The 57,671-nt window shown below is 47.2% G+C and carries 44 protein-coding genes (2 of these 44 cut by a window edge); 25 read left to right on the forward strand and 19 right to left on the reverse strand.

The window, feature by feature from the left end:
- On the reverse strand, window positions 1-343 hold the start of the coding sequence (locus tag JNN12_05945; protein ID MBL7977863.1) for an aminotransferase class I/II-fold pyridoxal phosphate-dependent enzyme. Its footprint begins 1,106 nt before the window's first position; the window shows 343 of its 1,449 coding nt (coding positions 1-343); the start codon lies at window positions 341-343; its stop codon lies off the left edge, out of view.
- Between the two features lie 88 nt (window positions 344-431).
- A complete protein-coding gene (gyrB, locus tag JNN12_05950; protein MBL7977864.1) occupies window positions 432-2,378 on the reverse strand; it encodes a DNA topoisomerase (ATP-hydrolyzing) subunit B in 1,947 nt (648 codons plus the stop codon).
- A gap of 262 nt (window positions 2,379-2,640) precedes the next feature.
- Here gyrB and JNN12_05955 point away from each other — a divergent pair, with 262 nt between their 5' ends.
- A complete protein-coding gene (locus tag JNN12_05955) occupies window positions 2,641-3,099 on the forward strand; it encodes a hypothetical protein (GenBank protein ID MBL7977865.1) in 459 nt (152 codons plus the stop codon).
- A 173-nt stretch (window positions 3,100-3,272) separates the two neighbouring features.
- On the opposite strand, the gene JNN12_05960 is transcribed toward JNN12_05955, so the two are convergent.
- The gene (locus JNN12_05960) at window positions 3,273-4,004 is read right to left on the reverse strand and encodes an SDR family oxidoreductase (GenBank protein ID MBL7977866.1); all 732 of its coding nucleotides are present in this window, start codon (window positions 4,002-4,004) and stop codon (window positions 3,273-3,275) included.
- A gap of 265 nt (window positions 4,005-4,269) precedes the next feature.
- Here JNN12_05960 and JNN12_05965 point away from each other — a divergent pair, with 265 nt between their 5' ends.
- Both JNN12_05965 and JNN12_05970 read left to right on the forward strand, forming a co-directional pair.
- The gene (locus JNN12_05965) at window positions 4,270-4,689 is read left to right on the forward strand and encodes an OsmC family protein (protein ID MBL7977867.1); all 420 of its coding nucleotides are present in this window, start codon (window positions 4,270-4,272) and stop codon (window positions 4,687-4,689) included.
- A 4-nt stretch (window positions 4,690-4,693) separates the two neighbouring features.
- Window positions 4,694-5,872, forward strand: a complete 1,179-nt coding sequence (locus JNN12_05970) for an aminotransferase class I/II-fold pyridoxal phosphate-dependent enzyme (protein MBL7977868.1) — start codon at window positions 4,694-4,696, stop codon at window positions 5,870-5,872.
- 87 nt (window positions 5,873-5,959) lie between these two features.
- Here the strand turns inward: JNN12_05970 and JNN12_05975 are convergent, their stop codons facing one another.
- Both JNN12_05975 and JNN12_05980 read right to left on the reverse strand, forming a co-directional pair.
- On the reverse strand, window positions 5,960-7,057 hold the full coding sequence (locus tag JNN12_05975) for a hypothetical protein (GenBank protein MBL7977869.1): 1,098 nt from the start codon (window positions 7,055-7,057) through the stop codon (window positions 5,960-5,962).
- A gap of 50 nt (window positions 7,058-7,107) precedes the next feature.
- Window positions 7,108-8,100, reverse strand: a complete 993-nt coding sequence (locus tag JNN12_05980; GenBank protein ID MBL7977870.1) for a glucose-1-phosphate thymidylyltransferase — start codon at window positions 8,098-8,100, stop codon at window positions 7,108-7,110.
- Window positions 8,101-8,516: 416 nt separating this feature from the next.
- On the opposite strand from JNN12_05980, the gene JNN12_05985 reads away from it, so the two are divergent.
- On the forward strand, window positions 8,517-9,209 hold the full coding sequence (locus tag JNN12_05985; protein ID MBL7977871.1) for an OmpA family protein: 693 nt from the start codon (window positions 8,517-8,519) through the stop codon (window positions 9,207-9,209).
- A gap of 126 nt (window positions 9,210-9,335) precedes the next feature.
- Here the strand turns inward: JNN12_05985 and JNN12_05990 are convergent, their stop codons facing one another.
- Complete coding sequence (locus JNN12_05990) at window positions 9,336-10,340, reverse strand: DUF1028 domain-containing protein (GenBank protein MBL7977872.1); 1,005 nt, start codon at window positions 10,338-10,340, stop codon at window positions 9,336-9,338.
- A 100-nt stretch (window positions 10,341-10,440) separates the two neighbouring features.
- Between JNN12_05990 and JNN12_05995 the strand changes: the two genes are divergently transcribed.
- Window positions 10,441-11,814, forward strand: coding sequence for an N-acetylmuramoyl-L-alanine amidase (locus tag JNN12_05995; protein MBL7977873.1), 1,374 nt, complete (start codon window positions 10,441-10,443; stop codon window positions 11,812-11,814).
- Here the strand turns inward: JNN12_05995 and JNN12_06000 are convergent.
- Window positions 11,811-12,947, reverse strand: coding sequence for a glycosyltransferase (locus JNN12_06000; GenBank protein ID MBL7977874.1), 1,137 nt, complete (start codon window positions 12,945-12,947; stop codon window positions 11,811-11,813). The genes JNN12_05995 and JNN12_06000 overlap by 4 nt on opposite strands.
- Window positions 12,948-13,085: 138 nt before the next feature.
- On the opposite strand from JNN12_06000, the gene coaD reads away from it, so the two are divergent.
- From coaD to der, 3 genes are all read left to right on the forward strand, one after another.
- Window positions 13,086-13,565: a pantetheine-phosphate adenylyltransferase gene (gene coaD / locus JNN12_06005; protein MBL7977875.1), complete on the forward strand. Its 480-nt coding sequence runs from the start codon at window positions 13,086-13,088 to the stop codon at window positions 13,563-13,565.
- 129 nt (window positions 13,566-13,694) lie between these two features.
- A complete protein-coding gene (locus JNN12_06010) occupies window positions 13,695-14,972 on the forward strand; it encodes a site-2 protease family protein (protein MBL7977876.1) in 1,278 nt (425 codons plus the stop codon).
- A gap of 129 nt (window positions 14,973-15,101) precedes the next feature.
- A complete protein-coding gene (gene der / locus JNN12_06015) occupies window positions 15,102-16,403 on the forward strand; it encodes a ribosome biogenesis GTPase Der (GenBank protein MBL7977877.1) in 1,302 nt (433 codons plus the stop codon).
- A gap of 63 nt (window positions 16,404-16,466) precedes the next feature.
- Here der and JNN12_06020 read toward each other — a convergent pair whose 3' ends face one another.
- On the reverse strand, window positions 16,467-17,153 hold the full coding sequence (locus tag JNN12_06020; protein MBL7977878.1) for an SDR family oxidoreductase: 687 nt from the start codon (window positions 17,151-17,153) through the stop codon (window positions 16,467-16,469).
- A 309-nt stretch (window positions 17,154-17,462) separates the two neighbouring features.
- Here JNN12_06020 and sprA point away from each other — a divergent pair, with 309 nt between their 5' ends.
- The 4 genes from sprA to JNN12_06040 all read left to right on the forward strand — a co-directional run bounded on the left by sprA (window position 17,463) and on the right by JNN12_06040 (window position 27,471).
- Window positions 17,463-25,649 (forward strand): cell surface protein SprA, encoded by an 8,187-nt coding sequence (gene sprA, locus JNN12_06025; GenBank protein MBL7977879.1) that lies wholly within the window; start codon window positions 17,463-17,465, stop codon window positions 25,647-25,649.
- A 73-nt stretch (window positions 25,650-25,722) separates the two neighbouring features.
- Window positions 25,723-26,301 carry a hypothetical protein gene (locus tag JNN12_06030; GenBank protein MBL7977880.1) on the forward strand — a complete coding sequence of 193 codons (579 nt, stop codon included), beginning with the start codon at window positions 25,723-25,725 and terminating at the stop codon, window positions 26,299-26,301.
- Between the two features lie 30 nt (window positions 26,302-26,331).
- Entirely contained in the window at window positions 26,332-27,087 is a 756-nt protein-coding gene (lipB, locus tag JNN12_06035; protein ID MBL7977881.1) for a lipoyl(octanoyl) transferase LipB, read from the forward strand.
- Window positions 27,088-27,129: 42 nt separating this feature from the next.
- Window positions 27,130-27,471: a hypothetical protein gene (locus JNN12_06040; GenBank protein ID MBL7977882.1), complete on the forward strand. Its 342-nt coding sequence runs from the start codon at window positions 27,130-27,132 to the stop codon at window positions 27,469-27,471.
- Window positions 27,472-27,549: 78 nt separating this feature from the next.
- Here JNN12_06040 and trpE read toward each other — a convergent pair whose 3' ends face one another.
- The 5 genes from trpE to JNN12_06065 form a co-directional block, all read right to left on the reverse strand.
- Window positions 27,550-29,043: an anthranilate synthase component I gene (gene trpE, locus JNN12_06045; protein MBL7977883.1), complete on the reverse strand. Its 1,494-nt coding sequence runs from the start codon at window positions 29,041-29,043 to the stop codon at window positions 27,550-27,552.
- A gap of 265 nt (window positions 29,044-29,308) precedes the next feature.
- Complete coding sequence (locus tag JNN12_06050) at window positions 29,309-32,026, reverse strand: bifunctional acetate--CoA ligase family protein/GNAT family N-acetyltransferase (protein MBL7977884.1); 2,718 nt, start codon at window positions 32,024-32,026, stop codon at window positions 29,309-29,311.
- Between the two features lie 149 nt (window positions 32,027-32,175).
- Entirely contained in the window at window positions 32,176-32,802 is a 627-nt protein-coding gene (locus JNN12_06055; protein MBL7977885.1) for a DUF1684 domain-containing protein, read from the reverse strand.
- Window positions 32,803-32,904: 102 nt separating this feature from the next.
- Window positions 32,905-37,836: a hypothetical protein gene (locus JNN12_06060; protein MBL7977886.1), complete on the reverse strand. Its 4,932-nt coding sequence runs from the start codon at window positions 37,834-37,836 to the stop codon at window positions 32,905-32,907.
- Window positions 37,837-37,939: 103 nt separating this feature from the next.
- The gene (locus JNN12_06065; GenBank protein MBL7977887.1) at window positions 37,940-39,157 is read right to left on the reverse strand and encodes a glycosyltransferase family 4 protein; all 1,218 of its coding nucleotides are present in this window, start codon (window positions 39,155-39,157) and stop codon (window positions 37,940-37,942) included.
- A gap of 468 nt (window positions 39,158-39,625) precedes the next feature.
- Between JNN12_06065 and JNN12_06070 the strand changes: the two genes are divergently transcribed.
- From JNN12_06070 to JNN12_06090, 5 genes are all read left to right on the forward strand, one after another.
- On the forward strand, window positions 39,626-42,052 hold the full coding sequence (locus JNN12_06070; GenBank protein MBL7977888.1) for a polysaccharide biosynthesis tyrosine autokinase: 2,427 nt from the start codon (window positions 39,626-39,628) through the stop codon (window positions 42,050-42,052).
- A 12-nt stretch (window positions 42,053-42,064) separates the two neighbouring features.
- Window positions 42,065-42,568, forward strand: coding sequence for an SLBB domain-containing protein (locus JNN12_06075; protein MBL7977889.1), 504 nt, complete (start codon window positions 42,065-42,067; stop codon window positions 42,566-42,568).
- 96 nt (window positions 42,569-42,664) lie between these two features.
- Entirely contained in the window at window positions 42,665-42,871 is a 207-nt protein-coding gene (gene rpmE, locus JNN12_06080; GenBank protein MBL7977890.1) for a 50S ribosomal protein L31, read from the forward strand.
- Window positions 42,872-42,948: 77 nt separating this feature from the next.
- A complete protein-coding gene (locus JNN12_06085) occupies window positions 42,949-43,746 on the forward strand; it encodes a purine-nucleoside phosphorylase (protein MBL7977891.1) in 798 nt (265 codons plus the stop codon).
- Between the two features lie 9 nt (window positions 43,747-43,755).
- The gene (locus JNN12_06090) at window positions 43,756-44,553 is read left to right on the forward strand and encodes an inositol monophosphatase (protein ID MBL7977892.1); all 798 of its coding nucleotides are present in this window, start codon (window positions 43,756-43,758) and stop codon (window positions 44,551-44,553) included.
- A 24-nt stretch (window positions 44,554-44,577) separates the two neighbouring features.
- On the opposite strand, the gene recR is transcribed toward JNN12_06090, so the two are convergent.
- Window positions 44,578-45,237, reverse strand: coding sequence for a recombination protein RecR (recR, locus tag JNN12_06095; GenBank protein ID MBL7977893.1), 660 nt, complete (start codon window positions 45,235-45,237; stop codon window positions 44,578-44,580).
- A gap of 231 nt (window positions 45,238-45,468) precedes the next feature.
- On the opposite strand from recR, the gene JNN12_06100 reads away from it, so the two are divergent.
- From JNN12_06100 to JNN12_06130, 7 genes are all read left to right on the forward strand, one after another.
- Window positions 45,469-46,749, forward strand: coding sequence for an FAD-dependent oxidoreductase (locus tag JNN12_06100; protein MBL7977894.1), 1,281 nt, complete (start codon window positions 45,469-45,471; stop codon window positions 46,747-46,749).
- A gap of 12 nt (window positions 46,750-46,761) precedes the next feature.
- Window positions 46,762-47,460 carry a hypothetical protein gene (locus tag JNN12_06105; protein ID MBL7977895.1) on the forward strand — a complete coding sequence of 233 codons (699 nt, stop codon included), beginning with the start codon at window positions 46,762-46,764 and terminating at the stop codon, window positions 47,458-47,460.
- A 21-nt stretch (window positions 47,461-47,481) separates the two neighbouring features.
- Entirely contained in the window at window positions 47,482-49,359 is a 1,878-nt protein-coding gene (gene recJ, locus JNN12_06110) for a single-stranded-DNA-specific exonuclease RecJ (GenBank protein ID MBL7977896.1), read from the forward strand.
- A 146-nt stretch (window positions 49,360-49,505) separates the two neighbouring features.
- Complete coding sequence (locus JNN12_06115) at window positions 49,506-50,135, forward strand: TetR/AcrR family transcriptional regulator (GenBank protein ID MBL7977897.1); 630 nt, start codon at window positions 49,506-49,508, stop codon at window positions 50,133-50,135.
- A gap of 64 nt (window positions 50,136-50,199) precedes the next feature.
- Window positions 50,200-51,108, forward strand: coding sequence for an SDR family oxidoreductase (locus JNN12_06120; GenBank protein MBL7977898.1), 909 nt, complete (start codon window positions 50,200-50,202; stop codon window positions 51,106-51,108).
- Window positions 51,109-51,176: 68 nt separating this feature from the next.
- A complete protein-coding gene (locus JNN12_06125; protein MBL7977899.1) occupies window positions 51,177-52,154 on the forward strand; it encodes a hypothetical protein in 978 nt (325 codons plus the stop codon).
- Window positions 52,155-52,158: 4 nt separating this feature from the next.
- Window positions 52,159-52,737: an NAD(P)H-dependent oxidoreductase gene (locus tag JNN12_06130; GenBank protein MBL7977900.1), complete on the forward strand. Its 579-nt coding sequence runs from the start codon at window positions 52,159-52,161 to the stop codon at window positions 52,735-52,737.
- A gap of 75 nt (window positions 52,738-52,812) precedes the next feature.
- On the opposite strand, the gene JNN12_06135 is transcribed toward JNN12_06130, so the two are convergent.
- From JNN12_06135 to JNN12_06155, 5 genes are all read right to left on the reverse strand, one after another.
- Window positions 52,813-53,988 carry a hypothetical protein gene (locus tag JNN12_06135; protein MBL7977901.1) on the reverse strand — a complete coding sequence of 392 codons (1,176 nt, stop codon included), beginning with the start codon at window positions 53,986-53,988 and terminating at the stop codon, window positions 52,813-52,815.
- A gap of 145 nt (window positions 53,989-54,133) precedes the next feature.
- Window positions 54,134-55,231, reverse strand: a complete 1,098-nt coding sequence (locus tag JNN12_06140; GenBank protein ID MBL7977902.1) for an Mrp/NBP35 family ATP-binding protein — start codon at window positions 55,229-55,231, stop codon at window positions 54,134-54,136.
- A gap of 14 nt (window positions 55,232-55,245) precedes the next feature.
- Complete coding sequence (gene ubiE / locus JNN12_06145; GenBank protein MBL7977903.1) at window positions 55,246-55,962, reverse strand: bifunctional demethylmenaquinone methyltransferase/2-methoxy-6-polyprenyl-1,4-benzoquinol methylase UbiE; 717 nt, start codon at window positions 55,960-55,962, stop codon at window positions 55,246-55,248.
- A gap of 17 nt (window positions 55,963-55,979) precedes the next feature.
- Window positions 55,980-56,489: an acetyl-CoA carboxylase biotin carboxyl carrier protein subunit gene (locus tag JNN12_06150; GenBank protein ID MBL7977904.1), complete on the reverse strand. Its 510-nt coding sequence runs from the start codon at window positions 56,487-56,489 to the stop codon at window positions 55,980-55,982.
- A 106-nt stretch (window positions 56,490-56,595) separates the two neighbouring features.
- Window positions 56,596-57,060, reverse strand: coding sequence for a tryptophan-rich sensory protein (locus JNN12_06155; GenBank protein ID MBL7977905.1), 465 nt, complete (start codon window positions 57,058-57,060; stop codon window positions 56,596-56,598).
- Window positions 57,061-57,193: 133 nt separating this feature from the next.
- Between JNN12_06155 and JNN12_06160 the strand changes: the two genes are divergently transcribed.
- A protein-coding gene (locus JNN12_06160; protein ID MBL7977906.1) for an SDR family NAD(P)-dependent oxidoreductase crosses the window boundary here: on the forward strand, window positions 57,194-57,671 show its start. Its footprint extends 668 nt past the window's final position; only the first 478 of its 1,146 coding nucleotides appear in the window; the start codon lies at window positions 57,194-57,196; the stop codon falls past the right edge of the window.

Consider the following 57,671-nt stretch of genomic DNA (forward strand, 5'->3'; position numbering starts at 1 on the left):
AAACAGCACCCATCTCGTAAACAGACATACCGTTGTTCAAAACAGCCCCTACCAAGGCAGATAAAGCCGCTTCATTTGCCACTACAGCTGTTTGATGGCCCATATATCGGGGATGATGGAGATGTATCGAGCGTGCAACAACGGCTTTCCAATAGGCCAGATTATCCTCAAAACAGGCTGTTTTCCAAAATGCCACCTCTTCATCAGGAGCTGTAAAAGGCAAGACCACCTCTTTTTGTTGCCCTACGTCTGTCAAATAGTCTGCCAGGAGGTCTATGAGGGCATGACCTTGCTTTCTAAACTGCTCCGGATGAAACCCGTCTTGTTGTTGGCGTGATTGCATGGTGCTGTATCAAAAAATCCGCATGACGATCATTCAACCATGCGGATTTTGTGTATCGTTCCTTTAGAAAACAGCAACAACGAGAGGCTCACACATCAATCGTGGCATAACGTGCATTGCGTTCGATAAATTTCCGTCGAGGCTCCACCGCATCCCCCATTAAGGTCGAAAAGATGCGATCTGCCGCCGCTGCGTCATCTATCGTAACGACCTGCATGGTTCGGTTTTCTGGATTCATGGTTGTTTCCCAAAGTTGTTCGGGGTTCATTTCTCCCAAACCTTTATAGCGTTGGACTACCGAGCCATTACCAAATTCACGGACAGACTCCCGCATCTGGTCTTCCGTCCAAGCATAGCGTTCTTGCTGACCCCGCTTAATTTTATACAGGGGCGGAAGTGCTATGTACAAGTTTCCATTTTCTATGATTGGGCGCATAAACCGGAAAAACAACGTAAGCAAGAGCGTCCGGATATGTGAGCCATCAACATCAGCGTCTGTCATAATGACAATGGTATGATACCGTAGTTTGCTAATGTCGAATTCTTCGCTCCCTACACCAATCCCCGTTCCAAGTGCCGTAATGATGTTTTTAATCTCATCATTTTCCAAAATCTTATCTATCTGGGCTTTTTCCACATTTAGGATTTTACCTTTAAGAGGCAAAATCGCTTGAAAATGTCGGTCTCGGCCCTGCTTGGCAGACCCACCAGCAGAATCACCTTCCACAACATACAATTCACTTTCTTTCGGATCTTTGGAGGCACAATCGGCCAATTTTCCGGGAAGCCCCCCCCCTCCAAAAGCGGATTTGCGCTGAATCAACTCACGGGCTTTTCGTGCGGCCGTTCTGGCAGTGGCTGCAAGTACCACTTTGTTCACAATCTGACGCGATTCTTTTGGGTGATCGTCTAACCATTCTTTTAGCTTCGCCGCCACAAGGCTTGATACCGTTCCTTCAACGTCCGAGTTGCCGAGTTTGGTTTTGGTCTGACCTTCGAACTGAGGCTCCGGTACTTTTACCGAGATTACGGCTGTAAGTCCCTCCCGAAAGTCATCTCCAGACACGGTCACCTTCACGTTCTTCAACAATCCGTTGTCTTCGGCATATTGCTTTACGATTCTGGTTAGTGCCCGCCGAAAGCCAGATACGTGCGTCCCCCCTTCATGGGTATTGATATTATTGACAAAGGAAAGAACGTTTTCGGCATATCCGGTATTGTATGTCATGGCCACTTCTACAGGAACACCATTTTGCTCACCCTCAATATAGATTGGTTCATCAATGATGCTGGTCCGGGCTTCATCCAAAAATTTAGCAAAGGCCACAATCCCACCCTCAAAATGAAAAGACTCGGACTTAAGCGTTTCATCTTCTTCCCGCAAATCACTTATGGAAATACGAATATTTCGGTTCAGATAGGCCAGTTCCCGCATCCGGTCTGCGAGTGTGTCGTAACGGTATTCCGTCACCATGAAGATGCTCTCATCCGGCCAAAAATGCACCGTTGTTCCAGAACGTTCTCCGGGGGCCATTTCTCCCACTACTTCAACCGCAGAAGTAGGATTGCCATATGCAAAGGTTTGACGATGAACCTTACCATCGCGCCGAACCGTTGCAACCAATTTTTTAGACAAGGCATTGACACACGAAACCCCTACACCATGCAGGCCGCCAGATACTTTATAGGTGTTTTTATCAAATTTTCCTCCTGCATGAAGAACCGTCATTACAACTTCGAGGGCAGAACGCCCTTCGGTGGGATGCATCCCTACCGGAATCCCACGGCCATTATCCACCACAGAAACCGAATTATCTTCGTGTATTGTCACCTGAATAGAATCGCAGTGGCCCGCAAGCGCCTCATCAATCGAGTTATCCACTACTTCATAGACCAGATGATGCAACCCGCGGAATCCTACATCGCCAATATACATTGCTGGCCGCTTACGAACAGCCTCCAACCCCTCCAACACCTGGATATTAGAGGCTCCGTAATCATTCAGCCCTGCTTGTGCTATCGGTTCATTTTCCATACGTATCGAGCTTATTTCGTGGTTATTTTATAGCTTGGTAAAATACAACACAACGACTATGTCTCCCAATGATTTTATCGTGTGTTGAAAATGAGGTACAGGCATGCCTTCTTCCAATCTTTACCATAATGAACCAACGTCATTTACCAGAAGAAGCGCCGGAATACATTTTTACACTTCGTAAAAGTTGGGACTTTTTTTTTAGTATCCTTTCGTATCTTAAGCCATTACGAAAACGCCAACCCTCATCGCCATAAACATTATGCCGGATTATCGCACGTTTTTGGAACTATTGCCCCTCATCTCGCCGTTGTTACCAACAATTATAGTCTTGGGTGGCTTGTACCTGGCGCTTAGGGCCTTTAAAAGGCATAGCCAAACGACACATTCTATCATCCTTGCCCAACGGTATGACGACATCTGGCAGGCAGCGATTGATAGCCAAGGCGAATTTGCCCGACTTCGGTTAAATGACCCGGTGCAGCCAATCAACGCTTCTGTACGTGTTGCGGCGTTGCGTTACCTCAATTTGGTTTGTGAACAGCAACAACTGATCCGACAAAAAAACCTTCCCGCCTCGTATTGGCGTTCTATTCAACGAGAAACACACCGAACGCTTAGAAGTACCCTTTTTAAGCAATTGTGGCCAGAATTAGCCATTCATTTTACCGCCTACCCTTGGTTTATTCAATTCGTGGATGCCATCCAATCCGGAAAATAATTTTTCAAGCCAGAGGACATAAAACGGCGCTCTCATGGCCCTAATCGGGTAAATCAAGTTCAATAGTTTGCCCTGATAAATGCCTTTCATCAAATCATTGCGCAACTTGGGTTATTGAATCTGGTGCGGATATGATACGCTATAGGTGGCGGTGTGGCTTGGCAACGAAAACGCTACACGCCCCCTTTCGGACGAAGCGGTCGTAACACGATCTCCGAAATAAGGTAATTATCCGTTGTTTGTAAAAGATGCAAGATCGTCTGTGCGATTTCCTCGGGGTGCATTTTTTGGCTGGAGCCGGAAGGGAAGCCCGTATTTTTGAAAAATGCAGTTTCGATAGACCCCGGATAGACACACGTCACCTTGATTCCATCGTTTCTTAATTCCAGCATAAGCGAATCCGAAAAGCCACGAAGACCAAACTTGGTGGCATTATAGATTCCGATATTAGGGTTTCCGACAAGCCCTGCAACGGATGCAATATTGATAATATGCCCGCCAAAACCAGTCTGGGCATTCTGCCGCTTCATGTGCGGAACCACGGCCCGTGTACACAAAAATACCCCTTTCAGATTGGTATCTACTTGCACCTCCCAATCTTCATCAGTCATCTGCTCTATCGCCCCGAACTTTCCCAACCCTGCATTATTGATTAAAATGTCTATCTGGTCTCCAGATTGCAAAAAAACCTGCTCCATAGCACCTTTAACCGATTCCGACGAACGAACATCACACACAATTGGGCGAAATGAGTCGCCTATTTTTTCTTTAAGGCGCATTAAATCTTCCTCATTCCGTCCGAGTCCAAAAACAGTTGTACCAGCCGCAGCCAGTACGTCAGAAATGGCCGCTCCAAGCCCACGACTTGCGCCTGTTACGATGGCATAGCGATTTTGTATATTCATATCAGATCAAATTGTCTTGGTGTCAGAATGATTTTGCACCTTAATTTTAAGGTATTACAGAAACGTGTCTTATTTTTTTAGGACATCGAATGATTTATCAGAGGATCCGTATGCGTTGTTTTACGAAACTGTGACGGATTCTTTTGCACCCTCGTTTCCTGCTCCTTCTCTTCTGTATCTTAAGGGAATGATGGCTTAGACGTTTGCCACGGGATGATTCCGAACGGAGTCTGCAATTTAGTAAATTAGAATACTTTTCTACAACATGAAAATCGAAATCAATCGTCTTGACGATGCGTTTTTGCTTCAGTCCGTAAACGAAACAGGCAAGACCATCTTGACCGACGCAAACCCCGAAATTGGTGGAGGTGATCAAGCCTTTCGCCCGATGCAACTTTTGTTGGCCGCCGCTGGTTCTTGTAGCGCTATAGACATCATCCTCATTCTAAAAAAACAGCGCCAGCGTTTGGACGACATCAAGGTGACCATAGAGGGGCACCGAGAACCACTTGGCGAGGCCAATATCTTCCGAAAAATCCACTTACACTACCGCTTTTGGGGAAGTGTGGATGCCCCTAAAGCCGAAAAAGCCATCCAGCTTTCTATGGAAAAATATTGTTCCGTAGTCAAAACCTTAGAACCCACAGCCCATATTACAACGTCTTTCGAGATTACACCTACCTAAAACCATGTCTCATTTTGAAACTAAAGCGATTCGTACCCAAACAAATCGCAGCCAACACCGTGAGCACAGTGTGCCCATTTTTGCAACCAGCAGTTTTCTTTTTGATGACGCAGAAATGGCCCGTGCGCTATTTGCTGAAGAAGTAGAAGGCAATATTTATTCGCGATATTCCAACCCAAATACCAATGAATTCATTGAAAAAATGTGCTTGCTTGAGGGCACCGAAGCGGGCATCGCCACGGCATCGGGGATGGCAGCCATGTTCATGAGCATGGCCGCTTTTTTGGGTTCTGGAGATCATATCGTGGCCTCACGTTCATTGTTTGGATCCACTTATCAGCTATTAACAAAGTTGTTTCCACGCTGGGGCATCACACATACATTCGTGGACATCACGGCGCCACCAACCGTTTGGGAGGCCGCAATACAGCCTGAGACCAAAATGATTTTTGTGGAGACCCCTTCAAATCCGGGCTTGGATTTATTGGACTTGGCATTTTTGGGGCAGTTGGCACACACCAAAGGGATTATCCTAAATGTAGATAATTGTTTTGCAACACCTTATGTACAAAATCCTGCCGCATATGGTGCGCACTTGGTCACCCATTCTGCCACTAAATTAATTGACGGGCAAGGACGTGTACTGGGTGGTTGCATTCTTGGCAAAAAAGAATTGATTCAAGAGGTCTTGTTTTTATCCCGCCATACGGGTCCGGCCATGTCTCCATTTAATGGCTGGATTTTATCCAAGAGCTTAGAAACCTTGGCAATCCGTGTAGAACGACACGGCAAAAATGCACACCAACTGGCTCATTGGTTAGAGCAACAAGATGGGATTAAAAAAGTTAAGTACCCATTTTTGGCCTCACATCCACAATATGAACTTGCACAAAAACAAATGCGATTGGGTGGGGCGATGCTCACTTTAGAGCTAAAAGGAGGTCTTGAACAGGCACAAAAGTTCATGGATGCGCTCAGCATGATTTCCTTATCCTCCAATCTGGGCGATACCCGCACCATCGCCACCCACCCAATGACCACAACCCACTCAAAACTTTCAGAAGCAGAACGGCTTGCGGTTGGAATTTCTCCGGGGCTTATCCGAATTTCTGTGGGCTTAGAGCATGTAGAAGACATTCAAGCAGATTTGGCACAAGCACTTAACGCATCCTGCTTAGCATAATTGTTTGTCTCCGTCGGAAGACGCGCAACCACTTTGTTTCGGGTGAAGGACTTTCTTCTAAACAGGAGGCCCTCCACCCGAAGTACCTTATTTCAATAATTTCTCTTCCATAGCGTTCAACCCAACCAAAATGGTTTCCCGCTGTGGCTTTTCGATGGCTTCAACCGCTTCCCTTAAAAAACCGATTTCCGTACGTAGGTCTTTTTTATCTTCCTCTGCAATACGATATTCAGATAAATTGCTCATCATCTGTGTGACGGCGCTTTCAATCTTACTCATCATATCATTCACATAAACACCTTGGGGATACCGCTCCAGATAGCGGCCCTCCCTCATGTTCAAACGCCCTAAATTACACGTCAAATACCCTTCACACTCGCCCGCCAATTCGGTAATAGCGGCTTCGTATGCAATCCGTTCGGCAAAAGGAATGTCCCTATACCGCGTTTCCAAATCCCACAAAAGATCGAACCTTAGATAGTAGGCTTGTGTTGGTTCACTATATACAAGCAATTTTTCGTTTGTTGTAAGCCAAGATTTATAGGGCTGTTTATCCCGCGCCTCCATTGGAATGAGCCGAAGAATCCGTTTGACCACAACCAGATGCGCCAATTCCAACTCGGCCTTGACATCTATATTTTGTGTTTCATTGGCTGCTACGGCCAAAAAATCAAAAAAGGCCACTTCCTCGGCGTAGGTTTTTGCCCCACCACGCATTCGGGGTCGCATAATTTCCGTGATCACCATTTCGCGGTTTTCTTCGTCGTAGTTCCGAACATGCCCCCCAAAAATCCATCCTGTTTTATTATTGCCATAGGGTATCTGATACCAATAATCTTCCAGATTCCCCACCTTTTTCTTTTGTTCGGATCGGGATTTTGCTTCTACAAACTGGCCAAAAGACAACCGTGCAAGTTGGGCACTGGTGGGATCGGGTGAAAAATGTACCTTAGCGCCCATAGCAGTCACGATCAATTTTGTTTTTGCGGAAACTGTTTTAAGAGCAGGCGTAGGCGTTGAGGGTTTTGAAGCCGTTGTTGGGGGATTTTTACGGGTTGTGGTTGGTTTTGCAACTTGGTTTCCAGTTGTTGCAGAGGGATTGGTTTTGGGTTTGGGTTTGGGCTGCTGTGCCCAGCCACCTGAGGGGGCCAGGACTACAAGTAGTAGTAAGAAAAAACGCTTCATGGTGGTAGAGGTTAAAGCATGGAGGAAGAAGTAAGCAAGGAGAAACCCTATCAACCAACAGAAGCATGATCTCCTACATTTATGGGCGTTGCAGAACCTTTCACAAAGGCATGCTGTCCCACAAATGAGTCCTTAATCATGGCTCCTTCGATGGTTGCATTGGAAAAAACGATTGAATCGCGAACAATAGAATCTGTAATGGTTGCACCTGCCTCAATAGAAGCAAAGGGTCCAATAACCGAGTTCCGGATCAATGCGCCCGGACCGATATACACTGGCTCAATAATGACCGTATTGGTCAAATTACCCCTAAAAGCAGACCTTTCTTTTTTCATCACAACTTTGGTAGTGTCCAACAATGCCGGAAGTGTTCCGCAGTCGAGCCAGTCCGTTACCGTTGCCGTATCTAAAGTAGCCCCATTTTGCAACATCCGGTCAAAGGCATCTGGGAGTTCATACTCTCCACGCAAACTGAGCGCCTTTTCGTTCATCATATCCTGAATCACTTGTTTCAGTTTGCCACCATCTTTTATGTAATAGATGCCAATGAGGGCCTCGCGCGAAATCAACTCGGTTGGTTTTTCCACAAATCCGACTGCTCGTCCCTGTTTATCCCGTACCACAACTCCATAGGCACGCGGGTCTTCCACCAATTTTACCCAAGCCACCACATCCGAATCCAACTTAAAATCAGGCTCCATATAAAACAACGTATCTGCAAAGATCGAAAACACTTCGCCCTCCAGATATTCTTTTGCGCAATACAACGCATGTGCCGTTCCCATTGCCTTATCCTGAACTGCAAAACTGGCTTTAATCCCCAAACGGCGGCAAATAAGCCGAAGTTGGTCTCGTACTTCGGATGGGAAGTCACCCAGAATAAATACCGCTTCCTGTACTTGGTTCGGTAACAATTCCGTAAAGGTCGTCACAATTCGTTCTACCATAGAAGAACCTAAAACGGGTAATAAAGGCTTGGGCGTTACATGCGTATGTGGTCTTAGGCGGGTTCCACGACCAGCCATTGGGATAATGAGTCTCATAAGACAATAAAAATAATAGATTGGCCAAAAAATAAATCATCAGAAACCAAGATGATACAGCCTTAAACCGGAAACACAAAATGGAAAGTTGGATAAAACCCCTTTCAACCAAAGATTCTTGCAGCCCTTTGCTTTAAGGTCACTGGGCACGGTCTTTTGTCTATACCGTATGAACAGACGAACACACTGTATGATCTATTGGACATAAGAAAAAGCAACCTCTCGCTTTCATCAATTTTACAAGATAGAATATCATATTTATTTACAACTACTTAGCCAAATAAAAATATTTAAAACAAGTTTATTCGCGAAGAACAATTTAATTTGGCACGAGTTTGTACATCAAGAATACAAAACAACCATACAACCCTTATTTTCTATTCATCTTTGAAAACATTAAACAGGAGGATAAAAAAATGAAGAACCTCAGAAACATACTCACTGCTTTGGTAATTGCCACAATGGCCCTCACCAGTATGGTGGGTTGTAATGCGAGCAAAACGGCAAAAGGAGCCGGAATCGGTGCCGCAGCTGGCGCAGCAATTGGTGGGCTATTGGGCAACCGCTCTGGTGAAACCGGAAAAGGTGCAGCCATTGGTGGCGCGATTGGTGCTGCGGTGGGTGCTATTATCGGCGACCAAATGGATCGTCAGGCAGCAGAACTAAAACAACAACTGCCAGATGCCGAAGTCGTTCGGGATGGCGAAGGCATTAAAGTTGTATTTAACTCGGCTATCCTGTTCGGTTTCGATTCCGACAAACTACAGGCCAATGCCCAACCCGATCTGAAAGACCTTGCTAACTCGATGAAAACCTATCCAGGGACAGCACTCGAAATCATCGGCCATACCGATAGTGTGGGTTCAGATTCCTACAATCAGAAGCTCTCTGAACGCCGAGCTTCCTCCGTTGCAAACTTCTTAAAGTCTCAAGGGGTTGAGAATACGCGCCTTATGACAAGAGGACTGGGTGAAACGCAACCTGTGGCAGACAACACTTCCGAGGCTGGACGCCAACAAAACCGCCGCGTAGAGATTAAAATCAACATTACAGAAGAATATCGCCGTCAGTTGGAGCAACAACAAGCCCAATCTGGATCCAACGGATAATCTGTTGCACCTGTTCTATAGGAAAAGCCGCTTCGTAAACTACGAAACGGCTTTTTTGTTGTATCTCACCTTGGCCTTTTTCGTGTTCCGACCACCTATTGATAACACCACCTGTTGATAACAACTTTATTTCTTTGCTGTTGCCAAAATTTGTTGCAGGTCCGTGTGGGAGACGGTCAAAATACCGCTCGGCACAATGCGCTTCGTCATAGCAACCCAGTTTGGTTCTTTGCTAAACACATTTTTGAATAAAGGCAAAGCCTGCTGCAAGCGTCCTGTATTGGCCAATGAAACCGCCGTCCAGAATTTCATTTCCACGTTATCGGGAAACGCCTGCATGGCTGCGCCATATTCCCTCAATGCACCTTCCACATCTCCGTGCTCCACCGCAAGGTCACCATTGTTCATCCGTTCATACGCACGAAAAACCGTTAAAAGTCTGCGCATTTCCGAAATGGCCTGTGGATGATCCTCCACCCGAAGATCCACTGTTTTGTCTTTCCAAACCTCGCCCGTAGCCTTTTGTCGGACGACCAATATAGCAGCCGATTGTTGGCCGCGTGCATCACCTCCCACTTGCTGGGCGGCCTCCAGTGCCACCATCATTCGTTCCGCTAACGGTTTACCTGAGCTCGACTCAAAAGCGCGCCCCATAGCACCCGGCACTTGGTCTGTCAACATCATATTGGCTTGTACCGAGTAGCCTTTGCCTTTCATATGACCCGCCTCGGCCACACATTTTGCCCCAGTATATACCGCCACATTCCCTTTCACATCCACAATGGCTACCTGACGAAAGTCCCGCCCGGCATCTTCTCGGATCAGCTTCTCGGCGGCTTCAGTTGCGGTTAGCCCCGCCTTCAATAATGCAAGCCCCTTGGGGCCAAAACTTGGATTCACAAACGACTGGGTCGCGATTGCGCCCACCCCAGGCTCTGCCCAACTTACAATACTGCCCACAGAAAACCAGTGCGATTGTACCGCCACCCCTAGCTCACCCGTAGTACTATCATGGGCAACAATCGAAAACGTATGCGCAAATGGGTCGGAAATGGGGGGAGCCAACACACTTGGTACTTGTGCAAAAGTGGCTAACGGAAGCAGAAAACATAGAAGAATCGAACGTTTCATTGTGTTCTATTTTTATTGTAGATTACGGCTTATACAAGGTATCTGTACGCCATCGGTTATCTAAAATTTACGACATTTCACCACCCAAAATCTGTCCAATATGAAAAACTTATTTCGCCTAATGGTCTTGCTTTGCTCGTCGAACTTATTTGCACAAGACTTACATGAAATCACCGATCACCTGATTTCGCTTTCTTCACCCCTGCAAAAAACTGAGGCAACGGGTTCCGTTATTTCCCGGCATAGCAATCAGGTTAAACAACCCTTTGATCTGGTGATGATACAGGGCTTGCTTTCTGATGCCCGAACGCAAGGTGAGGTGCGTTTTTTTGACGGTGTTTCTTGGAGCCAACCTACGCCACTGCGGTTATTTATGACCGATGATCGGGGAAGATTTATCGCTACCTACCAAAACCCTGTTCCCCTACGGGATGTCCAAATCGAGGTACGCTTTAAGTCTCCCGAAAACCAACCAGTCTTTATTGAGGAAGCAGGAGTTCAATGGACTGCTCAAATGGAAGAGCGCACGTTGCGGTTTACAGAAGCCGAAGCCGCGACCGTCATGGTTACGGGCCGTTTGAAAGCCCCGTCAGTTATCCGAAGAACAGAGTGGAACGCACGGCCTTTTGGCGAGACGGATCCGGCTGGCTGTCCTGCACCTTCTCCGCAACCATACTACACGTACCTCACGTTCCATCATACCGCTGGCCCCAAGGCCACCACCCTTGCTGAAGGAAAGGCACGTGTTAAGAGTATTCAAGATTTCCATTTGGACGGCAACAAGTGGTGCGACATCGGCTACCAATTTCTAATGGATGTATCTGGGCGGGTTTATCAGGGGCGTCCTTGGGTGAACGAAAGCAAGAAAATAGGTGATGGGCCCCAATTGGTAATTGGTGCACACGTATCCGGTGGTAATACGGGCAATATTGGCATCTCCTTAATGGGTTGCTTTCATCCCGCAGAGGCCAATTGCTCGGACGTGATCCCAGCAGCGACCTTGGATTCTTTGGTCCATTATTTTAGCTTTATGGCGGAAACGTACAAAATTAATCCCGATAATATCCGGGGCCACCGAGACTTTAACTCAACCTCTTGTCCCGGTGACAACAACTATAAGTTATTATCCGAGATTCGCACACGGGTCAAAGATGTGCTCCTTACACCAAACGATCGCGAGCACCCTCTTCCCGAAACCTCCATCTTAGAAGCGATATACCCCAATCCGGCCACAAGTCGAACCAATATCCGGTTTTATTTGCAAGAAACTGGCCAGACCGACCTAACCCTGTATGATGCACAAGGACGTCGGGTAGCTCGGATTGCCAATGGCATTCGTTTTGGAAAGACTTGGTATCAAGAACCAATCATCCTTTCTGGCCTGCCAAATGGGACTTATTTTTTAGTCCTGACAACACATTCGGACAAAAATGAGCCTACACACAAAACCCAACCTCTGATCGTAACCCGTTAGGGTCTAAGGAGGTTTTGATAGACTTCTTGCAAGATTTTAGAAGCCGACTCCCAATTGTATTCTTTGAATACCATTGGGCTATGCTCGCGCCACTGTTTTCTTGATGCGGCATCATTCACCATTCGCTGTAGCGTCGTCACCAATGCCACGTGGTCTTCCGGATTAACGGTAAGCCCTACCTGATAGCCTTCAACCACCTTCTCGATTTCCGGAAGTTTACTGGCCATCACCGGAAGTCCCACCATCAGGTATTCAAAAAGTTTATTCGGTAATGCAAAGCGGTGGTTCAGACAAGTATCTTCCAACAACGTCACCCCAAAATCCGCTCCGGCGGTCATTTCCAGCAATTGATCTGGCGGGACAGGAGGGAGAAACCGCACCTTATCATCCAACCCAAGCCCAATAACTAAATTTTGGAGGTTAGGTTTAAGTGGGCCATTACCCAAAAAAACCAATACGGCATTTTCCACTTCCTGCATCGCTTGAATCAGCAAACCACACCCCCTGCTTTTCTGCATATTGCCCTGATGCAAAATCACGGCTTTATCTGGTAATACATTTGCCGCACGCCGTAGTGCGTCATTAGCGACAACATCACGCCTAAAAGTGGGGACATTATATAAAACAGCTGGCTCTGGAATGTCATAGAACATGGTCAAACGTTCTGCAATGCTCTTGCTTACCGTAAAAACCACATCGGCTTGTGGGATATACCGCCAAGATAGCATATGCCAAAACAACGTAATCCACGGACGCTTGCTGGTTGCAGCGACATAGGGGTACAATTCGCGGGAATCAAAAACGAGCTTTGCTTTGTTATTTTGGGCTGCTTTTGCCATTGCAGGAAGTATATATAAATCACTTGCATGATAAATATCTGCTTTTGCATGTATTACTTCCTTGCTAAACAACTGATGTACCCGTCTGAAGAAGTGCATACCACTGCCCTTTGGCGTTGGCAAGACATGCAACTTAAACCTATCGCCAAAAGGATGCCCAGAATCCGGAGGACCTAATGTAAAAGCCTCTACCCTATAACCCATGTCTAAAATGGATCTAAATTGTTTAACGGCTCGGGAATTCATCCTTACGTCTCCGGTGAGGGCAAACACCACGGTTGGCGTATCGGACATAAGCAGTGGATTGGATATACAGGCAGTTAACAAGACCGAATATACAAGAAACCGCCTCCATTGGAAAATCAGAAATACGTCCAATGGTTTTTTTCTACATTCATTGTAAATTACTTCCTAAGTTCAACCCCAACCCCTATGTCTAAATTGGCTTTATACGCTGGTAGTTTTGATCCCTTTACGTTTGGACACTTAGACGTTTTAGAGCAAGCCCTACAAGTTTTTGATCGGGTTTGTGTGACGGTGGCTGTCAATTCTGGAAAAACGTTTGTTTTTACACCACAAGAACGTTGCGCCCTCATTCGAGAAGCCACTGCACACCTAAAAGGCGTAGAGGTCACATTCTTCGACGGCCTATTGGTCAATCATGCTGTCCATATTGGGGCCCATGCCTTGATTCGTGGTATTCGACAGATGAGCGATTTTGACTATGAATTCCGCATGGCCATTGCCAACCGCAGACTCTCTCCGCAGATTGCGACCGTTGTATTTATTCCTAACCCGACACACCTCGTTACCTCGTCTTCTCTGGTCCGGGAAATCTGGCACTGGGGAGGCGATATTTCGATGTATGTACCGGAAGCCGTTTTGGAGGCACTACAAAAAAAATCCAAATAGACCATTGCCATTCATACGCGAAATTTGCAATTTAGCCCCCCCAGATTGCCCTATTATCGGCCAAGGGTATTGTATTCTTTAAGCTTCCACCACTTGTTAATATCTCATCAAAAGCCCCTATACGCATATATGCCTGATTCTCTCCACGCCCATACGCAGCCCCTCTTTGATTCCACAGCCAAAGCAGAAAAAGAGCGGTACTTCCTTCATTTTTTTTGGTTTGTACTCACCTTCATTTCGGTTACTTGGGCAGGTGCCGAGCAGGCCACCGGACAATATCCTCTCTTTACGGGTGTTGGCGACTGGACGCATTGGGTCATCTCTGGGCTTTTATATGCCATCCCTTTTCTCGCCTTTCTCACCACCCACGAGTTCGGGCATTATTTTGCAGCCCGTTATCACAAAATCAAGACCTCCCTGCCTTTTTTTATTCCGGCCCCTCTTATGCTATTGGGGCTCCCTTTCAGCATTGGTACTTTTGGTGCTGTCATTCGCATCAAGCAAGTCATTCCGCGAACTCGTCAGCTTTTTGATGTAGGGATCGCCGGACCGATTGCGGGTTTTGTGGTGGCTTTCGGCGTTCTGATCTTCGCGCTGTTCACCCTCCCCCCTCCCACCTACCTCATGCAACTGCCCGGTCACGAAGAGGTACAAGCCTTCATCCGACAATTTGGGCGATTCCCTACTGGCACCGAAATTGACCTAAGCGGCGCCCCCATGATGGGTCAAACCCTTCTCTACTGGTTCTTGACGCACTTCTTTGAACATGTCCCGCCCATGTATGAAATGTACCACTATCCAATTTTGTTGGCCGGATGGCTGGGGTTGTTTTTTACAGCTCTCAATATGATGCCCGTAGGACAGTTGGACGGAGGACACGTATGGTATGCACTTTTTGGCCCAACCATTCATCGTATCGTAGCCCGAATTTTCACGACCTTGCTTATCCTATCTGGATCTATCGGTTTTGCATTAGAAGTCATTCCGGCAATTGGGGATGGCTTGCTCTCGCTTCATGCCGGATTTAGGGATTTTCCGGCTGCTATTGTACTTATCGGCTGGATGGTGGTTTTAGGCATCCAATACTTACTCATTCAGAAGACCTACAACAAAGAAATGCGTTGGGTTGGGCCTGTGTTTTTACTTACGGCCACACTCACTTCGTTACCCGTTGCCCTGGCCTCTGCCGATCTACCAGCCTTTCGGGAAATTGGCATTGCAATCACCGAATGGGGCTATACATCGTGGTTGTTATGGTCTTTCCTGATTGTACGCTTTATCGGCGTGGATCACCCGCCAGTACAATATCCAGAACCCCTTACACCCGGACGAAAAGTATTGGCATGGCTAAGCATCGTGCTTTTTTTCCTCTGTTTTAGTCCTACTCCAATCTATATTGCTCCTTAAAGCCCACTTTGGTCATGCAATCACATCCTTTTCACTTGTCCTCGTGTATATCTTGATTAATCTATATGGACACTTTTTGTATTTTATCTTTTTATTCTCAACCGCAGTTGAAAAGAGCAGGAGTTGTGTATGTCGCTTGTAGCCATCGTTGGCCGCCCGAATGTGGGTAAATCCACCCTCTTTAATCGTCTCATTGAAGCGCGGGAGGCCATCGTTCACAACGAACCAGGGGTTACCCGAGACCGTCACTACGGCAGTGTGCTGTGGAATGGTGTTACCTTTAATGTGGTGGACACTGGCGGACTCGTTCCGGGAGGAACCGAAGTTTTTGAAGCTGCCATTCGTGAACAAGTGGAAATTGCCCTCGAAGAAACGGATGTCATTCTGTTTATGGTAGATGCTTCTGTAGGTATTACCGATATAGACCAAGAAGTGGCGGCAAGGCTCCGCCGTTCCGAAAAGCCCGTTTTGGTTGTTGCGAACAAATCTGACAATGACAAAAGACGCTGGGACACACCGGTTTTTTACGAATTTGGATTAGGAGAAGTGTATCCCATTTCTTCATTATCCGGAACCGGAACGGGTGAACTGTTGGATGCCCTTACGGCAGCCCTGCCAGTGGAGATGCACCAGGAAGACGATACCCGCACACGGGTCTCGTTGATAGGAAAACCCAATGTCGGAAAGTCCTCCATCACCAATGCTTTACTGGGCGAAAACCGGTCTATTGTCACCGAAATTGCAGGAACCACCCGCGACTCCGTTCATGCAACCTATAAGTTCTATGGGGAAGAATTAGTCCTTGTGGATACGGCGGGACTGCGGAAACGCGCCAAAGTCAAAGAAAACGTAGAGTTCTACTCTTTGCTTCGCACCGAACGCGCCATTCAAGAGGCCGATGTTGCTGTCTTAATCATAGACGCCACCCAAGGACTGGAAGCACAGGATATTCGTGTTCTGAAGCAAGCTGAAGACATGAATAAAGGGTTATTGATTGCCGTAAATAAGTGGGATCTGATGCAAAAAGAAACCAATACTGCCCGCGACTATGCTGCCAAGATATATGAACGCCTACAAACCTTAGACTACGTTCCCATCATTTTTATCTCGGCAATTACTAAACAGCGTCTGCATAACATGATGGAGAAAGTGGTGGCCATTGCTGCGGAACGGAAACGGAGAATCCCTACTTCGGCCTTAAATGATTATATGCAGGACGCGATTCGGGCGGTCCACCCACCTGCTTATCGTGGAAATTTTGTTAAAATTAAATACGTAACCCAAGTTCGGGAAAACCCACCTGTGTTTGCCTTTTTTGTGAATCATCCGGATGGAGTTGCCGAAAATTATCGTCGTTATCTCGAAGGCAAACTCCGCGAGAAGTTTGGCTTTGCGGGTGTTCCGATTACGTTGGCCTTTAAACAAAAATAAAATTTTGCCCCTCTCCGAAGTAGTTTGGAATGAGATTTGACAGGAAATAATCGGTTATTTGACTTATTGAACGGTCCCATACGCCCGAAGTACAGCACCTGTTAGGGCTTTGCTTTCAGGACGGCAAAGATGAATACACAGATCGGCAATATCTCCGGCCCAAACCCCATGTTTGCCCTCCTTTTCGGTTAATACAATAGAGGGGGCAATAGCAAAAACGGAGATATCCAATTTGGCGTATTCGGCGGCGGTTGCTTCAACCAAACGAATAATCCCCGCCTGTGCAGCCGCAAGCGCCCCCATTTGGGCACGTGCTTTGTCTGCACCCTGCTGACCTGTAACGGCAATCAAACGCCCAGGCCCTGTTTTCATCATACGTAAAGACTCCCGAAAGCTCAGGAATGCGGCATAAAGATTTTTTCGAAGCACGCGGTCCCAATCTTCATAAGACATTTGATCTATCGGGCGACGCTCCCATTCGTGAGCGGCATGGATGAGGACATCTAAATGTTCAAATTTTTCTGCGATTTTTCCGAAGCAGGACTGAGCGGCCACTTCATCCGAAAGGTCGGCGGCCAAAACCCAACCTTCAATTTGTTGTGGGAAGCGTTCATAAGCCTCGTCTATGGTATCGAAGACGGCAACCAATGTGGCCCCCGTTTGGGCAAATCGTTCAACGATCACCCGACCCAATGGTGTGCCAGCCCCCGTAATAACGACGGTCTTGTTTATTAAATCCAGATCAGACATGTTTTTAGCCCTATTTTGGGGTAAGCCTGAGGAGAAGTTGAGGAAGGTAGCGATGCGGAAAAAAAAATGTTAGCAGAACAAAAATGTCCTACAACCGTTTACAGTTTTCGATTATGCTTAAAATAACGAATTTATATCCGTTTTACCACTAACTTTCGGCCAACACATATTTAGATCGGAGACCCGCCTATCGTTTTTTCCCGTTACCGTTAAAATGTCAGCGTCCACCTTCAGCAAATTAACTGTTAACAAAGGTGTCAGCATACGGCAATGATGTGTTGTGAAACTGAACCGAAAACCTTAGTGTACATGCCAACCCCCATCCGGTTTTTCAATTATTTATTATCTACCCTCGGTACTGGTAGTTTTCTGTTTTTGTGTGTCGCCGCCAACATGGCTCCATATCCGCATCAAGGCTCCAAGATGGTTCCTAAAAACGGTTGGTTCGTCATCGCTACGGCAGATGGAAGCGCCCTTTTGGTGAAAGCCCCGCCCTATTTGCCGGATAAAATCAAGAGACAGACAAATTCCCACAACCGTCTTGCGAATCTGGCACAACCCACCCCGTTTAAGTCTCGGCGGATCGCACAGTCGGACTCCGACACGGTGAAGGTCCGGTTGCCAAAGAACGTCCCTCCTCGTAAGCCAACTGCTACCCTTCCCGACACCATCCGTCAGGTTATTAGGCCAGATAGTACCGAGCGGGTAATGCCAGATTCCATGCGCACGGCCTTAGACACGCTGCGTCTGGTTCCTCGCTACTTGGAATCGTCCAAGCCGCGTCTCGGCCTGATGGCCCATCCTAAATTTCGCAGAAATAGCCCCTTTTCGGTCCCTCTTCCTTCCAATTGGAAACACGACGTTCAGTTAGATTCTCTTTCCAATAGTTATGTCATCCGCGATCTAGTGGGAAATCAAGAAATACGTTATACCACCAGAGCACCCTTAGGGACTTTTCTTACGAGTAAACGCCAAGAACTGATTGAACAAAACTTCCGAACACTTTCTTCTCAACGAACGGAGCAGCGGCAGTCTCGGCGGAATAGTGGGTTTTCGTTAAATTACCAGATTCCGGGCGGGCAGAATACGGCCTTCACGACCATTTTTGGAAAGCCTGAAGTGGATTTACGGGTCACGGGACAAGCAGACATAGATGCAGGGTTTGAACGTCAGACCACTGATGATCCGAGCCGCCTTACGCCTACACGTACCGACCCACTGTTTAAACAAAACCTACGGCTTGGTGTGCGTGGTACAGTGGGAGACAAGTTGAGCATAGACGTAAACTGGGACACCCAGCGCCAGTTTGAATACGAAAACCAATTGCGTTTGGTGTACACGGGGTATGAAGACGAAATTATCAAGCGTATCGAAGCAGGGAACGTGACCTTAGACAGCCGGTCTTCGCTTATCAATGGAGGACGTAGCCTTTTTGGCATTCGGACAGATCTGAAACTGGGCGGGATAGACCTGACAGTGGTGGCGAGCCAGCAAAAAGGGAATGGCAGCACCTTAGAATTGGAAGGCGGCGCCGAGTCCGAACAAATCAAAATACGGGCATTCGATTATGAGGACAATACCCACTATTTCCTAGGGTATTATTTCCGGAGCCAGTTCGAATCCACGTTTTCCTCCCCGCCAACAGCGGTCACCACCATTCGGGAAATTAACCGGATTGAAGTCTGGAAACAAAACATTCAGCTCAACAACCCGAATCAGTCTAATTTGCGACAAGTGGTCGCATTTGCAGACCTCGGCGAACCTCGCACCGTTGTCACAAACCCGAAGGGAAGCCACAACCAATTCCCAGATGGAGAGCCCAATGATCCGGATTATTTTTATACCAAGACCAACTTAAACCGTTTGCGCGATGGTCAAACAGCGGTAAAGGACGTAGTAACAAATAGCAACATATACCAAGAAGGCCCTTTCCAGTTGCTTCGGCAAAACGTAGATTATTCCATAGACCAATATCGGGGCTTCATCACCCTAACGTCTCGGCTCTCGCCCGATGAGGCACTGGCTGTGGCATACGAATATACCGATGTCAATGGCAATATCCACACCGTTGGAGACCTCACGGGGAGCAGTAGCAGTTCTTCGGGTGGCGGTCTAACAGATACCCGGCTGGTGCTCAAACTGCTTCGGCGGCAAAAACCCCAACCAACCGACGTGACGTGGTCCCTCACCTTGCGCAATATTTATCGCCTACCCGCTTCCAATTTGATGGAAGAAAACTTTAAACTCCGCATCCAATACGACAAAGCAGGGCAAAGAGCAGATGAAAAAATCCCCGGACTTAGTGTTCCAAACGAGCCTCAATTGTTGGAAATGCTGGGTTTAGACCGGATCTCCCGCAGCAATTATAACAAGAGTGATACCGAGGTAGACTTTGATACGGGCACTTTAGATGCCCGCAATGGCCGCATTATTTTCCCTTATTTAGAACCATTCGGACGTCGTATCCGGGACATTATCGAAGGCCGGGCCTACAAAAACACCCAAGCAGGCAGTGTGCAAGTAAAAGACTTTGCATTTGATACCCTATATACCGCCCAACCCTCCGTTGCACGCACCCTTAGTCAATACGATATTTACAACATCACAGGATCCGCCAGTGGGGGCGTACAATCTTCGTATAATCTAGGGTTTGCTTTGGTCGAAGGCTCTGTTCGGGTATTTGCCAACAACAACGAACTCAGTCCGGCAGACTTTACAGTCAATTATGATTTTGGGAATATCGAAATTTTAAATCCGGCATACCTTACACCAGGCAATAAAATCCGGATAACCTATGAGCGCCAGCAGTTTACCGCTTTACAACAAAAAAACCTGTTCGGCGTCCGGGCTTCGTATAATTATCAAGATCGGCTATTGTTTGGTGCAACCGCCATGCGTCTTAAAGAAAAGCCCAACACCGACAAATACCGGATTGGACAAGAGCCGATAGCAAACCGGATTTGGGGTTTTGACGGCAGCTATAATGCCAAGCCGCGCTGGTTAACAAGAGCCATAGATGCGCTTCCGCTCATCCAGACCCGTGCAGAAAGTTCCTTAGACTTCAAGGCGGAGTTTGCGCACTTTTCCCCCGAAAATGCCGCAACATTGGCCTTTGAGCGCACGCAACGGGAACTCAAAAAATTAGGACGTGACTTTGCCGAAGACGAACGCAGTGGCGAAATATCCTATATTGATGACTTTGAAGGGATTCGAAACCCTATTTCATTAGCCAATGCGGGAAACTGGACCCTTTCCAGCGCGCCAGACTCTTTAGATAAATTCCGCATCGGGCGCTCCACTATTAATGATTCGCTTCTTACCACTTGGCGAGCACGTATGGGCTGGGCCAATATTGGATACGAGCTATACTCCAATTCTGATACGGGTATCCCCACTTCCTATGCCGAATTGCCCCAATTATATCCCGTACTGATCAAGGATATTTTGCCGAATTACGATGTAACAGGGCTTCAGAAGCGCGATCAGTATGTCACGACCCTGAACCTGTTTTTTGATCCAACGGATAGAGGGCCGTTTAATTACGCGACGGACTTTGATCGGTTTATCAACCCAACAGAACGGAAAAAACTGTGGGGTGGAATGATCCGTCGGTTGCCGGAAGCACAAACCGACTTCACAACCCAAAATATTGAATTTATTGAATTTATATTCTCTCCATATACCGATAAAGCAGGTCCTGATGCCAAAATGGTGATCAACCTCGGCTCTATCTCGGAAGACGTCTTGCCCAATGCTCGACTTAACACCGAAGATGGTCTTTCTACAAAAGAGGTTAAGTCCGGTAATGAAATAACAGATACTTGGGGCCGGATTTCTGGCGGAACGCTGAATAACATTCTGGGTATAGAAGAAACGTCTGACCGCCGCACCGAAGACTTGGGGCTTGATGGTCTCTCCTCGTATGACGATGCCACCTATGGCCCACTAAAAGACAAATTCAGTAATTTATATAAAGACAGCCAAAGTCGGGTTTACACCGAACAAACCTTTTTTAAAAAATTTCTCGACACCATTAATCCGGCAAACAGTACGTCCAGCAACCGCAACACAGAGCAGTATCAGCAGTTATGGCAAGCAGCGTTGGCGGATCCATCAGGCGATGATTTTCGGGACTTTAGGGACGAAACGTGGTGGAAAGACCGTGATCCGGATAAACTGAGCCGTTTTAACTTCCACTTTTCCGGATCTGAACTCAATTCCCCTCAAGGCCAACGAGACATCTGGTCTAAATCACTCGGTTCAAGTAAAATCCCGGATTCGGAAGACCTAAACCAAAACAACAACCTGAATTTAGACAATAACTATTATCAGTACGAAATCCCGTTAGACATAACGGTATTAGAAAAATTAGCCAGACCCGAAGAAACCAACGACTACATTATAACCAAAACGGCAGAAGCCAAGGAAGGGGGTTCTGCTTGGTACAAAGTAAGCATTCCTATCCGCGATTTCACTACAAAGATAGGAAATATTAATGGCTTTAACCTGATTCAGGCCATCCGGATCTGGCTTACCGGCTTTGAAGACAAAGGGCAGGTTCGGTTTTCCACATTCGAGTTGGTTGGATCCCAATGGCGGGAGTCCAAACTCATTGGGAATGAGACTGTTCGCAAAGAAACCCCTCTTGTGATCTCTAGCCTGAACAGTGAAGAAGATGCTGCCCGCTATGCAACCCCTACCACGGCCATTGTTCAGGAAATCCGCAACTTCCAAAGCGGCTCGGCATCCGTCCGAAAGGGTAATGAACGCGCCATGGCCCTTAATGTCACCAACTTACAGGCAGGAGACCATCGAGCTGTTTATAAAACCTATACAGAAGGGCTAGACCTATTGAAATATCGCAATATCCGGATGTACACCCATATTGAAGGCCGAGATGAAACAGGACGCCCTTTACGGAAAGAAGACCAAAACTTTGACGGCCTCCGGATGTTTATCCGTTTAGGATCCGATGAGAATAAAAATTATTACGAATACGAACTCCCCGTAACCCCCTACGAATTGGCTCCGGGTGAAAGCCCTGATCCGGATAAGCTTTGGCAAACATTCCAAAAAGTGGGAGACAAAACCATTGACCTGAACTCCATGCACGTCAAAATTCCGGACTTGATCTCCCTTAAATCATTCCGTGATCAATTATTGGCCGAAGCCCGGATCAAAGAAGGACAAATCGTTTGGAGTGATACCACCTATACCGAACTGATAGACAACCAAGAAAAACAAACGGGGTGGTCTGGTGCAACCCAAACCTACCTGACAGACGTGAAAGCCCGCCTTGCCATTAAAGGAAACCCTACGCTTTCTCGTCTCACCTCCATTGTCATCGGTATTCGGAACAACCGTTCTCCCATAAACGAAACAGGATCTCTTCCGAATGGCAAATCCAAACAATTCCAAAGTGTTACACTCTGGGCAAATGAACTGCGGGTAACCGAATACGACGCCTTGAGTGGAAACGCAGGACTTGCCACCGCCAACATCCGTCTCGCAGATTTTGCAACCGTAAGCGCAAACGCCAACTATCGTGACGAAGGTTTTGGGTCTTTAGACAGTCAACTTGGCAGCAGGTCTGGCCAAGCACAACGAGATTGGGGCATTACTACCAATGTCAATTTGCATAAATTATTACCGGAACGGTTTGGATGGAACATTCCATTCAATTACTCCATAAAGTCGAACGTTGCTACTCCTCGCTTCCTTCCCGATCAAGGAGATTTGCCCCTTAAGGAAAAACTGGCGGCCATAGAAGAAAACACAACCTTAGACGCCCGCGAAAAACAAGACCAAAAAGCGGCCTTGCTAAGCCAGGCAGAGACAGTTAGTTTTAGCCAATCGCTTTCGGTTCCCATTACAAAGTCGAACTCACAATCTCCGGTGGTGAGGTATTTGTTAGACCCGCTCTCGGTCTCCTATCGCTGGTCGGAGGGCAATAGCCGAAATCCTCAGACACGTGCGGATAAAAATTGGCAATGGGGTGCCTCGGCCTCGTATAGCCTGAACCTGCAACGCCTCAAAACCGTGCGGCCTTTCCGGTTTATCCCAAAAGATTTGCCCGTTTTAGGCGGTTTGAACAACCTGAGGCTGGCCTACTTACCACAAAATATTAAGGCTGCTGCATCCACCGACCGCAACTTCCGGAGTAGTCAACAACGCCCAAGAACCGACCAACAATCTACCAAGCCTGATGAATTGGCGTATCCTTTCCGCGAAACCCATGATTTTGGCATTCGCAGGACGTTCGACATCACCTATAATCCGCTAAGTTTTCTATCGCTTTCCTACCGAAACGAGACCAGTCAGACATTCTTGAGCGGACTCGACTCTCTGTTCTATGTTAAACATAAGACCACCCGCAACGAACAGTTGTTTATTAACAACCGCCAAAATGCCGAATTGGCCGTACAAAATGATCCGGATAACCTATACCTTTACGAACGCATTGACCCACGTTCTACGCAAGACGTGGTACGTCAATTGTTTACGAGTCAGGCAGATATTCGCGCAGATCGTCATGGACAGGACTTTAGCGCTTCGTTTGATCCCAAATTAGACCGGGTGAAATGGTTGGACTGGGTGAACATCCAGCCTATCACCTATAATGCGCGGTTCGACTGGGACAACGGAAATAAATCGGCCAGTGATGTCGTAGGCGCGGGGGTCAGTAATACCGTCAGTTGGAAAGGTGGTGCCAGCTTCCGCCTAAAAAATCTGTACGATAAAGTACCGCTTTATAAAAAAGCCAAGCAGGTGGATCAACAAGACCGCACCCGCAGACAACAAAAAGCACGGGAAAGACGCGAAGCCAATGAAATTGAAGCCCGAAAAGAACGCGCACGCCGTGAAGCCGCCGCCAGACAACGTGCAGCCGAGAAACAGGCAGCTAAAGAAGCCAAAAACAAACCTACTGTTACCGTAGGTGTCGAAAAACCAGCCGAAGGATTGGCCACATCGGAAGATGCGCTTGCAAAACCAGCAACCGAAACAGCCGTAGAACCAATTGTTGAAAAACCAAAACGAGACACCACCAAAACGAAGAGAAATTTTAATCTACCCCTACCAGATCCCAAGCGGGTGGCCCGTTACATGTTCTTGAAAGCCTTCTCGATCTCTGACTTGTCTTTCAACTACTCTCGTAATACAGGTGCACAAAGCGGAAATCTCCAAAGTGGGTACTATCTTTTTGGGGAAAATATAACCCCCTGGAGGTATCGGTTTGGCTTCACGTCGTACCTCCCCGCCGATACCCTAACCCGTGTAAACAACACACGGCTCCAAATTAGTGACCAGATTCGTGCCAGCACCCAATATGGCCTTCGTGGTTCCTTGGAACTATCCCAAGACTTGCGTGTGGACCTCACCAGCGATGTCAGCTTCGAGGACGCCAATCGGATTTCTTATAAGATAGAAGATGATTCCCCCGATTTACTCCGCGACACCAACCTAAGTGGAAAAGCCCGGGCCTCGGCATGGGCCATTGGTGCAAACTACAATGTGATGGTACAAGACCAGTTTAATAAACTTCGGGCACTTCAGAAAAACGATCCAGACGCAACCAGTTTTATTGTTGAAGAAGGCGAAGAGGGTGTCCTAACCAACCAGTCTGTGGGCGCGAGTTTCCGAAAAGGGTTTATTACCGCCATCGGTAGCCGGACATTTGACAAAAAAGGCTATCTGCCCATTCCATTACCCAACTGGAACATTAGCTATAATGGTTTACAACGCTTGCCTTTCCTGTCAAAATTAGTCCAAAGTGCTACCCTGAGGCATGGGTATTCTACGAGCTACGACATGGATTATCGCAACAACCCACGTGAAGGCAAAGAAGAAGAGATCACGTTCAATGGCGTTAATGCCGCTGGCCAAGAGGTGGCTTATGTGATCAACTACGCCCTTCCGGGAGAAGAAGTGAGCGGTGTTCGGATCAATGAGCGGTTTAGTCCATTAATCGAAATGGACTTGCGGTTCAAAAATGGGATTCAAGCAACAACCAAATGGGCTAAATCCAACGCCTATACTTTTGGAACTACCAACTACGACCTCTCGAAAATTGAGACAAATGAATTTGAATTCCGTACCAGTTATTCAAAAACCGGACTGACTCTTCCGTTTAAACTTCCATTTATGAAAACCAATCGCCTGAACAATACCATCCGGTTTAGCTTTTCGATTGGACTACGGGAAAACAAGGAAAGTACGTTCCCCCTTAAGAAGAGTTTAGAACAAGCCCTTCGGGCAGATTATGAGGCAACTTCCCGTGGAGGTTCCCTAAATTGGCAAGGCTTCCAGTTTGAACCCACCCTGTCGCGTTCTCAGCGAACGGTAGATGCCGAACCGCGCTTATCGTATCAGTTTTCCGCACGGGTAACGGCAGATGCTTTCCTTACCTACTCCAACCGTACAGGTAAAGACAGAACGGAGCCCAACCTAAGTACCTTAAAAGGTGGATTTAATTTCCGGGTCAGTATTTCAAATTAATGCGTATAGCGTCCGTATCAAAAGGATGGTCATGTGGGTATTAAAAGAAGACCCTTTTCCTAATAGAGACCTCATGAAACACGTTTTTTTTCTCCTTATCGTCTGCATCCCTTTGGGGCTCAGTGCGCAGCAATCGGTGGTTCACAAAGGCGCCTGGGAAGTAGGTGGCCAAATTCGGTATGCAAAGAGTCATTTTTTGCCATCGGATAACCCTGCCTCTTCTGCTTCTGGTTCTAATGTCCGGGTTTTGAACCTCTATCCCGATGTGCAGTATTTTGTGTGGGAGGGCTTGGGTATTGGATTCTCCATGGCCTATGGGCACGTAAAAGACTTGCAAAAACCCAAAGAATCTGGAAGCCAGTCCTATGCCATTGGACCCAAGGTGGCCTATTATCACAAGTTAACGCCCGCCTTGTACCCATTTGTGGCCGCACGATACAAAATAGAACGTAGCCAAACCGGAACCTATAAGCAAGAAGGCTATGGATATGGAGGCTCGGTTGGCATATTGTGGATGACGAACAAGAACGTGGGATTGGTATTAGACGCATTTTCCGATCGCGCCTTTTCCCCCCTTTCTCACGATCCGGGTTATCGCTCCTCGTACAAAGAACAAGGGCTGCGTTTTGGTTTTGCTATTTTGTTGCGTTAAGACCACACACAAATGATACACCCCCTTCTCTTGGAACCCGCTTCAAAACGGCAAGTGGTGGTCTGCCATCTCGGACGAATTCCCTATGCAGATGCGTGGACACTTCAGCAGAACCTACAAAACAAACTTATTTGGGCGAAAAGACATACGCCACCCATCCAACTTCCTCATATCCTCTTGTTGGTGGAGCATCCACACGTTTATACGTTAGGGAAAAGTGGGCAAGCAGCCAACCTCTTGTTATCGGATGAACGCCTTGCAGAAGTAGAAGCCACCTTTTTCCGCATTGACCGAGGGGGAGATATTACGTATCATGGGCCGGGGCAACTGGTGGGCTATCCTATTTTGGATTTAGATCGGTTTTTCACTGATCTTGGAAAATACCTCCGTCTATTGGAAGAAGCCATTATTCAGACATGTGCCGATAACAGCCTTATTGGTGGACGGGTGAGTGGGCGTACTGGTGTTTGGGTGGGGCCAGATGAACATGGGCCCGAACGAAAAATCTGTGCCTTGGGCATTCGATGTAGCCGTTGGGTCTCTATGCACGGTTTTGCCTTTAATCTAAATACGAACCTCGATTATTTTTCGTACATTGTCCCCTGTGGCATCCGTGATCGCGGTGTAACTTCGGTTGCATTAGAAACGGGCACTGTTGCACCAGAAGAATTGATCCGTGCTCAATTTGTGATCCACTTTGCTTCCCTCTTCGAGGCCGAAACAACCACGCTACAATACGACGAAGCTCAATCCTTTCTGGATGCGTTGTTGGCATATGAGCCATAAACCGAATCAACTTGAATCCTTCATTTAAAAATAACAACTATCATGGCATTTGATCTTAAAGCCTTCACTTTGGAATTGATCGCTGAATCCGTTTTTTATGATGACGAATATGGCTTATTTTCCAATGTGATATTAATTGACAAAGCAAACAACAGAGAGGCCTATTACGCCTATTACGATCCCGAAAAAGATGATTTTGTCATCGAGGTAGCAAATGCGTGGGAAGCATTGGCCGAGGAAGAGTATCAGATTGCCAGCGCCGGCGAAGAACACAGCCGTTACGAATCCGTAGAAGAACTTTCGGCAAAGCTACTTGATATGGCCGAGGCTGGTGAACTGGAACCCAAAGTCATGATTATTTTCGAGGATGACGAAGAAGGCTAAATCGAAAAGTTCATTCTCCGTTTTACAGAGGTCTTCGTGACCTCTTTTTTTTTGCTCAAGTCTTGACAATACAATAACTTATTCTTTTCCTGCAGCACGCCAAACGGCTTTACGGAGCGCCATAGATTTATTAATGGTCTCTTCAAACTCGGCCTGTGGATCCGAATCCGCAACCAATCCTGCACCAGCCTGCATATAGATCCGATTTCCCTTTACCACCATCGTTCTAAGAGCAATGCACGAATCCATGTTATTCGAAAAATCCAAATAACCAATAGCGCCCGAATAAATACCCCGTTTGGTGGGTTCAAACTCATCTATGATCTGCATGGCACGTACCTTAGGAGCCCCAGACACCGTCCCTGCGGGAAAACAGGCAGCCAACACATCCAACGCCCCTTTTCCGGGTTTTAGTTTACCGGTAACCAACGAAACAAGGTGCATTACGTGCGAATACCGTGCAACATAAGCATACTCTTCTACCTTTACCGTCCCATACTCACAGACACGGCTTAAATCATTCCGTCCCAAATCTACCAACATAAGGTGCTCGGCCCGTTCTTTCGGATCAGCGAGCAATTCGGCTTCTAAGTTTCGGTCTTCTGCGGGGCTTGTCCCTCTGGGCCGTGTTCCGGCAATGGGTAAAACCTTTGCGTGGCCGTCTTCGATAGACACGACATCCTCTGGTGAAGAGCCAACCAACATGAAATCCACAAAATCCAAAAAAAACAAATAAGGGGAAGGATTTACCTGACGAAGTGCGCGGTATAAATTAAACGCATCTCCCTCAAACTGTGTCTCGAACCGTTGTGAAACCACCACCTGAAAAATATCTCCTTCATAAATGTACTGTTTACTCTTCTCGACAGCGTTTTTGTAAGCTACAGGCGTTTGGTTGGAGGTAAACTCCTCCTTCATCAACCGAATGGGGGGTGGCGCAGCAAACCGAATGTGTGAAAGGTCTTCTTCCAACTGCTCCAATTTCTCGTAAGCAGCATAATACGCCGCTTCGAAGGAAGAATCTGGATGAATGAAGGCATTGGCAATTAAGACCATCTCGTGACGTACATGATCGAACGCCACCAAACTATCATAAAAACACCAGACCGCATCCGGAAGACCAAGATCGTCTGGCGGTGTATCCGGCAAGTTTTCGAGCAAACGCACCGTATCATAGCCCATAAACCCAACCGCCCCCGCTGTAAGCCGTGGCAACTCTGGGGCCTTGATTTCCACATATCGGTCTAACATTTCCTGCAAAATCGAATATACATTTGCCTGATGAAAGACACGGTCTTCGTTGTCGCGGGTTGATGTTCGGTGAACCTGCCGGCCATGGGCTGTTACGGTACAATATGGATTTTTACCAATAAAAGAATACCGTGCAAGGTGTTCCCCTCCTTCTACGCTCTCCAGCAAAAAGGCAGCTTTCCCCGTTTCACGCAAAGCCAAAAAGGCCGAAACGGGTGTAACCAAGTCTGCATTTAACCGCTTATAAATCGGAATCACCAACTCCTGCCCGGCTGGTAAAGGATGTTGAAGAATAAGTTCTTTAAAGGCTGCAAAGGTCATATTGTACATTTTATAATCTGGTAAAGCGATTTTTATGCGCCCACATGCAAAAAAATCCCTTCTCTTATCACAAAAAAAGCCTGCCACACAATGATGCGGAAGGCTTTTACATCAACAAATCGCAATTAAACGTCTATACGCCCCGCCTGCCACATACTTTTAGGTAGTGAGGAGGCTTTGCCAATTGACAACAGACGATATGTAGTGCTTAACCATAGTAGGCAAAATAATCTTATGCTGTGCGTTAAAGCAAGTCCTTTTTACATTAATTCCCTACTTCAATCACCGCATGAACCACTTGGGCATCGGCATCATAATGAAGCGTAAAGCCCACTTTTTCACAAACCCGTTGCATCCCCCGATTTTCCGGCAGGATTTCCGCAATGACCCGCTGCATCCCTTCGGCACGTGCGATGGCCACCAATTCCGAGAGCAATTTGGTTCCAATGCCGGATCTTTGAAAATCATCGCGAATCAACATCGAGAATTCTGCATCACCAGTGTCTCCAACAACTGAAAGCCGACCAATGGCCAGAATCTGTGGCGTACCATCTGCTTGCTCGTGCTCCATAACGAGGGCCATCTCCCGGCCATAATCCACATGAGCCACCCGAATCAGGCGATCGTGATGCGTCCGTTGCGACAGGTTCAGCGATTGGAAGTACCGCATATAGACACTGCGCTCGGATAGGTGTTCATGGAATTCTGCAATCAGGGGTTCATCTTCTGCCATAATCGGACGAACGATCACCGCTTGTCCGGTCTTGAGGGTTTGAGCAGAAACATATTGCGTAGGATAAGGGCGAATGGCCGGTTGTGGTAAGGCCGCATCTGCAAGGTGTGCAGGATGCAAGACCACCCGTGCATCCAATGCTACAAATCCATCGGCAGTAGCAAGCAAAGGATTGATGTCTATTTCTCTGATACGCCGTTGTTCGGTCACCAATTGACTAAACCGCACCATGAGTTCTTGGAGCTCTTCTATGTTTACTGGTGGTTTACCCCGGATGCCTTTGAGCGCCAAACTAATCTTGGTTTGCTCAATCATTTGTTTTGCCTGAATCGTGTTTAATGGCGGTAAACCAAGGGCACGGTCTTTAAAAACCTCGACCATCGTACCACCAGCACCAAACAGGAGTACAGGACCAAATTGGCTGTCCTCACTGGCTCCCAAGATCAACTCATACCCATCTAAGCGCACCATCGGTTGTACGGCCACCCCATTAAAAGCGTCAGGCGGAACCGCCGATTGGATGTTCTGGAAAGATCGGCGCACGGAATCGGCATCCCGTAGGTTAAGTTTAACCCCTCCTACATCTGTTTTATGCGTAATGGTATGGGAGTGGATTTTCACGACCACAGGATAACCTAAACTGTCTGCTCGTGATACAGCCTCGTCCTCCGTTGTAGCCACATAGGTTGGAACGGTCGGGATGCCATAAGCGGCCAATATTTGTTTGGCTTCAGACTCGGTAAGGATTTCACGGTTTTCAGCACGGGCCTTGTCTATCATTTCGCGTACACCAGCCTTTTCTTGCAACATTTCTTCGCTGTCAATGGCGAACCGAGGTGTTTGGTAAAGCGACTCCAGTCGGCGGAAATACCGGTACATCATGACGAAATGTTGTGCAGCAGTATCTGGGTACTCAAAAACCGGAATGCCAGCATTGTTCAGAATTTCGTGACCTTTGGCCACCTTGTCCCCACCCATCCAAGCAGCCAAGACGGGCTTTTGAGGCAGCTTTGCATATTGAACCAATACATTTGCGGATTCTGTTGGATCGGTCATGGCTTGTGGTGTCAACACAACCAGCAGTCCATCTGTATTCGGGTCTTTCGATACCACCGCCAATGTTTTTGCAAAGGTTTCGGGCGTAGCATCCCCCAAAATATCTATGGGGTTGGCATGAGACCAATGTGCGGGCAAGAACGCATTCAATGCCTCTATTGTCTCCGGCGCCAAGGTCGCCAGCGTACCGCCGTTATTGATGAGGGCATCGGTAGCCAAAACACCTGGTCCACCCGCATTGGTAATAATCGCCAAGCGGTTTCCCTTGGGTCTTGGTTGCTTGCTCAGGATATCGGCCATATTAAACAACTCAGAAATCCGTTCTACACGCATTACCCCTACACGACGAAAAGCCGTTCGCAACACATCAAAACTCCCGGCCATCGAACCCGTATGAGACGCCGCCGCCTTGGCCGCTTCCTCGGTACTTCCCGCTTTGATGACAATAATAGGCTTGGATCGCGAGACCTCTCTCGCTGCCGACATGAAACTACGGGCATCCCCAATAGACTCCATATACAATACGATACTCTTCGTTTGTGGGTCATTCCCGAGTTGATGCAAAAGATCTCCCCAAGAGACATCAAGCATCGAACCAATGGAAACAAAGGCGGAAAACCCCACATTTTCGCGACGGCTCCAGTCTAAGATGGCTGTACACATCGCTCCCGACTGAGAAATAAGCGCTACCGAACCCGGCTTGGCCATTCCGTCTGCAAAGGTAGCATTAAGCCCCGTCTTCGGGCGCATAACACCAAGGCAATTAGGACCAATAATCCGAATTTTGTGTTTCCGTGCAATGTCTAAAACTTCCTTCTCGAGTGCAATGCCTGCCTCGCCAATTTCTTTAAATCCTGCGGATATGATAATAATGCTCTTCCCCCCTTTGTCGGCACATTCTTGAACCAGCGCGGGAACGGTGGTGGCTGGCGTCACGATAACCGTTAGTTCTGGCGTTTGAGGCAATGATGTCAAAGAGGGATAACATGCAAGCCCCATTAATGTTGTACGCTTGGGATTAACCGGAAAAACCGCTCCTTTAAACACCTCGTTTTGCAAGTTTTCCATGATAATCCGTCCTACACTTCCCTCTCGGTCGGTGGCGCCCACAACGGCGACGGATTTAGGATTAAAAAAGGCGTTCAGGTTGCGGCGGTTTTCCCGCAAAATATCGTGGCTGGGATATAGTTTCATAACAGATGGGCGTTTTTCGTTTCCGAATATGTGCTTCGGTTACGACACCTCATCGGGGCTGTTCCACCCATCACCGAGTTTTAACCCAAAACCTATACGCCCTTAACAAGAAGCGTTTTCAGCCAAACCCAATTACCACAAACCTCGTATCACTCATGGGCAATGATCCGAGACTGCTTTTCACCCGCTGAAACGGGGATGGAGAGTTTGTTTTCTGCGGGTGGGAGGGTGCAAATATAATCTGGATTATAATCACAATATGGATTATAGGCTTCGTTAAAATCTACCACCAACGAATTACCAGAGATTTTCCGGGCGCTCAGATACCGACCGCCGCCATAAGTTTCCTTTCCACTGGTGGCATCCCGAAAGGGGATCCAATAAATATCCGGTGGTTCCTCTTCCAATTTAAACACCAATAGACGTTGCTCCCCCTCCGGAAATTTCAGGGCTACAACGCCAGCACACTTATATTCCCTTTCCTTCTCTGTAATACGCTCTTTCATGCGTACAACGCGATTGTTTTCCGTTGGCAATAAAGGAACAACAAAGCGATAGGCCGAATTAACCTCGAAGTATTTAAGTCCTTTAAAATTAGGTATATCTTGAGGACGAAGCACCCTGGTTTTAGGGTTTCGAAGAGCGGAATCTTTTTCAAAACGATTTTGCAAAATGGCCTGTTCATAAGCACTGAGTTGTTTTTCGCAACCTACCACCAACAGCGACAAAGCAACCCAATGCACCAAACGCAATGTTTTTCGGATACGATATAACATGAGGTACACAGGAAAATTTTGAATGTGTATGAACGCCAGAAAATAAAGAACCTGCCCAGAGTTATCCAAGCAGGCCATTGAAAATCCGGAAAGGGCGCTGCATCAACGGATAATCACCAATTTCTCTACGCTGGATTCACTGTTCACCGCCTGCAACCCTTCCTTGGTGCGCAAAATTACTTTGTAGAGATACGTCCCTGTAGCCAGTGCATCGCCATCGGCGTCAGTTCCATCCCATTTTACCATGTTCCAATTCATCCGAAGAACACCCGACTGTAGTTCGGTAGGATTTTTCACTAAATCAAATTCACGAACCAACCGTCCACTCAGGGTAAAGACCCGAATCCGTAAATCTTCCACCAATGTAGTCGCTGCGCCACGAAGACGGAAAGCAAACGTGGTTTGGTTAATCATTGGATTGGGATAAGGGTACAAACTCTCAATTTCCGCCGCGCTTTGTACACGAAAATGTACCTGATACGGCTCCGCCTGATTGCCGGAAACATCACGAACAGCCAAAGAAAGGGTATAAGTTCCATCCTTTCCCGTTAGATCTGGTTTATATATAATGCGTGCACGGTTGTCGGCAGAGGTCCCCTTGATAAAAGTAACATCAGGGCTTGTAAGATCTACATTGACGTTGTTCAGCTTTAGCGTAAACAGTTTTACATCATCCAATAAACGATTCTGGTCATTGTCCGATAAAACCACTTCGATAACAGGGGTTGCGGTGACGAAGGGGTATAGGGGGTTTTCCGGATTAACAATGGGCTTGGGATCATTCAGCAATTCCATGCCATCTACTGTTATTCGGTAGGACGGTGCTTGTTTATCCGAGACTACCGTGAAGTTTTTTAGTAGCGTATTATTAAAAACAATGGTTTCGGGTACGTCCACCTGTTCAATAAAGACTTGAATTTGGTTTTTTCCCACACGCCCCACCGTAGGAATGGTTTTGCTAAAAGCAGCAATTGCATTGGGCGCAAGGGTTGCCACCGAGTCACGTCCGATGATGGTTGTCTGGTTTTGGGCATTGGTGAGCGCAAACAATGCCCGGATTTTTCCGGCGGCTGTCTGGCTGAGATTTTGCAACTTAACCTGTACCGTTTGGGGTGCGCCTTCTGCAAGCGATTCGTTACCCAATGTAAATTCAGTTGGTATCAATGCAATATCTGGCACGGGATCGAAGGCCACATGTGCATAATGTAATTGGGGCGTAGTTTTATGTGAGCCGTCTTTAAAGGTGGCCCTAAGGCGGATAAACGGATGGGTTTTTGCATTGATTCCTGCAAGCCCAATGGCAGGAAGCGGCTCTTTTAGCCCAGCAAGCAAGGGCGTTTCTCCAGTTGCGGGCAAAATATCAAAGGTGATACTTCGGTCGGGATCCCCAACAGGAAAGTCTTGACCCCAAGTGAGGGTTTTCCAAGACAACGCCGGACCAATGAGGGGCGTCGTGGTTTCAGCTTCTGATAATAAAAAGGATAATGTGACTGGCAAGTCAAGTTCCGTGATGTTGGACGAACTTTGCGTCAACTCGGTAGTGGCTTCCGGCATTCCTTTTCGGGTGATCATGGCCCAAAGGTTTTGGTTTTTTCCGTCTGTTCCCGGCTTTAATAGACGGTCAATGGCCGTACTGCCAAGTCCCCGGAAGAACGTTTTGAGCGAATCCGCAACAGGTGTCGCACTAATATAGCAGGTACGAATCATCACGTAATCGCCTTTCTGCGCATTGTTGTAAATCGTCCGGAATTGTTGCCAATCCGGAAGGCTGGAATTAATTGCCCCACTAAAATATTCCTTCACCTTGCCACTATATCCGTCCAAGGTAAGAATCCCATACCCTGATTTCAAACGCAGGAACGGTTCTCCATTCACCAAATACTGGCACTTATTATTCTGGTTTGTACCACCAGAAGTGGCATCAATATTAATTTCACTCTTTGCTGTGGCAAAGGTCCACTTAGGATCGCTAAACGAGATTTGGGGCGAATGTACATTCCCTTCGAACAAGGTCCTTTGCTGAAGCCAACCCGCCGCAAGATCCGTCCGAACAGTAAAAGCTGCATGGGTCCAGTTTTCGGGTTGTAAGGGATTATCTAACCGGGCTCGCCAATAGTACGTTCTTCCGGAGGCCAGGGGCGTACTCTGTTTCCATTCCGCTGTTAACGCATTGGTCGTGGTCTGAAAACTGCGCTTAAACGGTGAAGTAAATGTTCGGGTGGAATCCATCTCAAAGAGGAAGGTCTGTTCACTCTGGCTTAAGGCCAAGGTGCTCACCCGCAGGGTAGGCGTTAGTGTCGTTTCTACGCCAAAGTTTATGGGTGAAACCACCGAAACCCCGTTTGAAAAAATGGTGATGCTCTTTTCGGCAAAATTATCTGTTTCGTCAAATTCTGCAATCTCGTTTTGGGCATCTGTTGTAATGCGAATTTTGTTCTGCCCCACCGATTGTTCGTTTATTTTCACCCTAAACGTATAGGATTCGGCTACGGTAACCGGGGCAATCCGTTGCTCATAAACGACCACCCCTCCGCCAGGACGTTCGTGTTCTAATTTTAATAAAGAAGGCTTTTCAGGAATATTTCCCAGATTGTGTAGATTCACCCGAACCGTCAAGGCAGAATCTGCCGGAACTGGGGCGGCAGGCATGACGACAACGTCACTGGCCAGTAGCCGATAATTGGATTGAGAAGGCAAACTTGTCTGGGTGGCAGGATCTCCGATCAGGTTATATTGAAGGGCATGCATTAGTTCATATGGACGTTCTGTAGCACGAATTTTCCCAGGAACCCGAACCCCATTTACAGTTGTGGACATTCTGCTGGCCAGAGAATCCAAATACGCCTGTTTTCCCAGACGGAAAATATCCCCCAACCTTCGGACACCGTCCTTGTTAATTCTTGGTATCACATGGTTCACCATATCGGCTGTAAAGGAGATATAACTAGACCCCGATCCTCCCCAGTGTGCAATTCCTCCATTCGGAGAAAACAACAACGACTCCGCAAAAACGGGATTATTGGGATCAGCAAAACGATCTCCGGCAAATGCGCCGGTGGTACACCCTAATGAAAACACAATCGGTAAACGACTAGAATTTCCCCATTCTGTTACTGGACGGGTCACAATTTCCCAACTAAACGCAGATGAATGTCCGAAATACATCATCATTCCCGCACCTTTCCTAATCCGGGTTTGAAGTGAATCCAATAGAGAGGTATCCAAAACATCGGCCAAAATACCTTTTGAGATAAAGGTCGTATCAGCCCCGAAAGGCTTTCCCGCCATTTCCTTCATCCAACGCACCACATTTCGCTTTAATTCTACTTGTTCAAAAACATTTAACCCGCCGGCAAGCCCAATTAGTTTTTTATTCCACACATCCACTGGCGCTTGTTCATATTGTTTAATTTTGTTGATGACTGTTGTACCATAGACTTCATTGTCACGCACATTCAGCCGCCCAACCGAAACCACCTCATGCCAGTCGGTATTTCCATTAAGCCCCAATGCAAACCAGCCATCGGAAGAGGGTCGGCCAAAAGAAGGGACTTCCCAAGGCTGATGCGGTGATTTTCGGTCGGGATAAAGGGCGTCCCCCCAAAACAACAGGAATTGGGGTTTGGTTTGCCATTTTTGTGACTGGTGAACAAAACGACGAATGGCGATTGGGGTAGGACGTCCAAAATCAAACTCATTGTATAAGTCCCGTACATCTATCACAACAGTCCTAAATCCATCCTTTTGCTGCCGATATGCCGCCATCTGATTGGCAGAGCCCAACAGTGCCTTGGTGGTAATAATGATATAGTCTGCTGTATTGGCGGGATCACGCCAACGACTGGGCTGTACCTGGCTGAGCAATACGGGTTTCTTGATAGCGACCTGCTGAATTGCATATAAGGGTAAATCACCCGTGTTTTGATTTTCGTAAAAAACGCCCCCTCCAGTTCCGGTAGTGAATTCGAATCTTCTTTTTGTATTTGGATTATAAACCACCACATTTCCGTTGCTCCATCCATTTGTGGTAAATCCCACCGCTCCTTTATTAGGATGGTTAAGGCGCAACATACCAGCGGTAGCAGTAAGTTTACGTTGATAATGCACCTCGATATAATCTAAATAGACCTGCGGCCGAGTTTCATTCAGTGGGTTGTACGACACGATCCGAACCTGTAGCTGGTTTAAATTCGGAAGGTCACTGAGCGGGACTTTCGCCTTAAAGTCCCTAAAAAACCAACCATTCCATTCTTTCACTACCAACTCTTTGTATCCCGTACTTCCACCCTGTTTTAGGTTTAAGCTAAGCCCTATACGGTGCGAAGTGGCATTAAGGGTACTGATTCGTACATTGACTTCGAGAGAATCTCCGACCGATGCTTCCGCGTTGGTCAACGGAATGGTATAATCAGCATTAACAGGACTTGAAGAGGTATTAACGATGGTGGCCCAATACATCCCTTCTCCACGGGTAAACAGGGGATTCGAGACTTGGGCATCGCCATCGCCATAATGATAGGTCGTTTCCTGTTCTTGCCAGATCATGGCAACATACTTCTGGGTAGTGAGGGCACCTTCCGCAAATTGAGTTGGTGCTGCTTGAGCATACCGAAGCCCCGCTTCGCTACCCGTCCAAGACAACCAATAAAAGGTGGTATCGGAATACAAGCTGAAACGTGTACTCCCTTGGGACTCAGGCGCATCATAAGCCCAACTTTCGTCCTCCCCACGGTTTTGCTTACCGATAAATTCGATATAGTCGGCATCTCCCATATTGCTCCCGCCTTGATACCAAATGGGGATTTCTTTCCCATTCTCAAACAATTGCAGGATAGAAGGGTTTATGCCGGATAAATTCAGGCCCTTCGCCCGCAACTCCTGACCTGTTACACGATACACGCCGTCTTCCACAACGGCAATCTTGAGGTAAGGCTGCGCAGGCTTTTGCCAATCCGAGTAAATAGATTGCCCTTTTATCGGGCTTGCGAACAAAATAAGAACCGCTATCGAAAGGGTAAAAAGGTAATGTCCCATATGTTTTTGCCTACATGGAAAATGACAGAAACAGCAATAATTTACAAATGGGTACCTAAAAAACGATAAGCACAAGTTTTAGAGAGAAAAAACTGAAAACGTGTTAAGGGAGGCCTTTTTCAAGTGCCAATTCCAGAATATGTTTCATGTCCACTCCTAACTTTTGACGATCATAATGTTCCCGCGCCAGTTCAGCACCTTTTTCACCAGCCTTAGCAACAACGAGGCGATCTGCTGCCAGCATTTTAATCTTCTGGGCAAGAAGATCCGGACGTTCAGGAGGGATATACCATCCACACGCCTCTCGTTCTACCACCTCTTTGGTCCATCCTGGGTTGGTTACAATAACAGGAACACCAGCGGCCAAACTGTCAAAAAACTTGGCGGGTGAATTGGCGCTAAGCACAGGCAAGTCCAAAAAAGTAACCAATGACAAATGTACAATTTTGTTCAATACCATCATTTCATGATGTGCCAACTCTGGAATATACGTCATATTGGAGGATAATACAGCAGCTTTCTTAACTTCTGGCTCATAGAAACCAAATCCACAAAGGATAAAATGGACATCCATGTCTTCTTGCATCAAACGAATGGCCTTCAAGATGGTGGGGGTATCGTTTGCACGTCCAAATTTTCCACCATATAATACCAGAAACTTAGCGGGGATTTCGTGACGTATCCGAAAGGCTTCTACTTGTTCGGCAGTGATGGCATCGCTCATCTGTGGGTTTGTACCATGTATCACCGTTTGTACTTTTTTATGCTCTTCCCGATTCAGCAAACCCACCACATGGTGTTCCATATCGGGGGAAGAAGTGACAACCGTTGTCGCAGCATGGTACAGCCACTTTTCCATCCATTTAAAAAACGCGATTACGGGCCTACTTCTGAACCCTTTCATCTGAATCGGGAAATCTGGCCACAAATCCCTCACTTCCAAAACCCAAGGGACGCGATAAAAACGAGCTAAGATAAAAGATATTAATCCAACGGTCAGAGGTGTGGATATCCCCCAAATCACGTCTGGTTTTTTGCGTGTTCTCAATCCTGCAAAGAGGGCCTTCCATGCAAATCCACCATACGAACGAATTCTTTGCCATTTCCCCATCGCGTTGTCGAAGGATATGGGCAACCAGACGATGTCCACCCCTTCTGGAGCCAAGGGAAATAAATTTGTCTTTTTTTTATGTAAAAAATAAGGCGTAGTAATCACCTGAACAGAATGTTCTTTCCCAACCGCTTCCAAGAGCGAAAAAAGTCTTATATTTCCCGGCGTATCTGGAGTATTATAATATTGATAAAAACACAATATGTGCATATAATGATTAAGTAATAAAGATACGTTTCAACTATTTTAAGACATATATGACCGATATAGCGAACCACCTGAGGGTATCTGGCTACATTGCACTAAGTTGATCAAAATAGTTTCCCAATGGGTTTTCTGGAAATCCTTCAAAGAATGTTTGTGAAAAAAAACCTCCCCCATTGCAACCATTGATCATAGTTCGCTATCATTAGGACTGTAATATCTTTATATTCATCCTTTACCCGAGTTGGAAAGGCATTTTATATTGTACATAACAACATCTTTGAGGCAGATCTTGCATAATGCCTCGTTGCGCTCTTCAAAGATTGTAAACCAAAACATACCCTGCCTGTATTTTTGCTACAAACACAAACGATCAGACAAAATCAATCTTTTACTTGGAAGCCCAAAACGGGCCAAGGTGTTGTTTTGTGATATTATTACTTGAATCATCATCTTCAGAACCAGAGATAAATCATGTCCAGCTTCTCTCGCGCCAATGAAATCGGCCTTAACAATGGTCGTGCCAATGAATACCAACCTCCAGCTATAGGTGTTCCTACAGAGAATACTCCGTCTGAGCAGGAAATCTCATTACGTGAAATTATTGAGATTTTGATGAAAGGCCGTTGGGTCATTCTGATCACGTTCTTAGCGGTTTTGGGTGTAGTAGCGGCCTATACTTTCATGATCAAGCCTGAATATGAAGCGGTGACAATGCTTAAAATTGATACCGAAAAGTCAGGCGGAGGCTCTGCTGACATGGCGCAGTTGATCGGATTTACCTCGGCAAACCGAAATATCAACAACGAAATTGAGATGCTGAAGTCTCGAAGCCTTTCGAGGCGTGTGGCCAGTAATATTCTTGAGAACCGCTCTGGAAAAGGTAACCTAAGCCCATTACTGGAACCGGATGAAAATGGACGGGTCACGGAACGTGCAGTCGCAGCGAGAATCAAGAGAGGCATTGTTGTGAAGCAAGTTAACCCCGACGTTGACCTGATTGAAATCAAGTTCACAAGCAATTCCCCACAAGAAGCACAGTTTGTAGCGGATACCTTTGTTCGGACTTTTCAGGACTGGCGCTTAGAATCTACCCGCGAGAGTGTCTCGATGGCGCGGCAGTTTCTTGAAAAACAATATGAGCAGCTTAATGAAACGTTGAAAGGAAGTGAGCAAGAACTCGAAACATTTCTGGAAAACAAGAATGTTGTTCAGTTGGATGAGGAGGCCCGCCAATTGGTACAACAAGCCAATGAAATCAAGTTAGAGTCCGACAAAGCAAGTGTAGATTTTGAAGTGGCCCGCGCACAACTTAATGGATTACAGCGTCAGTTAGAGCCCAATAAAGCGGGTTTACGTAACCGAGTGTCTTCTACTGCAGATCAGGAAATTGCTCTGCTTAAGACCCGAATTGCCACACTACAAACCCAGCGTGAAGAGCGTCTGGCCGAATTATACCGCGACCCGGAATGGCGGACGAAAGCGAATCAAGATGCCAAAGTACAAGAGATGAATGCACAACTGAACCAACTTATTCGTCGCTTAGACAATGTCTCGGATCAGTTCATGCAAGAGAGTGCCGCCACAGTGATTGGCCCTGGTTCGGCCCAAGATCCTACGGGTATCAAAGAAGCCTTGGGCTATGAAAACCAACTCCGCCGACAAATCATTGAAAAAGAAATTGAAGTAAGTGGACTTGCTGCCCGTAAAAATGTTTTGGGTAGTCGTCTTGGAGAATATCAGTCTCGCCTCAGCACCATGCCAGGAACCTCCATCCAGTTGTCACAACTCCAACGCGACCGCGAAGGGAAAACCAAATTGTATGAGTATGTTACGAATAAGTTACAGGAAGCTCGTGCAGCGGAAACGGCAACGGTAGGCGGAATCCAAATTGTAGATACCGCCGAGGTGCCCACCATGCCTGTTCGTCCTGACCGACTGCTGAATCTTTTAATCGGCGCTATTCTTGGATTGGCGCTGGGTATAGGTATTGTTTTTGTTCGGAATGCACTGGATGACGTTATCCGTAAACCGGAAGAACTGCGTAAGCGGGGTCACAGTGTACTGGGTATTATCCCCTCGATGGAGCGCATTATCCGTACTGATTTTGCTGGAAAAGAAAAAATTGTTTTTGACAACAAAAACATCAGTACCTCATTGCTGACCTTACTGAACCCACTTTCTCCCATTGCAGAATCGTACCGACGATTCCGGACAAACGTAGAGTACAGTAAATTGGATACGCCCATCCAAACCCTGATGGTGACCAGCCCGGCTCCTGGAGATGGAAAAACAGTGACTGCCCTAAACCTTGCCATTGCTTTGGCGCAATCGGGACGCCGCACGATTTATATTGATGCAGATTTGCGGCGCCCTACCGGACATAAGATGATCGAAGTCCCTAAAGATCCTGGCTTGGTTGAGGTACTGTTTGAAGTTCATCCCTTCCGGCCAGAGGATTTTTATACGGGTATTGAGGACTTGTATCTATTGCCAGCGGGTAGCATGGTACCCAACCCTGCCGAACTCCTTGCGTCCAAAAAAATGCGGGATTTTGTTTTACAACTCAGAAACGAATTCGACGTTATCATTTTCGATACCCCACCTGTTTTAGCCGTATCAGACGCAAGTCTCCTCATAAGCCAGGCAGACGCCGCCATCTTGGTTCTCTCTGCTGGCGAAACCACTTGGCAAGGATTGGAGCGAAGTATGGAAAATATGATGTCGAATACAGGTGCTCGGCTGACGGGTGTGGTACTTAACCGCTTTGATCCCAAAGCGGCGTATGGCTACTATTCCTATTACAATAGCTACGACAGCTATTACAGCAATTATTACGGATACGGTGGATATGGCGAAGCCAAAGCTAATCCAGAAAATACTTCCGCAAAAAAACTTTAATCCACTATGTTCATGATCCATAAGTTTTCTCTTTTAATCTTGGTTTGTATGTTGGGTGGGGCAAGCATTACTTATGCACAACCGCGGATTACTCCACCATTATCCAATACACAGTCCTCCTCTTATGTTTTTTTGGCCACGCCTAACTCCATCACCATTCGCACCAGCATAACAGGTGAAGTACGCCATCCAGGTCTTTACGAAATTGAAAAAGGATGGCGTTTGGACGAATTATTGGCTGCGGCAGGCGGCCCCGTTCTGAGCCAACGAAGACTGCAAGATACCCGAAGCACGAGAATTCGGATATCTCGGGAAACCGAAAACGGCCGTATTGTTATCTATGATGAGTTGTATGACAATATGCTTCTTTCCCCCGAAGATTATCCAGTTATTCAACAAGGCGACTGGGTGAGTGTGGAGAGTGTAGTCAATGAAGGATTTAGCAAACGAGACCTCTTAAGCGTTGTTGGATTGGGTATCTCTGCGGTGAACCTAATTGTAACCTTGCTGAAGTAGCACATGAATCGCTCGCCTTCTTCTTTTGAGTTTCAAAACTATTCATCGTGATATTTCATAAATTTAATGTCTTGAACAAAATTAAAGCGTAAAGCAATGAAAGACAAAATTCATCCTAAATACGAAATCATTACGGTTCATCTAGCCGATGGAACAGAGTTTCAGACGCGCTCTACGATGAAAGGCCCGGTTTATCGTTCGGATGTGGACGCAACCAATCACCCGTTTTTTACCGGGAAGCAAATGTTTGTGGATACCGCAGGCCGGGTTGAGAAATTTATGCGTCGTTACGGAAAAAAATAAAGTTCCGTATTTACGATTTACATACGGTCTGCCTTTATATTAGGGTAGGCCGTTTTTTAGTTTTAATCTTTCCGATCATGCAAGATGCTATTCAATATATCCGTACCCGTGTAAACCGCTTCCCAAAACTTGCCCTTATCTTGGGGTCAGGGTTGGGTTCGCTGGCGGAAAGTGCCCTCAACACCATCGTATTGCCGACCGTAGATATACCGGGCTACCCGCGATCTACAGTTGAAGGCCATTCAGGCAAACTTATTTTTGGCGAGTTGGAAGGAACAGAAGTGGTCTTTTTGCAAGGGCGTGTTCATTTTTATGAAGGCCATAGTATCCGGAACGTTACCTTTCCGATTCGTTTGCTACATGCGTTAGGCATTACCCACTTGGTGGTGACGAATGCAGCGGGTGGGATCAACGACACCTTCAAGGCGGGCACCATCATGTTTATTCACGACCACATCAATATGACGGGACAAAACCCATTGATTGGTCCAAACGAGGACGGTGGGCCACGTTTTCCGGATATGTCGGATCCATATGATACAGACTGGCTAAGTAAAGCAGAACACACTGCGTTAAAACGGGGTATTGCTACCCGGAAAGGCGTTTATGTGGGTGTACTAGGTCCTAGTTATGAAACAAAAGCGGAAATCAAGTTTTTCAGAGCCATCGGCGCTGATGCAGTTGGCATGAGTACCGTCCCCGAAGTGATTCAAGCGGCTTATTTTGGCATGAAGGTTATGGGCATTTCCACCATCACCAACATGGCGAGTGGGATGCAAGGCCCCTTAAATCATCAGGAAGTGATGGATATGGGCATAGCCATGCGTTCAGACTTAGAATTACTGGTCAAAGGAATTATTCAAGAAACCTTATAATCAATTCCTATGGCATTTGAGCACGAACGTGATATCGCGGTAGAGGCTGCCCTTCAGGCTGGAAACCTGATACGCATGCACGCGGGCAGGCTTTCAAGCGAGCAGATCCGAGAGAAAAGTCTCCATAATTTACTTACGGTGGTGGACGATGAGGCCCAACGTCTCATCATGAGCGTTCTGATGGACGCTTTCCCTGCTTATGGTTTTTTGGCAGAGGAACAAACCGAGCATCACAATAAACCTGGTAATGCCCGTTGGATCATTGACCCCATAGACGGTACCACCAATTTTGCCCACGGTGTCCCGCCTTATGCCGTAAGCATTGCGCTACAAGTTGAAAAAGAAGTGGTTGTGGGGGTTATTTTGGATGTTTCTCGGGAAGAACTGTTCACAGCCATCCGAGGGGGTGGTTTTTATGTGAATGGCGTACGAAAAGAAGTAAGTTCATATGCAACCCTTCAACAATCTCTCCTGACCACTGGTTTTCCCTTTCGCGAATGGGCGCATATAGATGCCTATCTGGCAGTACTCCGACATTTTATGGGTACAGCACAAGCCGTCCGACGTACCGGCGCCTCGGTGATAGACCTGGCGTATTTGGCTGCGGGGAGATTCGATGGGGTATTCAAGATGGGGTACGAAATCTGGGATGTAGCTGCAGGAGGTCTAATGATTCAGGAAGCAGGCGGGACGGTTACGGATTTTCTTGGTGGTGATACTTGGCTCACGGGAAGTCGTTTGGTCGCCTCGAACGGCTTAATTCATCAGCAACTCTTAGACGGCGTAGTTGCATTACAAGAAATTTAAGCGTGAAGATCCTCGACGTCCGTTTCACAACCGAACCCGCCCTTCGAGTGCACGACTTAGGGTAGATTCGTCTGCGTATTCCAAGGCACTTCCTGTTGGTAAGCCGCGTGCGATTTGGGTGACCCGAACACCGAAAGGTTGTAGCAATTGCGCAATATAAAAAGCGGTCGTATCGCCCTCTACCGTTGGGTTCATCGCCAAGATTACTTCCTCGACCTGTGCATGGGTTTTGTTCTGATAGCTTTCTTGCGTTTCCATCACCTGTGCAGAAGAGGGCTTACCCATCGCAATCCGAGCGACTAGTTCACGAATTTTGAGATCGTTCGGGCCAACCCCATCCAACGGAGAAATCACTCCCCCCAAGACATGATATACCCCTTTGTACTCATGGGTACGCTCTAAAGCCAGTACATCATTGGGTTCTTCTACCACGCAAATAGTCGAGTGATCCCGTTTAAGAGACGTGCAAACAGGACAAGGGTCCATATCCGCAATATTGCAACAAATCGAACATGTAACCACTTGGTCCTTCACCGCAACCAAAGCCTCCGCCAGTGCATATACTTCTTCTTTTGGCATTTTCAAGATGTATGATGCCAACCGATGGGCTGTCTTTCGTCCGATAGTTGGTAGTTTCGTAAAATGCTCTACCAATCTTTCGACGTTCTGCGAGGTCAAGTGCATAACAATGGGGATTCATTTCTTCGGCAAACTACGACGCCAGCCTGACAACTGTTTGTCATATGGCGTGAAAAATAGGATAGGTTGCCCCCCAATAAAGCCCTTGAGAATCTTATCCATACCGGAACCATGTCAAATGAGGGGGCGTACTTTTAATAATTATCATCCCAAGCCGAGTTATTTGTGACAAACAAGCCATATTTACATACACCAACGCCAAAGGAACATTTTTACATGACACAGAAGCCAGACATTTTGATTATTGGAGCCGGACTTTCCGGTCTTATTTGTGCCAAAATTCTTCAGGAGAAGGGGGTCCCTTATCTGTTGGTTGAAAAATCCGATGGCATCGGCGGACGAATCCGAACCGACGAAGTGAATGGATTTCGGTTAGACCGTGGGTTCCAAGTCCTCTTAACGGCATATCCACAGGTAAAGAAACATCTAAATCTAAACGACTTAGACCTACGCCTGTTTTATAGTGGCGCTTGGGTACATGCGGGGCGTGCGTTTCAAAAAGTGGGCGACCCTAAGCGTCATCGCGAAGACCTTTTACCCACAATGATGGCCTCTATTGGCAGGTTTTCGGATAAATTGCGTGTTTTAAAGATGCGCAAGTCTCTTCTTTCCGAAAAACCAGACGATATTTTTGAAAAACCTAACATGCCCACAATCGAAGCCCTCCGTCAACGCTGGCACTTTTCGGAGAGCATGATCGAGATGTTTTTTCGCCCTTTTTTAGGAGGCATTTTATTAGACCACAGTCTCCGTAGTTCGGCGAGAATGGCCGAGTTTGTTCTTCGGATGTTTGCAGAAGGCTCGGCTGCCGTACCTGCGAAAGGGATGCAAGCCATTCCGGAACAACTCGCTTCTGCCCTTCCAGCCAACAAATTGCGGCTCAATACGGCGGTAACTTCAATTTCCGGAAAGATAGTCACCTTAAACACGGGCGAAGTGCTTCATCCCCGATGGATCGTCGTGGCAACGGATGGAGCGGGTGCCGGACAGTTATTAAAAATTCCGAAATCTGCCAAGTATAGAGGGGTAATAACCCTGTATTTTGCCGCAGACCGAGACCCTGTGGGGAAACCCGTTTTGGTTTTGGAAGGAGAGCCCAAAGGGCCTGTCAATCATTTGGTATCCATGAGTGCGGTCTCTAAAGACTATGCGCCTGAAGGAAAAGTTCTTCTTTCCGTCACCGTATTAGATCATCAAAACGAAAAACCGGAGCTATTGGAAGCAGCGGTTTTAAAGCAGTTGCGTCTTTGGTTTAAACAAGATTTATCTGACTGGACCTTATTAAAAATCTATCACATTCCAGCTGCTTTGCCAGATCAACGGACAGAATTACCCTTCTCAAAAACGGGATTTAAAGAAGTATCGCCCGATGTATTCATGTGTGGCGATCATCAGGAAACAGGTTCTATAGAGGGAGCCCTTACTTCGGGAGTACGCACTGCAGAAGCCTTGATTGAACGATGGGAACAGAGTACCATACAACGTCCTGCACCCTAAGCCCAGACGACATTGGATCTTTTACGCAGCCTGATTGCACGACAACCCCGATGTTTTCTGCAACCACGTTCTTTTTTTGTGGCGTGGTGTGGTGTCCCTATGCTCACATATCAAGGATTTCCCAATCCAATTCTTGCGTTAAAAGCCGAACTTGAGCAACAAATTCCACAGTTACTCCCCGAAAATCCTGGTAGCAAATGGCCGGGAACAACACTTGGTGCCCTACGCCCAGGATATCAGCTCACCTTAGAACAGCTTAAAACCCTCAGAAAGATTTGCACCAAGTTTGAAGCACTCATTGAGCGGGAAAAAGTGTTATTCGCCCTTACCGAATTACAATATGTGTTATTCAAATGCAGAAGTCTTGAAGAACGCATCCTAACAGCCCCATTACCCCTCCGTAAAGGAAAATTTGATACATCACCTTTTACCCACAAACATCTAAACTGGATTAACCACATCCATAGCCAATTCGATGAGGCGCGTCTGGAAGACTATTTACCCGCTGTCCGGCAATGGGGACATCGGGCAGATCATTACCGAGATACATTTGTTGAAGCCACCCTTATCTGGGATTTACCAGAAGAGCAACCGGGTTTTATCAAAGCGTTTATGAACGAGGTGGAAGACGCATTACCGGGCTATTATGTCTGGTTTTCACCAAATGGCCTTCATGTCACCATTCGCGCATTGGGGGTTCGCACCACCTGAGGTCACCAACACGGCACCCAGATGCGTCCATGCACCTCTGCAGGATTTATACTTGCCTTTGGCCTTGTATCCCCCTATCTTATTTGGCTACTACGATTCCATAAAGCAACGTTAAACCATGTTTTGGCACGATATATCGGAGTGCGTCCCATGACCCCTTCCAAGCACTGGACGGTTCCCGCTGTTCACCCACAGACCGTTTCCTTTGCCAAAGCGCTCTGCCTTCCCCCATTGGTCGGGCATCTTCTGTTGCATCGTGGCTTTGGTGCGTTTCCAGAAGCACAGGCTTTTCTCCATCCGAAGATGTCGGACCTCCACGATCCTGCTCACATGCACGATATGACACGTGCAGCCGATCGTATTGTCCATGCGTTGAAAAACTACGAACGCATCGCCATCTATGGCGACTACGATGTGGATGGCGTGACAGCCTCAGCAATTCTGTGGCACATGTTCCGCACCCTTCAGCCAACATTAAAGGTCATTCGTTATATTCCGCACCGTCTGGAAGAAGGCTATGGGCTAAACAAAGAAGCCTTACAAAAACTGGTGGCCCGCGATGTTGGACTTATTATTACGGTGGATTGTGGAATCACGGCAGTTGAAGAAGTTGCCTCGGTGGCAAATACTAACTGCGACCTCATCATAACCGATCACCACGAACAGGCATCCAGCCTCCCGAAAGCCTATGCCCTGGTTCATCCAAGACTAGCCGAAAATGGGAAAAAGCCCTATCCTTTTGGCGAACTATGTGGTGCAGGAGTGGCATGGAAATTGGCTTGGCAAGTAGCCCGAAGATGGTGCGCGTCAGATAAATTACCGGCTAAAATTCGACAAATGCTTCTTGACTTGCTGCCATTGGCCGCAATAGGGACCGTAGCGGATATTGTGCCTCTCCTTGATGAAAACCGAACGATTGTACGTTATGGCTTAGCACACATCAATAAAACCCCCTTCGAGGGCCTCAATGCCTTAATTGAGGCTTCTGGCTTGCTGAAGAGGTCCATCGAAGCAACCCAAATCGGATTTGTACTGGGGCCACGCCTCAATGCTTGTGGGCGACTGGGGCATGCAAAAGAAGCCTTAGAACTGCTGACAACGGCTACCGGAGAACGGGCCGTCGCTTTGAGCGAACACCTGAACGAGGTCAATCAATCCCGCCAAATCAAACAAGAAGAAATGGCACGACAGGCGGGAGATCAGATTCTGCAAGCAGGTTATCAAAACCCTGATACCCGCATCATCATCCTGCAAAGCCCAGAATGGCACGCCGGAATTTTAGGGATCACAGCCAGCAGGATTGTCGAACGATTTCATAAGCCTACAATTTTATTGCAGCAACGGGAAGACGGATTTTCTACTGGCTCTGCACGCTCTATCGAAAATTTTGACCTCCATAGCGCACTTACACGACATGCCCATTTCTTCGAACGCTTTGGAGGACATGCAATGGCAGCTGGTCTCACGTTGCAGGCTACGCGCTTCGAAGCATTTAAAGATGCAATGATGGCGTTTTCCATCGAACACCTCGCCGAAGAAGACTTGGTTCCCCACCTACATTTGGATGCAGAGGTTCAATTGGCTACCATGAACCTGGCCACCCGTGCCGCATTGCAGGCCTTGGCCCCTTTTGGCCGTATGAATGAAGAACCACGCTTTCTGCTGCGTAAGGTCACCCTAAAAGGCCCGCCACGTATCATGAAAGAGCGCCACCTTTCGTTTGTGGTACGGCAGAATGGCACCGAAACCCGTTGCGTGGCCTGGAACAAAGCCGATGTTTGGGCGCACCTAACGGATGGTACCCTGCTAGACCTGGCATGTACCTTAGATGAAAACCATTTTCAAGGCCAGAAATCGCCGCAACTCACAGTTTTGGATATTCGGCTCTCCACTCCATGAGGCATGAAAAGCCTTTTCCCTGCCTTGAACAGGATATTTTACCTGCTACATAAATTTATGGCCTTGCGGTCTTGACAACACACCATAAGGATCATTATGTTAGTAACACTGTTACAATAATAATACCCCGACATTTTAATTTCCAGATGACCATAACGAGGGCAGAACGTATTCGGGAAGCAAGCCGCCAACGCCGCCAACAACGTCGTGAGAACATGCACCACATGATCCACGAAGAAGCCACACGCCAGCTTTCGGAACGAGGGTACGAAGGGTTTTCGTTAAGGGAAGTGGCGGAAGGCATTGGATATGCCCCAACCACCATCTATCGGTATTTTAGAGACAAAGACGATCTCATTTTTTCGCTGTTCGAGGCCGCATTCCAGTCCTTCAGCACGGCGTTAGAATTGGCACGACAAAAGCACGCGCATCCCGCCGAACAACTCGAAGCCATCGGACGGGGCTATGTACAGTTTGCTTTAGACCACCCTGTGCAGTATCGTTTGCTCTTCATGGAACGCGGCGACCTGCTTTCACGCCTATATGAACGTTTAAAAATTGCTGGAAATGCCTATGTGGGGCCTATGATTGTAGAAGAAGTCGTGATTTCTGGTCAAAGCCAAGGCATTTTTCCACCCGAAGTCAACCCGCAGCATGTTGCTTCCTTTTTGTGGGCACAAGTTCACGGCATTGCCTCTCTGGGGATTTCCTGCCCAGATATGTTCCCAATGACCGCCATAGAGGCCTCTTTGTGTTCGCTTTCAAAAACGTTTTAGAACACATTTATTTTTTTTCCAAACATGAAACAGTGTTACTTTTAATCATACAACTCACAAAAAGATGAAACAAAAAACTGTACTCATCACAGGAGCGACGGCTGGCATTGGCCAAGAGGCCGCCAAACAATTGGCAACAATGGGGGCTAACGTCGTTATTGCTGGTCGGAATACCCAAAAATGCCAATCAGTGGCCGAAAAACTAAAGAGGGAAACCGAAAATGACCAAATTCATTACCTCGTGGCAGATTTGTCTCATCAAGCCGGTGTAGAACAACTTGGCATAGATTTTAAAGCAAGATTTAATCGTTTGGATGTCTTGCTGAACAATGCAGGTGCTTTCTATATGAATCGGATTGAGAATCAGGACCAGATAGAGATGACCGTAGCACTCAACCATTTGGGTTATTTTGTGTTGACTCATTCACTTCTGGATGTACTAAAAGCCACTCCAAACGCACGGATTATCAATGTCGCATCCGATGCCCATTCTGGAGCGAGGTTAAATCCGGATGATTTTGAAATGAAAAGTAGCTTCAGCGGCTGGACACAATATAGCAACTCCAAGCTGATGAACATCCTGTTTACCTATGAACTGGCCAAGCGGCTCAAAGGAACCAATGTGACGGCCAACTGCTTGCATCCGGGATTTGTGGCTTCCGACTTTGGCGACAACAACGGGAAAGGAAAAGGTATTTTCGGCGACGCCATTAATGTTGTCTGGCGGCTCATTAAAAAAATGGCTGCTGTTTCCGTTGAAAAAGGCGCCGAAAATCAGGTCTATCTGGCCTCAAGTCCCGATGTGGAGGGCGTATCTGGCCAGTACTTTGTTAAAAAAAGGCCATCCCCTCTTCTAATGCCTCATACGACACCGCCCTGTCGGATGCCCTGTGGGCTTGGTCCGAAGTTAAAACCGGAATTTCGGTGGCCCAATAACAGATTCTGCGCCTTTTTGCCCATTTGGTTGATCTGAATGGGTAAAAAAAGAATTAAGAAAGAACAGTGTTACTTTAATTATATTCACTCTTACAAATAACATAAATGATTAATAATTGGATATCTAAAAACAGAACCATTAGCCCAATCCTGACCTATTACAGTTTGGCGATGATTCTCCTAATTCCTGTTTTGTCATTCGCTTGGGCAACAGATGACCGCTTGGTAATGGGCATAAGTGCATGGATCAAACCCCTTAAATTCACCCTTTCCGGCCTGTTATATGCGTTAACACTATTGTCTTTACCACGATATTTAAACCCAGTGCCACGTCGGACCCGGTTGGTTTTGGATATTTCGGGGGCGATGCTCGCAATAGAAATGGTGCTCATTTACTTTCAGGCATTCCGGGCACGGCCTTCGCATTTTAACGCTGAAACCTTGGAAGACATGCTGATTTTTAATGTTATGGCGTTTGGCATTTCGGTTTTCTGGGCAATGAACCTCGTGCTGATGATTTGGTTTTTACGTCAAAAAGCGGGAGAGGACTTGCTTAAACGGGGAGTGATATGGGGATTTCTCAGTGCTTTGCTGGGCATGTTGGTCGGATTTTTGATGTCCACTCCAAGCGAAATGCAGTTGGCTGCCTTACAATCCGGCAAACAATTGGCCTTAATGGGATCCCATACCGTAGGCGCACCCGATGGTGGCGCCGGAATCCCGTTTTTAAACTGGAGTCTGGAATTTGGAGATTTACGAGTGGCACATTTCATAGGCATTCACGCCATCCAAGTTTTGCCCCTTTTCACCATTTGGATGGCTGAAAGAGGCAATATGCCCCATCTGGAGGCGATGCGTAAAGTTAATCTGGCAGGTATTGGGTATCTTACGCTGTTTTTCCTCTCCGTTTGGCAGGCGCTGAAACAAGAATCCATCACACAACCCTCCACCGAAACATTCTGGGTACTCGGATTATGGTTCGTTGGTATCATATTTACTTGGTGGTACATCGGACAAAAAACCCCTCGTTTCCACATGCAAAACGATAAAAACCGCACCCATACCTTTATTCAACAGCCCTAATGCCATGAAAAAGATTCTAATCATCCAAGGCAACCCACAACCCTCCAGTTTTTCTGACGCGATCGCGGCGGCTTATCGTAAAGGAGCTGAAAAAAGTGGCGCGACGGTACAACAAATTACCCTACATACCCTCCACTTCGAATTAAATCTTGAAATGGGGTATTCCAGCCCTAAGGTTTTGGAACCCGACCTTGTCGCTGCCCAAGCTGCGATCCAATGGGCAGAACATGTGGTTTGGATCTATCCCATCTGGTGGGGATTTATGCCTGCCCTGCTGAAAGGATTCATAGACCGGGTGATGTTGCCAGGTTTTGCATTTAATTATAGGAAAGACCATCCAATGTGGGACAAGCACCTTAAAGGGAAAACCGCTCGGATCATTACGACGATGGACACCCCGGGCTGGTATGACTGGCTGATGTATCGGGGGGCCGGACAAACCATCATGAAACGTGCCATTTTGGGTTTTTGTGGCTTTAGTCCGGTCTATACCACTTCTATTTCGCCCATGCGCCATTCAACAGTGGCCTTTAAGGAAAAGTGGTTGAAAAAAATTGAACATACAGGATTATTACTTCGATAACTGTATCAGATGTGAGGAGTGATTCAAAGGATTGACTCCCACATCTGATGTTTTTTTCTGTATGTGGATTTTTATTTAGTTCAGGTTTGGGTTTCGGATACGTTCCACAGCGCTTACTGGAAGATATTTCCACTGGCCAGACGAGGGCGGCCACAGGTTCTTACGGCGCTGGTCTAACAACCGCAGGCCGGTTCCAAACAATGTTCGATCCCGTTCATCGAGCACATCTTGGGCCGAAAGTTGGGTAAGCGGCGACAAATCGTAAATAGAACGAACGCTATTGACCCGCGCCCGCGCACTTTGTACATTCTCTGGCAACTCCAATTCTGCCAGCATCAACTCATTTTCTTGCCAAGATGCAAAAACCATGGGCGTGGTCCGGTTGGTATATTTGGATACCCTGAATACGGTTTTGCCAAGGGTCCGAACTTCCTCTACGGGAATTCGGGCCGCTTCTGCGGGGATTAATTTGACGATGCCCGCCAAACGCATGGGTAACATAACAATGGCTCGGTTGGTGAACCAAGGATTGGGAGAACTTTCAGAAAAAAGTACCCGAAACGGTACATCACCCGGCTTTAGCCCATTTTGCGCCGCCATGAGCGCCTTTAAAGGTTCATCGGCGAGGAGATATACCCGGGCACGCAATGTCTGCAACAAACGGCTATCGGTGGCAGAAGGCACAAAAGGTTGTGCAGCCTCGAAAGACGCCAAAGCCTCCGAGAAAAGTATGTCTGCCGTCACCAATTTACCCGACTCGACAGGGACGCCTGCTCCGCCTTCATTCATACCGAAATATGTCGCCAAGAAATAACGACTTATCCCCTTGTATAAATGTGCATAATACATCGCCCTATTACGAAGCGCTGGATCCTTAAAGGGGCCAATTTTTTCTACCCTCGCCCGTAGTGCATCCGATAAATACCGAAGTTGGTGAACCAAATGAAATGCTTCGCTGGAATAGGCATTGGCGGGGGAAATGCTCCGCTGTTCCAATTCCATAACATCCCGAAGCGAAATAGCAGCCCCTTCGTCTGGCTCTACAGCGTCCGAAACCATATCGGTCCACAAAGAAAGCGCACCAAAAGATTCGGCAAAGGTATTGTGTAATGCTGCTACCTGAGCAGGAACATGAATTTCGGTGGACAGCGCCTCCTCCGACAAAACACCGGCGGGGTATGGTACATCTTGCACCCAAGAATCGCAAGCAGCCAAAAGAACCAAAAAAATGGGAACAAAAAAACGTCTCATAGGAATGGGGTTTACCTACAAGACGCTACACACAAATCGTGCCAAAACTTAAAAAAGTACCCAAAGAAGCCAAAAGAGGCGTTTCACATGGATGAAAAAACATTAAAGCCATAAAAAAACATCCTGCTCGACGCACACGTTTTCTTTATGGCTCTATTTCAAAAACGGGGGATTCGGTTCCATTTTCTGCGTTCAGCACAGCGATGACCCGCGCCGTTTCTTCTGCGGCATACCGAAAGGCAGCGGCGGACAAACTGCCCGGATGGCGAATAACCACCGGAGCACCATCATCACCCGATTCACGCACAATCTGTTCAATGGGGATTTCGCCCAAGAGCGGTACTTGCATTTTTGCCGCGAGCCGTTTTGCGCCCCCTTCTCCGAATAAATAATACTTCCGGTCAGGGAGATCAGGCGGTGTGAAGTACGCCATATTTTCCACAAATCCCAAAACGGGAACATTAACTTTGTGGAACATTGCCACGCCGCGCCGCGCATCGGCCAGTGCCACTTCTTGTGGGGTAGAGACAATCACAGCACCCGTAATGGGAACCGTTTGTACGAGCGTCAATTGGATGTCTCCGGTTCCGGGCGGTAAATCCAGCAGCAAATAATCCAACGCCCCCCATTCTGCATCTCGGATAAATTGCTGAACAGCCGACGTTACCATTGGGCCACGCCAAATCGCCGCTTGGTCTGGATCTACTAAAAAGCCCATCGAAAGCAACTTCACACCGTATTGTTCGATCGGTATAATTTTTCGATCAGCATTTACACGAGGACGCGCATCTGTTGCACCAAACATTGTAGGGACAGAGGGGCCGTAAATATCGGTATCTAACAAGCCTACCCTTGCACCAGTCTGCGCCAAGGCAACGGCCAAATTAGCCGCTACCGTACTCTTCCCAACCCCTCCTTTCCCCGATGCCACAGCCACAATATTGCGGACTTCAGGGAGTACTCCCGTCTCCATCATACGATTCCCACGCGAGACGTCTGCGGTCATAGTGATTTCTACCACCACCTCTTCTCCGAAGTAACGATAAAGCGCCTGTCGGCAATCCCGCTCGATCAACTCCTTCAGCGGACAAGCGGGGGTGGTCAATTCTACCGAAAACGAGACGTTATAACCAGAGACCTGAACATCTTTAATCATGTTTAGGCTCACCAGATCACGGTGAAGGTCGGGTTCGATGACCGTAGAAAGGGCTTTTAAAACGGATTCGGTTGTAATGACAGGCATGGACAGTTAAGCGTTTATTTAATAGCGGTATAAATGGTGGCAATTCCGAAGGTTTGTGGCTCGGCAGTAACGGTATGGTATCCGGCTTTAGTCAATTCCACCATAAAATCTTTGCCATCCGGAAAAGCCATTGCGGACTCATTGAGGTATTGGTATGGGCCAGAGACGCCCGAAACCGTGCTGCCCACTCGCGGTAATACCTGCCTAAAGTAGAACGAATACAATTGCTTAATTGGAAAGTGGCTTGGCTTGCTAAATTCCAAAACCACCAACTTCCCACCGGGCCGTAAAACACGCCGCATTTCGGCAAGACCCGCATACAGGTTCTCGAAATTACGCACACCAAAGGCAACCGTAACAGCATCGAACCGATTGTCTTCAAACGGCAGGTTTTCCGAATCGCCCCGTTGCAAGGTAATTTTGTCAGACAAATCCAATGTGGCAATTTTTTTTCGTCCCACCTCCAACATGCCTTCCGCGATATCCACCCCTATAATATGTTCAGGTTGCAACCGCATCGAGGCAAGTGCCAGATCGGCGGTTCCGGTCGCCACATCCAAGATTTTCTGGGGTTTATCTGCGCTGAGCAAAGCAACCACCCGCTTTCTCCACCCTTGGTCTATCCCCAAACTGAGTACACGATTCAGGAGATCGTATCGTGGTGCAATGGTATCGAACATCTGTTCGACAGCCTGTTTTTTACCTTCAATTTGTCCTACGGGAGGGCGCATATGGTTTTGTTTCGGTTTTAGTCTTTCTCAAAAGAAATCAGCACGGCATTTTTTCCGACAGCATCTCCAGGCTTCACTTGCACCGCTTTGATCCGTGCGTCCGCCGGAGCTTTAATTTCGTTTTCCATCTTCATGGCTTCGAGGACCAGCAAACGATCTCCGGCCTTAACCATTTGTCCGGCTTCTACATACACCCGTAATACCAAGCCTGGCATGGGCGCTTTCAGATTGGCTGCAACGGCGTCTTTTCCATGTTTAACACCAAATTTTTCCAACAACAACTCTTTCTCGTCTTTCACCTGTACAACGCTAGAACGCCCTTGAATGGTAATTTTCATTTGCCCGCCATCCATTGGCTGCACAAAAACGGGTAAACTTTGGTTACGGATCAACAAGCTGTACAATCCATTTCCGATGGGTTCTAAGGAACACTTGACAGGTTCTCCATTGACAGATAAAAGTCCTTCATCGCTCACGATTTCGAAGGAGCGGTTGTTGATAGTGGCCTGATACTTTGACATGATCATCCTGTTTTGGTCATAATTGGATTTCGAGGCAGGGATTTTAAATTTACAATGTCGGTCATGTGGATTGTGTGGATTTACAAGCAAGCATTTATGGAGGTTCCACCGCCTATCGGTTTAGCTGAACAAGGGTATAATTGAGTAGCGTTGCAAAACTGATCCAAATCCAATAAGGCACAAGAAGTCCGCCTGCCCAAGCGTCAATCCGCCAAAACAGCCATATATTTACCCCAATCAACACCCAGAGTACAAAGATTTCGTATAAAGCCCACTGCATTTCGTGTAAACCAAAAAACAACCAACTCCAAGCGGCATTTAGCAACCACTGCAACACATAAACCCCAAAAGCAAGCGGTGCACCCACAAATCCCCCCTTCCGCCACGCCAACCAGCCAGAAACCCCAATCAATACATAAAGGGGTGTCCATACCAAGCCAAACAAATAACCCGGTGGTTGCCAGTCTGGTTTTTTTAATGCCTCATACCATTCCGATTGTGGGGAAAATTGGCCTCCAATGACGGCTGCACCAAAAGAGAAGGCAATAAAAAGAAGCAATGGGATAAGTGAATTCATAAGGCGTGATGGTTATATGGATTGTCTGAGATTGGGTGTATGATCATAAAATAGGACGAATATAAGCCACACACTTCACACAAGCTACCATGTTTATTCGTGGCACACTTTTCAACTATGTGCGTTTAATGAAATGGCTTTTATTGACCGGATGCTAAAACATGGGAAAACGACCATGCGTAACAACCTGACCTTTTTTATCTTGGGTGGATATGGGGGAGCGGGTTTCCCCATTGCGCGGCTATTGTTGCAAGAAACCCCACACCAAGTCGTCATTGCCGGACGAAGCCTAAAACGTGCCCAAGAAGCCGCCAATCAATTAAACAATACCTTTTCTGGAGAGCGTGCCTTGGCGAAGAGGGCGGATGCCACAGACGAGGCGAGTCTCCGAGAAGCCGTACAATCAGCAAACGTTATGGTTTCTTGTACCTCGGCCACCGAACATGCCCTTACGGTTGCCCGTGTTGCCTTAGAAAATGGCATGGATTATTTGGATGTGCATTATCCCCACTCGGTTTGGAAAGATTTACAAACGTTGGAGCTGAAGATTTTAGAGAAAAAGCGCCTCTTTATTACACAAGCTGGTTTTCATCCGGGATTGCCTGCGGCCT

The sequence above is a fragment of the Bacteroidetes Order II. bacterium genome (assembly GCA_016788705.1).
GTDB lineage: Bacteria > Bacteroidota > Rhodothermia > Rhodothermales > UBA2364 > UBA2364.

What these genes read in the sequence shown, in the direction of transcription:
- gyrB (MBL7977864.1), bottom strand. Translation starts at nt 2,378, where the DNA reads ATGGAAAATGAACCGATAGCACAAGCAGGGCTGAATGATTACGGAGCC.
- JNN12_05955 (MBL7977865.1), top strand. Translation starts at nt 2,641, where the DNA reads ATGCCGGATTATCGCACGTTTTTGGAACTATTGCCCCTCATCTCGCCG.
- JNN12_05960 (MBL7977866.1), bottom strand. Translation starts at nt 4,004, where the DNA reads ATGAATATACAAAATCGCTATGCCATCGTAACAGGCGCAAGTCGTGGG.
- JNN12_05965 (MBL7977867.1), top strand. Translation starts at nt 4,270, where the DNA reads ATGAAAATCGAAATCAATCGTCTTGACGATGCGTTTTTGCTTCAGTCC.
- JNN12_05970 (MBL7977868.1), top strand. Translation starts at nt 4,694, where the DNA reads ATGTCTCATTTTGAAACTAAAGCGATTCGTACCCAAACAAATCGCAGC.
- JNN12_05975 (MBL7977869.1), bottom strand. Translation starts at nt 7,057, where the DNA reads ATGAAGCGTTTTTTCTTACTACTACTTGTAGTCCTGGCCCCCTCAGGT.
- JNN12_05980 (MBL7977870.1), bottom strand. Translation starts at nt 8,100, where the DNA reads ATGAGACTCATTATCCCAATGGCTGGTCGTGGAACCCGCCTAAGACCA.
- JNN12_05985 (MBL7977871.1), top strand. Translation starts at nt 8,517, where the DNA reads ATGAAGAACCTCAGAAACATACTCACTGCTTTGGTAATTGCCACAATG.
- JNN12_05990 (MBL7977872.1), bottom strand. Translation starts at nt 10,340, where the DNA reads ATGAAACGTTCGATTCTTCTATGTTTTCTGCTTCCGTTAGCCACTTTT.
- JNN12_05995 (MBL7977873.1), top strand. Translation starts at nt 10,441, where the DNA reads ATGAAAAACTTATTTCGCCTAATGGTCTTGCTTTGCTCGTCGAACTTA.
- JNN12_06000 (MBL7977874.1), bottom strand. Translation starts at nt 12,947, where the DNA reads ATGTCCGATACGCCAACCGTGGTGTTTGCCCTCACCGGAGACGTAAGG.
- coaD (MBL7977875.1), top strand. Translation starts at nt 13,086, where the DNA reads ATGTCTAAATTGGCTTTATACGCTGGTAGTTTTGATCCCTTTACGTTT.
- JNN12_06010 (MBL7977876.1), top strand. Translation starts at nt 13,695, where the DNA reads ATGCCTGATTCTCTCCACGCCCATACGCAGCCCCTCTTTGATTCCACA.
- der (MBL7977877.1), top strand. Translation starts at nt 15,102, where the DNA reads ATGTCGCTTGTAGCCATCGTTGGCCGCCCGAATGTGGGTAAATCCACC.
- JNN12_06020 (MBL7977878.1), bottom strand. Translation starts at nt 17,153, where the DNA reads ATGTCTGATCTGGATTTAATAAACAAGACCGTCGTTATTACGGGGGCT.
- sprA (MBL7977879.1), top strand. Translation starts at nt 17,463, where the DNA reads ATGCCAACCCCCATCCGGTTTTTCAATTATTTATTATCTACCCTCGGT.
- JNN12_06030 (MBL7977880.1), top strand. Translation starts at nt 25,723, where the DNA reads ATGAAACACGTTTTTTTTCTCCTTATCGTCTGCATCCCTTTGGGGCTC.
- JNN12_06040 (MBL7977882.1), top strand. Translation starts at nt 27,130, where the DNA reads ATGGCATTTGATCTTAAAGCCTTCACTTTGGAATTGATCGCTGAATCC.
- trpE (MBL7977883.1), bottom strand. Translation starts at nt 29,043, where the DNA reads ATGACCTTTGCAGCCTTTAAAGAACTTATTCTTCAACATCCTTTACCA.
- JNN12_06050 (MBL7977884.1), bottom strand. Translation starts at nt 32,026, where the DNA reads ATGAAACTATATCCCAGCCACGATATTTTGCGGGAAAACCGCCGCAAC.
- JNN12_06055 (MBL7977885.1), bottom strand. Translation starts at nt 32,802, where the DNA reads ATGTTATATCGTATCCGAAAAACATTGCGTTTGGTGCATTGGGTTGCT.
- JNN12_06060 (MBL7977886.1), bottom strand. Translation starts at nt 37,836, where the DNA reads ATGGGACATTACCTTTTTACCCTTTCGATAGCGGTTCTTATTTTGTTC.
- JNN12_06065 (MBL7977887.1), bottom strand. Translation starts at nt 39,157, where the DNA reads ATGCACATATTGTGTTTTTATCAATATTATAATACTCCAGATACGCCG.
- JNN12_06070 (MBL7977888.1), top strand. Translation starts at nt 39,626, where the DNA reads ATGTCCAGCTTCTCTCGCGCCAATGAAATCGGCCTTAACAATGGTCGT.
- JNN12_06075 (MBL7977889.1), top strand. Translation starts at nt 42,065, where the DNA reads ATGATCCATAAGTTTTCTCTTTTAATCTTGGTTTGTATGTTGGGTGGG.
- rpmE (MBL7977890.1), top strand. Translation starts at nt 42,665, where the DNA reads ATGAAAGACAAAATTCATCCTAAATACGAAATCATTACGGTTCATCTA.
- JNN12_06085 (MBL7977891.1), top strand. Translation starts at nt 42,949, where the DNA reads ATGCAAGATGCTATTCAATATATCCGTACCCGTGTAAACCGCTTCCCA.
- JNN12_06090 (MBL7977892.1), top strand. Translation starts at nt 43,756, where the DNA reads ATGGCATTTGAGCACGAACGTGATATCGCGGTAGAGGCTGCCCTTCAG.
- recR (MBL7977893.1), bottom strand. Translation starts at nt 45,237, where the DNA reads ATGCACTTGACCTCGCAGAACGTCGAAAGATTGGTAGAGCATTTTACG.
- JNN12_06100 (MBL7977894.1), top strand. Translation starts at nt 45,469, where the DNA reads ATGACACAGAAGCCAGACATTTTGATTATTGGAGCCGGACTTTCCGGT.
- recJ (MBL7977896.1), top strand. Translation starts at nt 47,482, where the DNA reads ATGCGTCCATGCACCTCTGCAGGATTTATACTTGCCTTTGGCCTTGTA.
- JNN12_06115 (MBL7977897.1), top strand. Translation starts at nt 49,506, where the DNA reads ATGACCATAACGAGGGCAGAACGTATTCGGGAAGCAAGCCGCCAACGC.
- JNN12_06120 (MBL7977898.1), top strand. Translation starts at nt 50,200, where the DNA reads ATGAAACAAAAAACTGTACTCATCACAGGAGCGACGGCTGGCATTGGC.
- JNN12_06125 (MBL7977899.1), top strand. Translation starts at nt 51,177, where the DNA reads ATGATTAATAATTGGATATCTAAAAACAGAACCATTAGCCCAATCCTG.
- JNN12_06130 (MBL7977900.1), top strand. Translation starts at nt 52,159, where the DNA reads ATGAAAAAGATTCTAATCATCCAAGGCAACCCACAACCCTCCAGTTTT.
- JNN12_06135 (MBL7977901.1), bottom strand. Translation starts at nt 53,988, where the DNA reads ATGAGACGTTTTTTTGTTCCCATTTTTTTGGTTCTTTTGGCTGCTTGC.
- JNN12_06140 (MBL7977902.1), bottom strand. Translation starts at nt 55,231, where the DNA reads ATGCCTGTCATTACAACCGAATCCGTTTTAAAAGCCCTTTCTACGGTC.
- ubiE (MBL7977903.1), bottom strand. Translation starts at nt 55,962, where the DNA reads ATGCGCCCTCCCGTAGGACAAATTGAAGGTAAAAAACAGGCTGTCGAA.
- JNN12_06150 (MBL7977904.1), bottom strand. Translation starts at nt 56,489, where the DNA reads ATGATCATGTCAAAGTATCAGGCCACTATCAACAACCGCTCCTTCGAA.
- JNN12_06155 (MBL7977905.1), bottom strand. Translation starts at nt 57,060, where the DNA reads ATGAATTCACTTATCCCATTGCTTCTTTTTATTGCCTTCTCTTTTGGT.